The 56,599-nt window shown below is 69.0% G+C and carries 50 protein-coding genes (2 of these 50 cut by a window edge); 18 read left to right on the top strand and 32 right to left on the bottom strand.

The genetic code is table 11. The features are described 5' to 3' along the window. Both cysK and ACTJIL_RS10150 read left to right on the top strand, forming a co-directional pair. Positions 1–730, top strand: partial view of a cysteine synthase A gene (gene cysK / locus ACTJIL_RS10145; RefSeq protein WP_440755392.1) — the 3' portion only. 227 nt of this gene lie to the left of the window's left edge; only the last 730 of its 957 coding nucleotides appear in the window; the start codon falls outside the window, past its left edge; it ends in the stop codon at positions 728–730. A gap of 14 nt (positions 731–744) precedes the next feature. Then, positions 745–1,260 carry an O-acetyl-ADP-ribose deacetylase gene (locus ACTJIL_RS10150; RefSeq protein ID WP_440755393.1) on the top strand — a complete coding sequence of 172 codons (516 nt, stop codon included), beginning with the start codon at positions 745–747 and terminating at the stop codon, positions 1,258–1,260. Positions 1,261–1,356: 96 nt separating this feature from the next. On the opposite strand, the gene ACTJIL_RS10155 is transcribed toward ACTJIL_RS10150, so the two are convergent. Then, the gene (locus ACTJIL_RS10155) at positions 1,357–1,845 is read right to left on the bottom strand and encodes a hypothetical protein (protein ID WP_440755394.1); all 489 of its coding nucleotides are present in this window, start codon (positions 1,843–1,845) and stop codon (positions 1,357–1,359) included. A 308-nt stretch (positions 1,846–2,153) separates the two neighbouring features. After that, positions 2,154–3,164 (bottom strand): class I fructose-bisphosphate aldolase, encoded by a 1,011-nt coding sequence (locus ACTJIL_RS10160; protein ID WP_440755395.1) that lies wholly within the window; start codon positions 3,162–3,164, stop codon positions 2,154–2,156. Positions 3,165–3,398: 234 nt separating this feature from the next. On the opposite strand from ACTJIL_RS10160, the gene ACTJIL_RS10165 reads away from it, so the two are divergent. Then, on the top strand, positions 3,399–3,812 hold the full coding sequence (locus ACTJIL_RS10165; protein WP_440755396.1) for a hypothetical protein: 414 nt from the start codon (positions 3,399–3,401) through the stop codon (positions 3,810–3,812). A 246-nt stretch (positions 3,813–4,058) separates the two neighbouring features. Here the strand turns inward: ACTJIL_RS10165 and pyk are convergent, their stop codons facing one another. From pyk to ACTJIL_RS10195, 6 genes are all read right to left on the bottom strand, one after another. Beyond that, positions 4,059–5,525, bottom strand: coding sequence for a pyruvate kinase (gene pyk / locus ACTJIL_RS10170; RefSeq protein ID WP_440755397.1), 1,467 nt, complete (start codon positions 5,523–5,525; stop codon positions 4,059–4,061). Positions 5,526–5,647: 122 nt separating this feature from the next. Further along, complete coding sequence (locus ACTJIL_RS10175) at positions 5,648–7,948, bottom strand: tetratricopeptide repeat protein (RefSeq protein ID WP_440755398.1); 2,301 nt, start codon at positions 7,946–7,948, stop codon at positions 5,648–5,650. Further along, the gene (locus tag ACTJIL_RS10180) at positions 7,945–9,993 is read right to left on the bottom strand and encodes a DUF3857 domain-containing transglutaminase family protein (RefSeq protein ID WP_440755399.1); all 2,049 of its coding nucleotides are present in this window, start codon (positions 9,991–9,993) and stop codon (positions 7,945–7,947) included. The genes ACTJIL_RS10175 and ACTJIL_RS10180 overlap by 4 nt, the downstream gene beginning before the upstream one ends. Positions 9,994–10,314: 321 nt before the next feature. Beyond that, positions 10,315–10,542, bottom strand: coding sequence for a DUF6289 family protein (locus ACTJIL_RS10185; RefSeq protein WP_440755400.1), 228 nt, complete (start codon positions 10,540–10,542; stop codon positions 10,315–10,317). Between the two features lie 178 nt (positions 10,543–10,720). After that, the gene (locus tag ACTJIL_RS10190; RefSeq protein WP_440755401.1) at positions 10,721–10,951 is read right to left on the bottom strand and encodes a hypothetical protein; all 231 of its coding nucleotides are present in this window, start codon (positions 10,949–10,951) and stop codon (positions 10,721–10,723) included. Between the two features lie 202 nt (positions 10,952–11,153). Further along, a complete protein-coding gene (locus ACTJIL_RS10195; protein ID WP_440755402.1) occupies positions 11,154–12,329 on the bottom strand; it encodes a phosphoglycerate kinase in 1,176 nt (391 codons plus the stop codon). Positions 12,330–12,772: 443 nt separating this feature from the next. On the opposite strand from ACTJIL_RS10195, the gene ACTJIL_RS10200 reads away from it, so the two are divergent. Then, complete coding sequence (locus tag ACTJIL_RS10200) at positions 12,773–13,243, top strand: CopD family copper resistance protein (RefSeq protein ID WP_440755403.1); 471 nt, start codon at positions 12,773–12,775, stop codon at positions 13,241–13,243. A gap of 62 nt (positions 13,244–13,305) precedes the next feature. Further along, on the top strand, positions 13,306–13,806 hold the full coding sequence (gene tpx / locus ACTJIL_RS10205) for a thiol peroxidase (protein ID WP_440755404.1): 501 nt from the start codon (positions 13,306–13,308) through the stop codon (positions 13,804–13,806). An 88-nt stretch (positions 13,807–13,894) separates the two neighbouring features. On the opposite strand, the gene ACTJIL_RS10210 is transcribed toward tpx, so the two are convergent. Beyond that, positions 13,895–14,305: a group III truncated hemoglobin gene (locus ACTJIL_RS10210; RefSeq protein ID WP_440755405.1), complete on the bottom strand. Its 411-nt coding sequence runs from the start codon at positions 14,303–14,305 to the stop codon at positions 13,895–13,897. A gap of 167 nt (positions 14,306–14,472) precedes the next feature. Here ACTJIL_RS10210 and fdxA point away from each other — a divergent pair, with 167 nt between their 5' ends. The 3 genes from fdxA to ACTJIL_RS10225 all read left to right on the top strand — a co-directional run bounded on the left by fdxA (position 14,473) and on the right by ACTJIL_RS10225 (position 17,112). After that, positions 14,473–14,808, top strand: a complete 336-nt coding sequence (fdxA, locus tag ACTJIL_RS10215) for a ferredoxin FdxA (protein ID WP_440755406.1) — start codon at positions 14,473–14,475, stop codon at positions 14,806–14,808. An 82-nt stretch (positions 14,809–14,890) separates the two neighbouring features. Further along, on the top strand, positions 14,891–16,420 hold the full coding sequence (locus tag ACTJIL_RS10220) for a glycosyltransferase family 39 protein (RefSeq protein WP_440755407.1): 1,530 nt from the start codon (positions 14,891–14,893) through the stop codon (positions 16,418–16,420). 80 nt (positions 16,421–16,500) lie between these two features. Then, positions 16,501–17,112, top strand: a complete 612-nt coding sequence (locus ACTJIL_RS10225; RefSeq protein WP_440755408.1) for a hypothetical protein — start codon at positions 16,501–16,503, stop codon at positions 17,110–17,112. A gap of 65 nt (positions 17,113–17,177) precedes the next feature. On the opposite strand, the gene gap is transcribed toward ACTJIL_RS10225, so the two are convergent. Then, positions 17,178–18,179 (bottom strand): type I glyceraldehyde-3-phosphate dehydrogenase, encoded by a 1,002-nt coding sequence (gene gap / locus ACTJIL_RS10230; protein WP_440755409.1) that lies wholly within the window; start codon positions 18,177–18,179, stop codon positions 17,178–17,180. A gap of 106 nt (positions 18,180–18,285) precedes the next feature. Here gap and ACTJIL_RS10235 point away from each other — a divergent pair, with 106 nt between their 5' ends. Continuing rightward, positions 18,286–19,152: a S1/P1 nuclease gene (locus tag ACTJIL_RS10235; protein WP_440755410.1), complete on the top strand. Its 867-nt coding sequence runs from the start codon at positions 18,286–18,288 to the stop codon at positions 19,150–19,152. A 188-nt stretch (positions 19,153–19,340) separates the two neighbouring features. On the opposite strand, the gene ACTJIL_RS10240 is transcribed toward ACTJIL_RS10235, so the two are convergent. Next, positions 19,341–19,907 (bottom strand): beta-lactamase hydrolase domain-containing protein, encoded by a 567-nt coding sequence (locus ACTJIL_RS10240; protein WP_440755411.1) that lies wholly within the window; start codon positions 19,905–19,907, stop codon positions 19,341–19,343. A 119-nt stretch (positions 19,908–20,026) separates the two neighbouring features. Between ACTJIL_RS10240 and ACTJIL_RS10245 the strand changes: the two genes are divergently transcribed. The 5 genes from ACTJIL_RS10245 to ACTJIL_RS10265 all read left to right on the top strand — a co-directional run bounded on the left by ACTJIL_RS10245 (position 20,027) and on the right by ACTJIL_RS10265 (position 23,934). Then, positions 20,027–20,896, top strand: coding sequence for an MBL fold metallo-hydrolase (locus tag ACTJIL_RS10245; protein WP_440755412.1), 870 nt, complete (start codon positions 20,027–20,029; stop codon positions 20,894–20,896). Between the two features lie 54 nt (positions 20,897–20,950). Continuing rightward, complete coding sequence (locus tag ACTJIL_RS10250) at positions 20,951–21,535, top strand: molybdopterin-dependent oxidoreductase (RefSeq protein ID WP_440755413.1); 585 nt, start codon at positions 20,951–20,953, stop codon at positions 21,533–21,535. Between the two features lie 112 nt (positions 21,536–21,647). Next, the gene (gene modA / locus ACTJIL_RS10255; protein ID WP_440755414.1) at positions 21,648–22,430 is read left to right on the top strand and encodes a molybdate ABC transporter substrate-binding protein; all 783 of its coding nucleotides are present in this window, start codon (positions 21,648–21,650) and stop codon (positions 22,428–22,430) included. A gap of 182 nt (positions 22,431–22,612) precedes the next feature. Continuing rightward, a complete protein-coding gene (gene modB, locus ACTJIL_RS10260) occupies positions 22,613–23,305 on the top strand; it encodes a molybdate ABC transporter permease subunit (RefSeq protein WP_440755415.1) in 693 nt (230 codons plus the stop codon). Beyond that, positions 23,305–23,934 (top strand): ATP-binding cassette domain-containing protein, encoded by a 630-nt coding sequence (locus tag ACTJIL_RS10265; RefSeq protein ID WP_440755416.1) that lies wholly within the window; start codon positions 23,305–23,307, stop codon positions 23,932–23,934. Before modB ends, ACTJIL_RS10265 begins: the two co-directional genes overlap by 1 nt. A gap of 16 nt (positions 23,935–23,950) precedes the next feature. Here the strand turns inward: ACTJIL_RS10265 and ACTJIL_RS10270 are convergent, their stop codons facing one another. Genes ACTJIL_RS10270 through ACTJIL_RS10280 form a run of 3 tightly spaced genes read right to left on the bottom strand, consistent with a single transcriptional unit; the run spans position 23,951 to position 26,457 of the window. Then, positions 23,951–24,577, bottom strand: coding sequence for a hypothetical protein (locus ACTJIL_RS10270; RefSeq protein WP_440755417.1), 627 nt, complete (start codon positions 24,575–24,577; stop codon positions 23,951–23,953). A gap of 25 nt (positions 24,578–24,602) precedes the next feature. Then, positions 24,603–26,099, bottom strand: coding sequence for a TonB family protein (locus tag ACTJIL_RS10275; RefSeq protein WP_440755418.1), 1,497 nt, complete (start codon positions 26,097–26,099; stop codon positions 24,603–24,605). Continuing rightward, entirely contained in the window at positions 26,086–26,457 is a 372-nt protein-coding gene (locus tag ACTJIL_RS10280) for a BlaI/MecI/CopY family transcriptional regulator (protein ID WP_440755419.1), read from the bottom strand. Before ACTJIL_RS10280 ends, ACTJIL_RS10275 begins: the two co-directional genes overlap by 14 nt. A gap of 259 nt (positions 26,458–26,716) precedes the next feature. Here ACTJIL_RS10280 and ACTJIL_RS10285 point away from each other — a divergent pair, with 259 nt between their 5' ends. Further along, positions 26,717–28,663: an acetyl-CoA hydrolase/transferase C-terminal domain-containing protein gene (locus ACTJIL_RS10285; RefSeq protein ID WP_440755420.1), complete on the top strand. Its 1,947-nt coding sequence runs from the start codon at positions 26,717–26,719 to the stop codon at positions 28,661–28,663. A gap of 107 nt (positions 28,664–28,770) precedes the next feature. On the opposite strand, the gene tkt is transcribed toward ACTJIL_RS10285, so the two are convergent. The 13 genes from tkt to ACTJIL_RS10350 all read right to left on the bottom strand — a co-directional run bounded on the left by tkt (position 28,771) and on the right by ACTJIL_RS10350 (position 44,898). After that, on the bottom strand, positions 28,771–30,762 hold the full coding sequence (tkt, locus tag ACTJIL_RS10290) for a transketolase (RefSeq protein WP_440755421.1): 1,992 nt from the start codon (positions 30,760–30,762) through the stop codon (positions 28,771–28,773). A gap of 402 nt (positions 30,763–31,164) precedes the next feature. Next, positions 31,165–32,559 (bottom strand): dicarboxylate/amino acid:cation symporter, encoded by a 1,395-nt coding sequence (locus ACTJIL_RS10295; protein WP_440755422.1) that lies wholly within the window; start codon positions 32,557–32,559, stop codon positions 31,165–31,167. 160 nt (positions 32,560–32,719) lie between these two features. Further along, positions 32,720–34,378 (bottom strand): BatD family protein, encoded by a 1,659-nt coding sequence (locus tag ACTJIL_RS10300; protein ID WP_440755423.1) that lies wholly within the window; start codon positions 34,376–34,378, stop codon positions 32,720–32,722. Continuing rightward, positions 34,378–36,171 (bottom strand): VWA domain-containing protein, encoded by a 1,794-nt coding sequence (locus ACTJIL_RS10305; protein WP_440755901.1) that lies wholly within the window; start codon positions 36,169–36,171, stop codon positions 34,378–34,380. Before ACTJIL_RS10305 ends, ACTJIL_RS10300 begins: the two co-directional genes overlap by 1 nt. Positions 36,172–36,179: 8 nt before the next feature. Next, complete coding sequence (locus ACTJIL_RS10310; protein WP_440755424.1) at positions 36,180–37,226, bottom strand: vWA domain-containing protein; 1,047 nt, start codon at positions 37,224–37,226, stop codon at positions 36,180–36,182. After that, positions 37,223–37,693 carry a DUF4381 family protein gene (locus ACTJIL_RS10315; protein WP_440755902.1) on the bottom strand — a complete coding sequence of 157 codons (471 nt, stop codon included), beginning with the start codon at positions 37,691–37,693 and terminating at the stop codon, positions 37,223–37,225. Before ACTJIL_RS10315 ends, ACTJIL_RS10310 begins: the two co-directional genes overlap by 4 nt. After that, a complete protein-coding gene (locus ACTJIL_RS10320; RefSeq protein WP_440755425.1) occupies positions 37,693–38,583 on the bottom strand; it encodes a DUF58 domain-containing protein in 891 nt (296 codons plus the stop codon). Before ACTJIL_RS10320 ends, ACTJIL_RS10315 begins: the two co-directional genes overlap by 1 nt. A gap of 187 nt (positions 38,584–38,770) precedes the next feature. After that, complete coding sequence (locus ACTJIL_RS10325; protein ID WP_440755426.1) at positions 38,771–39,763, bottom strand: AAA family ATPase; 993 nt, start codon at positions 39,761–39,763, stop codon at positions 38,771–38,773. Positions 39,764–39,987: 224 nt separating this feature from the next. After that, on the bottom strand, positions 39,988–41,940 hold the full coding sequence (locus ACTJIL_RS10330; protein ID WP_440755427.1) for a type IV pilus secretin PilQ: 1,953 nt from the start codon (positions 41,938–41,940) through the stop codon (positions 39,988–39,990). Between the two features lie 13 nt (positions 41,941–41,953). Then, positions 41,954–42,490 carry a pilus assembly protein PilP gene (locus ACTJIL_RS10335; RefSeq protein WP_440755903.1) on the bottom strand — a complete coding sequence of 179 codons (537 nt, stop codon included), beginning with the start codon at positions 42,488–42,490 and terminating at the stop codon, positions 41,954–41,956. Between the two features lie 7 nt (positions 42,491–42,497). Further along, on the bottom strand, positions 42,498–43,187 hold the full coding sequence (locus ACTJIL_RS10340; protein WP_440755428.1) for a type 4a pilus biogenesis protein PilO: 690 nt from the start codon (positions 43,185–43,187) through the stop codon (positions 42,498–42,500). Then, entirely contained in the window at positions 43,184–43,840 is a 657-nt protein-coding gene (locus ACTJIL_RS10345) for a PilN domain-containing protein (protein WP_440755429.1), read from the bottom strand. Before ACTJIL_RS10345 ends, ACTJIL_RS10340 begins: the two co-directional genes overlap by 4 nt. Next, a complete protein-coding gene (locus ACTJIL_RS10350; protein WP_440755430.1) occupies positions 43,840–44,898 on the bottom strand; it encodes a pilus assembly protein PilM in 1,059 nt (352 codons plus the stop codon). Before ACTJIL_RS10350 ends, ACTJIL_RS10345 begins: the two co-directional genes overlap by 1 nt. A gap of 232 nt (positions 44,899–45,130) precedes the next feature. Here ACTJIL_RS10350 and ACTJIL_RS10355 point away from each other — a divergent pair, with 232 nt between their 5' ends. Both ACTJIL_RS10355 and ACTJIL_RS10360 read left to right on the top strand, forming a co-directional pair. Then, complete coding sequence (locus tag ACTJIL_RS10355; protein ID WP_440755431.1) at positions 45,131–47,692, top strand: penicillin-binding protein 1A; 2,562 nt, start codon at positions 45,131–45,133, stop codon at positions 47,690–47,692. 149 nt (positions 47,693–47,841) lie between these two features. Continuing rightward, positions 47,842–48,492 carry a hypothetical protein gene (locus tag ACTJIL_RS10360; protein ID WP_440755432.1) on the top strand — a complete coding sequence of 217 codons (651 nt, stop codon included), beginning with the start codon at positions 47,842–47,844 and terminating at the stop codon, positions 48,490–48,492. Positions 48,493–48,944: 452 nt separating this feature from the next. Here the strand turns inward: ACTJIL_RS10360 and ACTJIL_RS10365 are convergent, their stop codons facing one another. From ACTJIL_RS10365 to ACTJIL_RS10385, 5 genes are all read right to left on the bottom strand, one after another. After that, the gene (locus tag ACTJIL_RS10365; protein ID WP_440755433.1) at positions 48,945–50,243 is read right to left on the bottom strand and encodes a citrate synthase; all 1,299 of its coding nucleotides are present in this window, start codon (positions 50,241–50,243) and stop codon (positions 48,945–48,947) included. A 251-nt stretch (positions 50,244–50,494) separates the two neighbouring features. Continuing rightward, a complete protein-coding gene (locus ACTJIL_RS10370; RefSeq protein ID WP_440755434.1) occupies positions 50,495–50,737 on the bottom strand; it encodes a type B 50S ribosomal protein L31 in 243 nt (80 codons plus the stop codon). Positions 50,738–50,806: 69 nt separating this feature from the next. Beyond that, positions 50,807–51,745, bottom strand: coding sequence for a nucleoside hydrolase (locus ACTJIL_RS10375; protein ID WP_440755435.1), 939 nt, complete (start codon positions 51,743–51,745; stop codon positions 50,807–50,809). Between the two features lie 61 nt (positions 51,746–51,806). After that, positions 51,807–53,906: an ATP-dependent DNA helicase RecG gene (gene recG / locus ACTJIL_RS10380; protein ID WP_440755436.1), complete on the bottom strand. Its 2,100-nt coding sequence runs from the start codon at positions 53,904–53,906 to the stop codon at positions 51,807–51,809. Between the two features lie 147 nt (positions 53,907–54,053). After that, positions 54,054–54,947: a universal stress protein gene (locus tag ACTJIL_RS10385; RefSeq protein ID WP_440755437.1), complete on the bottom strand. Its 894-nt coding sequence runs from the start codon at positions 54,945–54,947 to the stop codon at positions 54,054–54,056. Between the two features lie 393 nt (positions 54,948–55,340). Between ACTJIL_RS10385 and ACTJIL_RS10390 the strand changes: the two genes are divergently transcribed. Next, a protein-coding gene (locus ACTJIL_RS10390) for a monovalent cation/H+ antiporter subunit A (RefSeq protein ID WP_440755438.1) crosses the window boundary here: on the top strand, positions 55,341–56,599 show its start. 1,657 nt of this gene lie beyond the right edge of the window; only the first 1,259 of its 2,916 coding nucleotides appear in the window; the start codon lies at positions 55,341–55,343; its stop codon lies off the right edge, out of view.

Consider the following 56,599-nt stretch of genomic DNA (forward strand, 5'->3'; position numbering starts at 1 on the left):
GCTGGCCATGGTCTGCGCCGCGCGCGGCTACCAGTTCGTCGCGGTGATGACCGAGACTTTCTCGATCGAGCGCCGCAAGCTGATGCGCGCTTACGGCGCGAAGGTCATCCTCACCGCCGCCGCCGAGCGCGGCACCGGCATGGTGCGCAAGGCCGAGGAACTGGCGAAGCAGCACGGCTGGTTCCTCGCCCGCCAGTTCGAGAACCCCGCCAATCCCGCCTACCACCGCCAGACCACCGCGGCCGAAATCCTGCGCGATTTCGCTGGCCGGCGCCTGGATCACTTCGTCAGCGGCTGGGGCACCGGCGGCACGCTCACCGGCGTGGCCGACGTGCTGCGCGTGGCGCGCCCGGAAGTGAAAGTGACCGCCGCCGAGCCGGCCGTGGCCTCGCTGCTGGCCGGCAAGGAGTGGTCGCCGCACAAGATCCAGGGCTGGACCCCGGACTTCGTCCCCGCGGTGCTCGACCGCAAGGCCGCCTCGCAGATCCTCACCGTCGACGATGTGACCGCCCGCGACACCTCGCTGCGGCTTGCCCGCGAGGAAGGCATCTTCGTCGGCATCTCCGCGGGCGCCACGGTGGCCGCGGCGCTGGAAGTAGCGCAGTCGGCCAGCGACGGCGACGTGATCCTGGCGATGCTGCCCGACACCGGCGAGCGCTATCTGTCGACGTTCCTGCTCGAGGGCGTGGAGGAAGGGTCCGACGACCCCTGGCTGGCATCGCTGGGCTGAGTCGCGACGCGCAGATGCGGATCGAGGTCGTCGAGGGCGATATCACCACATTGGCGGTCGACGCGATCGTCAACGCTGCCAACGAGTCGCTGCTCGGCGGCGGCGGCGTGGACGGCGCTATCCATCGCGCCGCGGGCCCCGGCCTGCTCGACGAATGCCGTGCGCTGCCGGAAGTGCGGCCCGGTGTGCGCTGCCCGACCGGCGAGGCCCGCATCACCGGCGGCCACCGCCTGCCGGCGCGCTGCGTGATCCACACCGTCGGGCCGCTCTGGCGCGGCGGCGACCATGGCGAGCCGGAACGCCTGGCCGCCTGCTACGCCAACGCCCTGCAACTCGCATCCGACCTCGGGCTGGCGTCGATCGCGTTTCCGGCGATCAGCTGTGGCGTGTTCGGTTATCCGCATGCGCCGGCCGCGGCGGTTGCGATCGGGCAACTGCGCGACTGGTCGGCGGACCTGCCCGAGCGCGCGCTGCTGTGCAGCTTCGGCAGCGACATCGCCGCGGAGTATCGACGACTGCTGGCAGGCTGAAAAACGCGGGCTGTCCCTGCTACCACTGCGGGAGCGGCCATGGCCGCGATGCCCTTGCTGCCAACCCGATCGCGACCATGGCCGCTCCCACCGGCATCACGCGCCGTCGAGCAGCCACAGCAGGAAGATCGCGAACACCACGACGAGCATCAGCGTCAGCCAGCCGCGGCTGCCACGATCCCCGGCGACCACGGTCGGGACACGCGGCGACGGGTTCGGCCGCACGCCCGTTTTCGCGGCGCCGTCGACGGGCGCGGCACCGTGGCGGATCTGGTCGACCGCCTCCTTCGCCGTCTTCAGGTCGAGGCGTGGATTGGCTTCGCGCAGCAGCGCGATCGCGGTGACGAACTCGCCCCGCGCCACGGCCGCGGCGGCGGCAGGGGGAAACACGAACGGCGCCTGCGCGGAGGCACCGGCACCACGCCGCCCGGCCTGCTGGCCGTTCGCGTATGCCCGCACCAGGTCGCGGGCCTCCTTCAGCGGAAGGCCGGTCGAGGCGCGCACGATTTGCACGGCCTCGATCACATTGCCGCGCGCCAGCGCGGCGGCGGCCTCGGGCGGGAACTGGATGGAATTCGGCGGCATGCCACGATTCCTGGCGAAGTAAGGAGTCCGCGGACAGCTTACGACACCGGCCCGCGACACCAATCCCCTCGCCCGTTCCCCACACGACCGGCTTCGGCCGCGGGCCCTCGATCTTCGGTGCCTGCCTGCGGTCCTGGATCGCGATCGCTTCCGGGATCCTCATCCCCGCGCGTGGCAGATCTGGCCCCTGCAGCAAAGCTCTCGGCTGAAGCCGCTCCTACAACGACAGCCCGGAGCATCGCGCCGGGCCGCAAAGAACAACGCCGGCACGGGGCCGGCGTTGTTCGCACTGCGTTGCGATGAGGCGATCAGGCGGCCCGATCCCACTGGCCCAGCGCGGCCAGGCCGTTGTCGCGGGCCCGGGCGAACACGGTGTCCTGCGCGCCGGCGAAGTTCTTCACCAGGTCCTGCGACCACAGCTTCAGCGCCGCCGACTGCATCGCGCGGCCATAGGAGAACGACAGCGGCCACGGGTTCGGGCCGAGGCGATTCATCGCGTCCAGGTGCGCGGTGGCGTCCTCGTCGCTCTGGCCACCGGACAGGAACACGATGCCCGGCAGGATCGCAGGCACCGTGGACTTCAGGCACATCAGCGTGGCTTCGGCGACCTCGTCGACGCTGGCCTGCTCGTCGCAACCCTTGCCCGGGACGACCATCGATGCCTTGAGGATCGTGCCCTCGAGCGCGACGTTCTGCTGGTACAGCGCGTCGAACAGCGAACGCAGCGTGACCTCGGTGACCTCGAAGCAGGTTTCGATGTCGTGGTTGCCGTCCATCAGCACTTCCGGCTCCACCATCGGCACCAGGCCCTGCTCCTGGCACAGCGCGGCGTAGCGCGCCAGCGCGTGGCTATTGGCCTCGATGCAGGTGCCCGACGGGACGTCGTCGCCGATGTTGATCACCGCGCGCCACTTGGCGAAGCGGGCGCCGAGCTTGTAGTACTCCTCCAGCCGCGCGCGCAGGCCGTCGAGACCCTCGGTCACCACCTCGCCCGGGAAACCGGCCAGCGCGTGGGTGCCCTTGTCGACCTTGATGCCCGGGATCATGCCGTTGTCGGCCATGTACCTGGCGAACGGCACACCGTCCTTCGTCGACTGGCGGATGGTCTCGTCGAACAGGATCGCGCCGCTGATGTGCTGGCTCAGGTTCGGCGTGGTCAGCAGCATCTCGCGATAGGCGCGGCGGTTCTCTTCGGTATTCTCGATCCCGACGCCGGCAAAGCGCTTGGCGATGGTGCCGGTGGATTCGTCGATGGCGATGATGCCCTTGCCCGGCGCGACCATGGCCAGGGCGGTTTCGGCAAGCTGTTCGATACTCATGTCGGAAAGGCTCGGAGGCGGCGGAAAGGCCGTCGATTATAGCCCGCGGGCCCGGGCAATTGGTCGCGGGAAAGGCCTTGCAAACGGTTTCGGACGGCCTCCTCCCGGCGCCGTGCGTCAGGATTCGGCGTCGCCCGTCCGCGAACGCAGGAAAGCACCCAGATCGTCGATCCGGCACTCGTCCGACCAGCGCTTCATGGCGCGTTCGGCATCCGGTCCTGCACCAAAACCAGCATGTTCAACCGCAAACCCGGGAAGGCGCCGGGGATTCTCGGGACCAGGCAGGTAGCGTCTATACCGAAGCGTCTGGACAAGCGCCGCAGCGAACTTCCGCCCCACCTCGCGGGATGGGCGCGAGGCGCCGAACTGCAAGACACGGAAGGCGTCGGGCACGCCATCTGGCTGGATCACAAACCCTACGGCAACGCAGCCTTCGACGCCTTCTTTCAGCAGTTCCCATGGATATCGCGGGCCACGTTTAGTGCCGTTGCCATCGCTTTGCCAGTAGCGGCCTCCGTCGCCTTCCTCGACGACCAGAACCTGACCCGGCTCGATCCCGGACTGCTCATGGGCAGGGTCCGATCCATAGGCCGATACGGGGGGGCGCCAACATCACCAACAACGAAAACAGACATGCGCAAGCATTGACCACCGGGCTTGCCACTCGATATGTCTTGCAATCCCCGACGAGCATATCTGCAGCCTGATTGGAATTCGTGTCTCGGCCCACCCGAGCGTCGCAGCTGGAATTTCTCGGCTCGAGTCGGTGGATCTACCAACCCGACTTCGATGCTGGGAATGACGGGTACGAAAGGCGCCGGTTGACGGGCCAATCCAGCCCGCGGTTTCGCGGGCGCCGCCTGCCCGTTCCCGTTCTCCGGCCTTGCTCTCCCGTCAAAGCTCGCCCAGCCCTTCGGCCCTGCCGTTCTCGCCCACCTTCAGCAGGCGCAGCGTGTTGGTCGCGCCGCGGTGCTCCATGTGGTCGCCGCTGGTGAACATGATGTGGTCGCCGGCGGCGAGCAGGCCTGCGTCGTGCAGGGCCTGCACCGCATCGCGCGCGGCTTCGCGCGTGGCCAGGCCGCGGCTGTCGAAGTCGATCGGGAACACGTCGCGCATCAGCGCCATCCGGCGCCGCGACCCGGGATGCCGCGACAACGCGTAGATCGGCACGCTGGAGCGGAACCGCGACAGGTAGCGCGCGGTGCCGCCGGATTCGGTCATCGCCACGATCGCGCGCACCGCCATGTGCTCGGACAGGAACATTGCCGCCATCGCGATCGCCTGGTCGGCGCGCTGCATGTCGCGCGAGGCCTTGCCAAAATCGATGTCGAACTCGAACTGCTTCTCGGCGCCGACGCAGATGCGCGCCATCGCCTCGACCGCACGCACCGGGAAATTGCCGGCCGCGGTTTCGGCCGAGAGCATCACCGCATCGGTGCCGTCAATCACCGCGTTGGCCACGTCGAGCACCTCGGCGCGCGTGGGGATCGGGCTGTCGACCATCGACTGCAGCATCTGGGTGGCGGTGATCACCACCCGGTTCTGCGCCAGCGATTCGCGGATGATCTTCTTCTGCAGGCCGGGCAGTTCGGCGTCGCCGATCTCCACGCCCAGGTCGCCGCGGGCGACCATCACCACGTCGCTGGCTTCCACGATCTCGGCCAGGTTCTCGATCGCCTCCGCGCGCTCGATCTTCGACACCAGCGCGGCGTGGCTGCCATGCGAACGCGCAACCGCGCGCGCCTCGTGCATGTCGGCGGCGTTGCGGCAGAACGACACCGCGATGAAGTCGGCGTTCATGCCGGCGGCGACGCCGATCAGCTCCCGGTCGCGGTCGGTGAGTGCACCCAGCGACAGTCCCCCGCCGAGCCGATTGAGCCCCTTGCGGTTGGACAGCACGCTGTCGTTGATCACGCTGGTGACGATGCGTTCGCCCTCGATGCGCTCGACCCTGAGCTGCACCACGCCGTCGTCGAGCAGCAGCACGTCGCCCGCCTGCAGGTCCTGCGGCAGGGCGAGGTAACTCACGCCGACCTGGGTCGCATCGCCGGGCGGTGCGTCTTCGCTGGCCACCAGGTCGAAGCGCTCGCCCGCACGCAGCAATACCCGGCCTTCAGCGAAGGTCTCGACACGGATCTTGGGGCCGGGCAGGTCGGCCAGGATGCCGACCTCCACACCCACCCGCGCGGCCGCTTCGCGCACCGCCTGCGCCCGTGCAAGCTGCGAGGCCGGGTCGCCGTGCGAGAAGTTCAGGCGCACCACGTCGACCCCTGCGTACAGCAGCGCGTCGAGCACGCCCGGCGCATCGGTGGCCGGGCCGAGGGTGGCGAGGATGCGGGTACGACGGCGGTGTTCGGACATGGAAGCGACTGCCTGCGATGGATGCCCCATCCTAGCCCAGCGTCGGCGGCTCCGGCGTTGCGCGAAACCTTACATCCCCTGGCAGCGGTCGCCGGGCCCGCCACCGCACCCGTGGCGGCTGGCTAATCCCGGCTGGCTTCCAGGTACGGCTTGCCGGCCTGATAAAGCGCGAGCCGCCCCGCGGCGCGCTTGGCAGTTTCCGCCATTGCCGTATCACCGGGCCGGGCCTTCGCCTGTCCATCGAACCGCTCGACCACGTTGTTTTGCATCCGCACCGCAGTTTCGTAGTCGCCGGTTGCGGCATGGCATGCAGCCACGGTGTCTAGGAAGCCGGGGTCGATCTCATCCACGTCGCCGATCTTCGCACCGACCTCGAGACCATGCTTCGGATCTCGGATGGCGTCGTCCGGCGAGGTACACAGCGCCCATGCAAGGTTGTTCGCAGCCATCGACTGTCCAAGCTCGACGCCCTGCGACCAAATTTCCATCGCACGGCGACGCGAATCGGGCGTGTCCTTCGTGTAGAACAGCCACGCACCGTACTCGACGTAGGCCGCCGCCTCCTTGGCGGCGATCGCACGCTCCATCCAGCGCTGGCCCTCGACTTCATCAACCTTGCCCAGGTCGCCACGCAGCAGCGCACCGCCAAGCATCGCCTCGGACACATGGTCGCCACGCTCGGCGTCCTTGCGCAACCAGGCCTCGGCCTTGGCCGGCGACTTTTCCATGCCATCGCCGCGTAATGCCAGCGACGCCAGCCGCCGTCGCGCTTCAGGCAGGTCGGCCTCATCGGCCAGGCTGCGGTACACCTCCAGGCCGGTAGCCACCTTGTCGTCGCCGGCAACGCCAGACACCATCAGTCCGGCCAGTGCCAGCAGGCTTTCCATGTCACCGCGTGACGCGGGCTCGAACAGCCATGCCATCGCCTGGTCCCAGTCCTGGACCGCATCGGCATCGCCGGCAAGGATCCGCGCCGCCATCGGCTTCGCATCGTGCGCCGCGGCCTTCAACCACGCCTGCGCCGCGACACGATCCTTGGCGACGTCGCGCCCGAAACGCAGCTGCCATGCATATTGGTCCTCGCCCCAGGGGTTGCCGGCCTGTGCCGCGCGACGAGTCCAATCGAGCGCCGACGGGACATCCTTGCGTAGCAGCGCATCTCGCGCGAGCAGCTCATGGCCCGCGCCGCGCGCGTTGTAGGCGGGCGTAGCGAACGCGATGAGCTGCCGCTCGTCCAGCGGCAGCGCCCGCGCCATCCGCTGCGAGGCGTCGAGCAGCATCGTTGCACGATCCCCCGCGGCAATCGCGCGATCGGCGCGCGCCCGGAAGAATGCGGGGATGTCGGTTTTGGGCGTGGTCGCCAGGGCAAGACTCGCCACGAATCCGCTCGCCGATGCCGGCGCCCAGCGCTCGTCCGCATCGTCGAGCAACGTAGCCGCGGCGGCTTCGTCCTTCCCTACTCCGGTCCCGGTAGCGTAGGCGTATGACAGCATTGCCATCGGCAGCGCATGTCGCTGTTCGGCACCGGCCAGAAGGGCATCGACGAGCCCACTCGAGCAGCTTGGGTTCGCCGGTGCCTGCTGGCAAAGAAGCAGCCATGTAGCAAGCGACTGGATGCCGCCCTCGCCTGCCGCGATGCGGACAGCCTCGATCCGGGCATCAACGCCATTGGCCATCGATGCCTCGCGCACCGCCTTCGCATCGATCGCGGCCAGCTGGCCGTTGGCGGCCTCTGCATCCACCAACGCATCACTCAGCTGCAGGCGCTGCATCGGATAGCCCGAATAGGGATCACTGCGCACGGCGGCGTTCATGGTATCAACCATGTCGAACATCAGGTGGCGCTCGCCACCGGTTTCCGGGTCACCTACTGCCACGACATAGGGCAGGAACCGTATCGGTCGGGGACTGATGTAGTACTCGTAGCGCGATTCGAGCCCAGCGAGCACGAGCAAGGTCCGCATGTCTTGCTTGCCCATGACCCGAATGGGCAGCGCCAGGCTGGGATCGGCAACATCGGCCTGGGACAGCGCCAGCGCGGACAATGCGTCCAGCGCGGCCGACTCGCGGGCGGCAGCGGCCGTATCGGTGATTGCCTGTGCGCACAGCAGCGCGGCATGGCGCAGTGCGATGCTCACCGGCGCCATTTCGACCGCCTTCGCGACCTGTTCCCGGTGCGCTTCGCAGGCAACGGCGTCGACGGCATGCTCGTCATAACCGATGATTTCGAGGAGATCGAGCGAGTCGTACGGACTGCCCGACCCGTCGGTACCGGCAGTGGCGAGGAAATGCTGCCATGTCGCGGCAGCATCGAAGCCTCCGGATGGCTCTGCGGCCGGAAGCGTTGGAACGGCCAGCGCCAGCAGCGCGGCGAGTAGCAGCGGCCGCGGACGGCGCAGGCGTGGATGACGATCGCGATTCATGGCTTGGCTCCCCTCGGGGTCGATTCTCTGGAAGACGACGTGCCCGGCGACGACACGCCACGCAGCAGCTCCTGCAGTCGCTTCGCGCGCGCGTCTGCGTCGTCGCTTCGCGGCATTTCGAAGCGCAGGCTGGCGCCGAGCTCGTCGCGGACAAGGCGCAGGTTTTCGAGATGGTGGCCCGTATCGTCGACGGCGACGTCAGGCTCTTGCACGCCGAGGTCGTAGCGCAGCACCGCTTCATTGCCTTCGACCTGCACGCTGCGGCGGAAATCGAATGCCTTGCCCTCGATGTGTTCGTCTTCCGTGCCGAACTTCGGCTTCCAACGCTGCGGGATGCTGATGCGAACCTCATGCCGGTAGCGTCCCGGGCGGGCGAAGTACAGCGGCCCCTTGCGCACCATCGCCGGCGGCAATATCGCGACTGTGTCGAGCGTGTCGGCGCGTACGTCGAGCCGCCGGGTCATCCCGCCGTCATCCTCGAAAGGCGCCGCGAGCACGTAGGCTTCGTCGATGCGCAGCACGTTGGCCTCGCGGTCGTCGGCGACAACCGGTTCTGCGACCTGCCGCAGCTGGCCGAAGCGCTTGCGGTAATAGTCCGCGTATCGCTTTGCGCGATCGTCGCTGCGCTCGCCTGAGATCGCTTTGCGGCGCGTATCGGCGTAGGCACCGCGATAGGTCGTGGAAACTTCGAAGCGCACCTGGTGGGCGTCGTCATCGGGGAAGTAGCGCTCCACTACTGCCACCTCGGACAACCGGCGCGCGGGCTCGGCGATCGCAACCGGTGCAACTGTGCCCGCCACGATGGGCAGCGCGATGCCGAACGCGCTCAGGTCCGCATCACCCGGCTCGCCGCCCTGCTGGGTCGCAGTGGCATCGACCCAGACATCGACACCGCCGACACGCGCACGGACGATGACATGGTCGAATACAGACGCCGACGGTACCCGTTCGCCGGCCGAGCGACCGCTCGACATCGACGTGAGCGCGGGCTCGGCGTCGATACCCAGTCGCTGCAACAGCGTCACCAGCAGGTAGACCTTGTCCTTGCAGTCACCCCGACGGCGGCGCCAGGTATCGGCGGGAGCGGCTGGCCGGTGGGTGTTCTCGCCCATCTCGACGCCGAAATAGCGCACTTCGTCCTGCACTGCGCGCACCGCCGCCTTCAGGCGTGCCTTGTCGTCGGCAAGCTGCCTCCATTGTTGAAGCTTCGCTTCAAGGTCGGCCGGCAGCGGCCCTGTGACCACCGGATATAGCGGCAGCGCCCAGTCCACCACGCCCGCCCAGCTGCGCTGCACGCTGACCTGCGCATGTGGAAATGGCTGGTACCAGGCCGGATAGTCCTTTTCATCGATGACCGACTCCGCGGCATGCGCTGCAAGCAGTACTTCGGCGCCCGTCGCGGTCTGTGCGAGAACCGGCTCCGGTGCGCCATGTTGCTGGTCGACGTTGAACTGCGTGCCCGGATCGCCGATCACCCGCAGACGGGCATCGAGGATGGGGTTGCGCCAGCCGAAGTACGCGCTGGCCAATTCCTGCCCGGCGAGCACCGGATTGCTGCCGTCTACAGTGTAGGAGACGCGGACCACGTCACCGATGCGAACGTCGTCGAGCACCAGCAGCGCGGTGACCTGCCCGTCGGACGTGTCATCTTCGAAGCCGCGCTCGCGGCGGGCCAGCGAGATGTGCTCCGGATCCAACCGGCTGAGCCATTGGCCATCCCGCCTCAGCTCCACGCGATGGATCAACAGGCGCTGATATTCCGGGTTGAAGGTGATGGTGAACTTGCCGGCATCTCCGATCAGGGAGGGCGCGCGCGCCTCGAACGCATAGTCGAAGAAGTCCACGTAACCGCCGCGGCGCCAGTCAACCTGCTCGTCCAATCGCCAGGTGCGCCACGGCGCATCGGCGCCGGACGCGTCCACCGGCCATTGCGCTGGCAGCGCGCGCTCCTGCACGAATCCTGGTGCCGGCGCCACGAAAAACTCGAAGTCACCCCGTTTGTGGATGTCTTCCCCCGCCTGCGCCGTTGCCGCCAGCCACAGCAACCCCACTCCCCATAGTCCACGCATCGCGCCGCATCCCCTGTCCCCAAGGGGCAGGCTACTACTCCATGCCGGTGCCGTCGACGACCTGGCTCCCGCCACGCGCAATGTCGGCTGATCGGGGCCATGGACTGGTCCGATCATGCAATTGCATGGGCGCATTGCCGGCGATCCTGCGGCCCGTCGACCGCACCCGGGGTGTCGTCACTGCCGGTGTAGTCTCATCCGGCCTGTCGTCGAATACGGCCGCGCATGCTCGCGAGCGGGAGAAGCACAACGGCCCGGAAAACCGGGCCGTTGCGCGGATCGCGATACGTGCAGCGGTTACATGATGCAGCCGTTGTAGGTCTTCGAGTTCGACGTGACGATTCCCCAGCCCGGGTCGCCGCAGCCGAACATGCGTACGCCGACGACGGTGCCGGCTCCGTCGTAATACACCACCGAGCCGGGGTAGCAGCAATTGGCGGCGCTGGTTGCTGCCCCGGTGCTGGCCGAGATGGCCAGGAAAGCGCCCAGTACGATCAACTTCGCGTGCGACATCGAAACTTTCATCGTGAGCCTCCGTTGGGTTCAAGCCGCGTATCGGGCCCATGCCGCGTCATCACGGGATGGCTCCGGCAACGACGGGCACGGCATGCACATGCCGATTGCCCGGCGCCCCGGAACTGCCCTGCCTCGACAAGCGATGGACAAGGCGCGCCCGTTTCCGCATGGACCTCGTCAGCGGCCTTCAGTAGGTGAAGCCGCATCCAAGGCGGTATTCGTAGGTTGCCGTCACCACGCCCCAGGCCGCCTGTGGTTTGCACAGGGCGTTGTTGGCCTCGCCGACGACGTTGCCGGCCTGGTCGTAATAGACGTAGGTACCAGGCCATTCGGGGCCCGGCTGTTTCGCGATCGCCGCCAGTGATGCCAGTGCCGCTGCGACCGCGAACGCGGCGACGATCCCGGAAGATTGACGCATGCAAGACTCCTTGGCTCCCCGCGGCCCATCGCCGCAGGGCCACGCTAGCAGCGGCCCGGAGGCGCGATGTAAGCGGCGCGTGACGTGGTGACCGGACTGTGATGCGCCACGCATTCATCCGGCACCGCGGTCACCTTCGCCTTTCCGCGTGCGACGTGCCGGTCGCCATGGCACGCCGTGTGGGCCCTTCTTTCCGCGAACGTCAGCCGCCGCGCTGGGCCAGCGCGGCCACCGCGGGCAGGGTCTTGCCTTCGAGGAATTCCAGGAACGCACCGCCGCCGGTGGAGATGTAGGACACGTCGTCGGCGATGCCGTACTTGTCGACGGCCGCGAGGGTGTCGCCGCCGCCGGCGATCGAGAACGCCTTCGATGCCGCGATCGCACGCGCCAGGGTTTCGGTGCCCTTGCCGAACGCGTCGAACTCGAACACCCCGACCGGGCCGTTCCACACCACGGTGCCGGCGTTCGCGATCATCTGCGCATAGCGCTTCGCGGTCTCCGGGCCGATATCGAGCACCATGTCGTCGGCGCCGATCGCGTCCACCGCCTTCACCGTCGCCGGCGCATCGGCCTTGAACTCCGGCGCGACCACCACGTCGGTGGGCACCGGGATATCGGCGCCGCGCGCCTTGGCGTCGGCCATGATCTGCTTCGCGGTGTCGACCAGGTCGGCCTCGACCAGCGACTTGCCGACGCCGAAGCCCTCGGCGGCGATGAAGGTGTTGGCGATGCCGCCGCCGACGATCAGCTGGTCGACCTTGCCGACCAGCGACGACAGCAATTCGAGCTTGGTGCTGACCTTGGAGCCGGCGACGATCGCCAGCAGCGGGCGCGCCGGGTTGTCGAGCGCCTTGGCCAGCGCATCGAGCTCCCCCATCAGCAGCGGCCCGCCGGCGGCCTGCTTCGCGAAGCGGATCACGCCGTGGGTGGACGCCTGCGCGCGATGCGCGGTGCCGAAGGCGTCCATGACGAAGACGTCGCACAGCGCGGCGTACTGCTTCGCCAGCGCTTCGTCGTCGGCCTTCTCGCCGACGTTCATGCGGCAGTTCTCCAGCAGCACCAGCTGGCCGGGGGCGATGTCGATGCCGTCGAGGTAGTCGCGCACCAGCGGCACCTCGCGCCCGAGCAGCTCCGACAGCCGCGCGGCTACCGGCGCCAGCGAATCGGCCTCGCTCCACGTGCCCTCCTTCGGCCGTCCCAGGTGCGACATCACCATCACCGCGGCGCCGGCATCGAGCGCGGCACGCAAGGTGGGCAGGGAGGCGGTGATGCGCTGGTCGGAGGTGACTTTGCCGCCGTCGACGGGGACGTTGAGGTCTTGCCGGATCAGCACGCGCTTGCCGGACAGGTCGAGGTCGCTCATTCGCTGGATGGTCATGGGGTGTTTTCGTCGGGGAAGGAAGGGCATCGGGGCCGCGGGAAACGCAGGCCGGCAACGCGGCTTGCGCAGAAGCGGTCGGCGAGGCGCCATTGTCCGGGTGCCCGGGGGCGCAGGCAAACCGGCGATGCCGGCGGCGATCACCCCAGAGCCCCTCCTTCGCCCGTACGCGAAGGCGGCTCCACGAAAGCCCTTCTCCCGCTTGCGGGAGAAGGTGGCGCGCAGCGCCGGACGAGGGTGCGAGCGCAGCGAGCTGCTCTTGCCCTTCTCCCGATAACCAGAAGCCAAAGTCAAAAGCAGCGCTTCGCTGCGCTCGCGCTCCCTCATCCGCCCTCCGGGCACCTTCTCCCGCAAGCGGGAGAAGGGCTGTTGCTCTGACGGATCGAGGTGGAACAACTCGTGGCTGGAGCCGCCGCCCACAAAGCCGCGATTGACGCAGGTCAATGCGACGACGTGCCGCGCGGCGCACGCTGGCCGCGATGGCCGCCTGGTACCCGCTAATCCTTCTGCTGCACCTGTCCTGCGCAATCGTCTTCGTCGGCGCGGTGGCGTTCGAGGTGCTGGTGCTCGAATCCCTGCACCGGCAGTTCGAGCACGAAGTGATGGCGCGGATCGAGGCGGCGGTGATGGCGCGGGTGCGGCGCTTCATGCCGGGGGTGGTGGCGCTGTTGTTCCTGAGCGGGTTCGCCCTGTTCGACATCCGCTGCAATGGATTTTCCTGCCTCGGTTCGCGCTTCGGCTGGCTGCTGTCGATCAAGGTGGCGCTGGCGTTCGGCGTGCTGGCGGTGTTCGTCACCGCCGTGCGCGCGGGAATGCGTGGGACAATGGATCCGTGCCGGTTCCGGCGCACCCACCACGTCGTGCTGTGCCTGATGGCCGGCATCGTGGTACTCGCCAAGCTGATGTTCTATTGACCGCCCACGCACTGCGCGCACGGGCCGCTGTCCAATCCCTTTCTGCATCCAGGAGTCATGCCATGTCCCAGGTCACCCTCCACGGCAAGCCCGTCAATGTCGCCGGCCGTTTCCCCGTCGCCGGCGAGCAAGCGCGTCCGTTCACGCTGGTCGGCAAGGACCTGTCGGACGTGGCGCTGGCCTCGTTCTCGGGCAAGCGCAAGCTGCTCAACATCTTTCCCAGCGTGGATACCGGCGTGTGCGCCACCGCGCTGCGCAAGTTCAACGAACTGGCGTCGAAGCCGGACAACGCAGTGGTGCTGGGCATCTCCGCCGACCTGCCGTTCGCGCAGGCGCGCTTCTGCGGCGCCGAGGGCCTGGAGCGCGTGGTGATGCTGTCGACGATGCGCGGGCGCGAATTCCTCGAAGGTTACGGCGTGGCGATCGCCGACGGCCCGCTGGCCGGGCTGGCCGCGCGCGCGGTGGTGGTGCTCGACGCCGACGACCGCGTGGTCCACGCGCAGCTGGTCAACGAGATCGGCGAGGAGCCCGACTACGACGCCGCGCTCGCGGCGCTCGCCTGAACCCGAGCGTCAGGAAGCGTCGGACGCGCGGTCCGACCTGCGGCCAGGCGTCGCTACGCCCCCGGGCAGTTTTGACGACGACCAGCCGTCAGCCGTCGCCCGACGGCACCGCCGGGCCGAATGGCGAATGCGCCTGGCCCGGTTCGGGCAGCCCGAGGCCGTAGCGCAGGCTGCGGCCGATGCGCCCGGCGTACTCGTGCAGCAGTTCGGCGTGTTCGGGCGCCAGCATTTCGTCCGCCGTGGTGCGCCACAGTTCGAGCCACTGCACGAAGTGTTCGGTGGTGATCGGATGCGAGCGGTGCGCGGACATCGGGTTGCCGCGATAGGTACCAGCGCGCAGGACCACCGAAGTCCAGAACGACACCAGCAGCCGCTTGTGCTCGTCCCAGTCGTCGACGGCGGCGTTGAACACTGGCCCAAGCATGGGATGGACCTGGATGCGGTCGTAGAAGCGGTCGACGAGGGCCGCGATCTGGTCGTGGGTGGGTTGCGTGGGCATGGGGGGAAGATGCGGGCTCGGCGCGGATTCGCAAGCGGTTCGCGCGTCCCGGAAGTGCGGCGGGCCACGATTGTCCCCTGCCCCGGCCACGGCGGCCTTGATCCAGGTCAGGGCAGCGCACGATCGCGCGCGCCAGACTGTGCGCCTCCGCCAACGCATCGCGCATCGTGACCCACGTCGTCACCGAGAACTGCATCAACTGCAAGCACACCGACTGCGTCGAAGTGTGCCCGGTCGACTGCTTCCACGAGGGCCCGAACTTCCTCGTCATCGACCCGGAAAGCTGCATCGACTGCACCCTGTGCGTGGCCGAATGCCCGGTGGGCGCGATCTACCCGGAGGACGACGTGCCCGGCGGGCAGGAGCACTTCCTCGCGATCAACGCCGAACTGGCGCCGCTGTGGCCGGTGATCGACCGCAAGAAGCCGGCGCTGCCCGATGCGAGACAGTGGGACGGCGTACCCGACAAGCTCAAGCTGCTGATCCGCTCGGCCACCGGCTGAGCCCGCCGCGGGCACGACTTCCGGCATTCGGAAGCGATGCCGCACGCGCGTAAGCTGGCGCGGGGCATGCGGGGGACAGTTGATGGCGACGCCACATTTCAGGCTCTGGCACGGCGCACTGTCGCGGCCGGCGCTGGGCCCACTGCTCGCGCTTGCGCTGGCCCGCCTGCTGCTGCACCTGTTGACCAACGGCCAGTACGGCTTCCATCGCGACGAGCTGGCGGTGCTCGACGACGCCCACCATCTCGCCTGGGGCTACGTCGCCTACCCGCCGCTGGTGCCGTTCCTCGCCCACGTGTCGATGCAGCTGTTCGGCGATTCGCTGACGGCATTCCGCGCGCCGTCGGCGCTGGCGCAGGCGCTGGCAGTGCTGTTCTCCGGCTTGATCGCGCGCGAACTGGGCGGCCATCGCTTCGCACAGGTGGTGGCGGCGACCGCGGTCGCCTGCGTGCCGTTCTCCATGCTCGCCGGCTCGATGCTGCAGTACACCAGCCCCGATTACCTGTGGTGGGTGCTGGCGGCGTGGATGCTGCTGAAGCTCGCCAACGGCGGTGACCCACGCTGGTGGCTCGGGCTCGGTTTGGTGATCGGGCTGGGGATGATGACCCGCTACACGATGCTGTTCTGCTCGGCCGGCATCGTCGTCGCGGTGCTTGCGACGCCGCTGCGACGGCAACTGACCAATCCATGGTTGTGGGCGGGCGTGGCGCTGTCGCTGCTGGTGTTCGCGCCCAACGCCTGGTGGCAGTGGCGACACGACTTCGTCTATCTCGACTTCGTCCAGCACATCCATGCCCGCGACGTGCGGATCGGGCGCACCGGGGATTTCTTCGGCGGACAGCTGATGCTCGGTGCCGGTCCGCTGCTGGCGTGGCTGTGGCTGATCGGGCTGGCATGGCTCGCCTTCGCCGCATCCGCGCGGCAATGGCGCGTGCTGGCCTGGCTGTACGCGACCGCGCTGCTGCTGTTCTGGCTGGCCAGCGCGCGCGACTATTACCTGGCGCCGGCCTATCCGATGCTGCTGGCGGCGGGCGCGGTGCTGCTGGAACGCGGCATGGCGCGCCTGCGGCCGCGTGGCGTGTTCGTGGCGCGTGGCGTGACCGCGCTGGTGCTGCTCGCCGCACTGGCGACGACCGCGCTGGTGGCGCTGCCGCTGGCGCCGATCGGTTCGCAGGGCTGGCGCATCAGCCGCGAGTTCCACGACAACTTTGCCGAACAGGTGGGTTGGCCCGAGCTCGTCGCGCAGGTCGCCGCGGTCTACCAGGCGCTCCCCGAAGCGGAACGCGCGCGCACCGCCATCTACGCCAACAACTACGGCGAGGCCGGCGCGATCAACCGCTACGGCCCGGCGCACGGATTGCCCAGGGCGATCAGCGGCATCAACTCCTACTGGGCGCGCGGCTACGGTGACCCGCCGCCGACCACGGTGATCGTGCTGGGCGACGACGCCGAAGGCATCGCCGATGTCCCGGCCACCTGCACCCTGGCCGGGCGCGTGCGCATCCCGCACGGCGTGCAGAACGAGGAAAGCGGGCACCCCGACATCTACGTCTGCCGCGACCTGAAGCTCGACTGGGCGAAGGCGTGGCCGCTGATGCGGAGTTTCGGGTGATGCGGGCAAGGGACTTCGTGCGATGGCGTCCCCGCGGAGGGCGCCGGCAGGTGATGGTGGAAACGCAGTGGCACGGCCGCTTGCTGGCGGCGCTGCCGGACGCGATCACGGCGGCCTTCCTCGCCTGGACCTGGGCCGCGCCCATGGACGCGGGCCGCGATGCCGTGCTCGGTGGCATGGCGCTGGTGGGGCTGGAGTTTCCCGCACTGCTGGGGCTCATCGGCCTGTTCGCCGCTGCCCGCTCGCAGAGCCTGCTCCACAAACTGCGTGCGCTGGTGTTGACCGGATTCGGCCTGGTCGCGGCCGTGCTGGTGGCATGGCAACTGCAGCGCAGCGCCTCGAGCCCCTGGGTGCTATTCTCCTTGGCATGGCTGCTCGTCGGCAAGTGGCTGGTGTTCGCCACGGCCCGGCGCGACGGCACGTGGTTTGCCGATGGCCTCAGGCTTGCCGTGCAATGCATCGCGGTGATGCTGATCCTGGTCATCGCGAAGGATTTGCCCGTGCCGCGCTGGGGTTTTGACGAAACAACGGTTCACCAGCTGGCATTGCCCCTGCAGCCCGGCGACCCCGGTGGCCTGCGGATGGCGATCGGGCCTTGGCAGCTGTTCGCAGCCGGGAGCCTGTACTTCGCGTTCAACGCATTCGTCAGCGGCCTGCTGGCGGTTCGCCGGATGGCAGCCGTGCCCACCTGAGTCCGGCGCCAAGAAAAAGCCCCGCGAATGCGGGGCTTTCCTCGATGCGGCGATGCCGTCACGGCCTACTTCGCGATGACGCGCACCATCTCCAGGCACTTGTTCGAATAGCCCCACTCGTTGTCGTACCAGCTCACCAGCTTGACGAAGGTGGAGTCGAGCGCGATGCCGGCCTCGGCGTCGAAGATCGAGGTGCGGGTGTCGCCGCGGAAATCGGTGGCGACCACCTTGTCTTCGGTGTAGCCGAGGATGCCCTTCAGCGCGCCTTCGCTCTGCGCCTTCATCTCGGCCTTGATCTCGTCGTAGCTGGCCGGCTTGTCCAGCTCCACGGTCAGGTCGACCACCGACACGTCGGAGGTCGGCACGCGGAAGCTCATGCCGGTGAGCTTCTTGTTGAGCTCCGGGATCACCACGCCCACGGCCTTGGCCGCACCGGTGCTCGAGGGGATGATGTTCTCGAGGATGCCGCGCCCGCCGCGCCAGTCCTTGTTGGACGGGCCGTCGACGACCTTCTGGCTGGCGGTGGCGGCGTGCACGGTGGTCATCAGGCCGCGCTTGATGCCCCACTTGTCATGCAACACCTTGGCGATCGGCGCCAGGCAGTTGGTGGTGCACGAGGCGTTGGAGATGATCGCCTCGCCCTTGTAGCTCTTGTCGTTGACGCCATAGACGAACATCGGCGTGTCGTCCTTCGACGGCGCCGACAGGATCACCTTCTTCGCGCCGGCGTCGAGGTGCTTCTGCGCGGTTTCCTTGGTCAGGAACAGGCCGGTGGATTCGATCACCACGTCCACGCCCGCCTCGCCCCACTTGAGGTTGGCCGGGTCGCGCTCCTGGGTCAGGCGGATCTTCTTGCCGTTGACGATGATGTTGCCGCCGTCGACCTGCACCTCGCCCTTGAAGCGACCGTGCACGGAGTCGTACTGCAGCATGTAGGCCAGGTAGTCCGGTTCCAGCAGGTCATTGATGGCGACGATCTCGATGTCGTTGCCGAAATTCTCAATGGCCGAACGCAACACGTTGCGCCCGATGCGGCCGAAACCATTGATACCAACCTTGATCGCCATGTCACGCTCCTGCAAGGAAAGACGGGGAAAAGACGGAAAGGGAAAAAGCACGTTATTTTAGCCGTTTCCCGCCCGCGCTTTCAGCCCTGCCGAGCCCCATTCCGCCATGAAAACGATGCCACGCCTGCTTCTCGCCACTTTCCTGCTGCTTTTGGCGCCCGCCGCAATGGGCTGGGCCCAGCTCGGCCACCGCCTGGTCGGCGAACTGGCGCAGCGCCACCTCACGCCCGCGGCCGGGGCGGAAGTCGCGCGGCTGCTGGCCGGCGAGGCCGATCCGACCCTGGCCGGCGTCGCCGCCTGGGCCGACACCCTGCGCGACGAGGACCCGGCGCGGTTCAAGGCCACCTCGAAGTGGCATTACGTCAACACCGCGCCCGGCGCGGACTGCCGCTACGACGCCGCGCGCGACTGCCCGGACGGCAACTGCGTGGTCGGCGCGATCGAAAACCAGCTGGCGATCCTCGCCGACCGCAGCCAGCCGCTGGCCGCGCGCCGCGACGCGCTGAAGTTCGTGGTCCATTTCGTCGGCGACGTGCACCAGCCGCTGCACGCCACCAACCACACCGACGCCGGCGGCAACGGCTACCAGATCAGCCTGCGCACCGACCTGCAGCCCGAAGCCTATGCGCGCAAGCACTATGCCGACGGCGTGATGGGCACCAACCTGCATTCGGTGTGGGACTACTACATCCTCGGCAGCGCCGGCTTCGGCGCCGATCGCAAGGCGGTGACGCCGTACGCCAACCGCCTCGACACCCTGCCCTGGCCCCCGATGACCGAGGCCGGGCGCAGCGCCCCGGAAGCCTGGGCCGGCGAATCCTGCCGCCTGGTCGACGCGCGCGGGCTGTATCCGACCGACACGCACAAGCTCGACAAGGCCTACCTCGACGAATACCGCCCGCTGGCCGAGCAGCGCGTGCGCCAGGCAGCGTACCGGCTGGCGCAGGTGCTCAACGAGGCGCTGGGCGACTGAGGCCGCAGCCAGCGCACACTTGTCGAACCTGCAGGAGCGGCTGTAGGAGCGGCTTCAGCCGCGAGCTTTTCGCGCGGCCGCCCGGTGAATCAGCTGGTGCATCAAAAGCTCGCGGCTGAAGCCGCTTCTATGGAACATCCAGGACATCGCCCGCGTCGAATCGCGGCAGCATCGCAAGGCGCGCGCCGCTACGGATTACCCGATGCCGCCGGCAATCCAAGCACCTCGCGCACCCGCGGCTCGGTGCTGGTCATGCCGCCCTCGCGACCGAGTTCGAGCGCCTGCTCCGGTGTCATGCCGCCCTCGCGCGCCGCGGCGATCGCCAGCAGCGCGCCGGCGCGGTTGCCGGAGGCGCAGTGCACCAGCACCTTGCCGGGGGCGGCGTCGATCGCCTGCCACAGCGTGCGCGCGGCTTCTGGCGTCAGGTCGTGGGCACCGGCGACGGGGATCGGGTGATAGGCCATTCCGGCCGCCCGCACTTCCGCGGCCTCGTCGCGACCAGGGCGTTCGCTGTCCGGGCGCAGGTCGATCACGGTGGTGACGCCATGCCCGGCGATGCCCGCCCACTCGTTGGCGGCGGGCTGGCCGGCGCTGTACACGCGCGGCAGCGGTTGACGGGCGAGGATTGCGGGCGCGGTGGCTTCCGTCGGCGCGGCCGCGGGTATCGCCGCTCCGGGCGGGTCGGCTGCGATCGCGACGGTGGCAAACAGCGGCGCCAGCAGACAGGCGGCCGCGAATGCGATGCGTGGGGTCATGGGGACGTGCTCCTGTGGCCTGCGGGCATGGTAGTCCTCGTGGAGTCGCCATGCCCCACCTTCTGCGTGCATCGCCGGGCTGCGCGATACTGTCGCTCCCCGCACCGCGGAGGCCCGCAATGCGTCCCGCCGTCCTTCCGTTCCGCCACGCCGGCACCGGCACCTGGAGCTACCTCGTGCTCGACCCGGACAGTGGCGAGGCCGCGCTGGTCGATCCGGTGCTCGATTACGACGCCGCGTCCGGGCGCACCGCCACGTCGTCGGCGCAGGCGCTGGTGGATGCGGTGCGCGAACGCTGCGCGAACGTGCGCTGGTTGCTGGAAACCCACGCCCACGCCGACCATCTTTCGGCCTCGCACTGGCTCAAGACGCGGCATTTCCCCGATGCGGTGCTGGCCATCGGCGCCGGCATCCGCACCGTGCAGCAAACCTTCCGCCCGGTCTTCAATCTCGGCGACCGCTTCCCGGTTGACGGCTCGCAGTTCGACCACCTGTTCGCCGACGACGAAGCATTCGCCATCGGCGGCATCACCGCGCGCGTGATTGCGGTGCCCGGGCACACCAGCGACAGCGTCGCGTATCTCATCGGCGACGCGCTGTTCACCGGCGACTCGCTGTTCATGCCCGACGGCGGCACCGCGCGCTGCGACTTCCCCGGCGGCAGTGCGCCCGTGCTCTACCGCTCGATCCGCCGCCTGTACGACACGCTGCCCGACGACACCCGCGTCTTCGTCTGCCACGACTACGGCCCTGGCGGCCGCGAACCGGCCTGCGAGACCACGATCGGCGAACAGAAGCGCGCCAACATCCACGTCCGCGACGACACACACGAGGACGAATACGTGCGCCTGCGTCAGGCGCGCGACGCGACCCTGGCGATGCCGGCGCTGATCATCCCCTCGGTGCAGGCCAACATCCGCGCCGGCGCGCTGCCGGAAGCGGAGGACAATGGCGTGCGCTATTTCAAGGTGCCGCTGGATACCCTGTAGGCGCGCCCCTTGGCGCGACTGTTTTCGGCAGCGCTCCTGCATGCAAACCCCTGGATGGCCATGCCAAGACATTCGATCGCAATCGTCATCGCCCTGACGCTCTCCGCGTGCGCGGCGACCGGCCCGGCACGCACGCAACTGCCCGCGCCCGCGCCGGATGCGACAACGGCGCCAGAGCCGGACCGCGCGCCACCCGCGCACGACCCGCGCCTGCACGCCGCGCCTCCGCAGGCACCGGCGCTGCCCTCGCCGGTGGTGGTGCCGATCGATGCGGCGACACTGGCCGCGCTGCCGCGCGAAGCGGTCACCGCCAGCGCGCACGACCATATCCTGCATTGCGAAGGCGTCGCGCTGGCCGCGCTGCTGCAGGCCACCGGCGCGATGCCGGCGGAGCCGCTGCGCGGTGCGCACCTGGGGCGCTACGTGCAGGTCGACGGCCGCGACGGCTATCGCGCGCTGTTTGCGCTGTCGGAGTTCGATCCCACGCTCGGCAACCGCGCCGCATTCCTCGTCGATCGCTGCGATGGCAAGGCGCTGGCCCATGACGATGGCCCGCTGCGCCTGGTCGTGCCCGGCGAAGCGCGGCCGGCGCGCTGGGTGCGGCAGGTGGAGGCGATCACGGTGATCGTGGCGCCGTGATGTGGCGCGGTGACCCAACAGCTCGCGAATGCCCACCGAGTTCTGATGCCCGCCGATAACGGCAACCTCCTGCACTTTTGCCCTCATTGCACCAAGCCCCTCCGGATTCCAGATGACCCGCTCCCTCGCACGCCGCATCCTCGCCGCCTGCCTCGCCGTCGCCGGCCTTGCCGTGCTCGCGCCGGCGCAGGCGGCCGATCCGCTCACCGTGTTCGCCGCCGCCAGCCTCAAGGAATCGATGGACGAGGCCGCACTCGCCTTCCAGCGCGAAACCGGGCAGGCGGTGCGCGTGTCCTACGCCGGCAGTTCGGCGCTGGCGCGGCAGATCGAACAGGGCGCGCCCGCGGACGTGTTCGTGTCCGCCGACCTGGACTGGATGGACGAGCTGCAATCGAAAGGGCTGATCGACACCGCCACGCGCAGTGCGCTGCTCGGCAACACGCTGGTGCTGGTGGCGCCGAAGGACAGCGCGGCGCAGGGGATGCCACTCAAGGCGGGCACCGACCTGCTGCCGTTGCTCGGCGAGCGTGGCCGGATCGCGCTGGCCCTGGTCGACAGCGTGCCGGCCGGCAAGTACGCGAAGGCGGCGTTCACCTCGCTGGGCATGTGGGACGCGCTGCAATCGCGCACGGCCGAATCGGAGAACGTCCGCGCCGCACTGCTGCTCGTCGCGCGCGGTGAAACCCCGCTCGGCGTGGTCTACGGCAGCGATGCACGGGCCGAACCGCGGGTGCGGGTGCTGGCGACGTTTCCGGAGGGGTCGCACCCGCCGATCGTGTATCCGGTGGCGAAGGTGAAGGCGAGCCGGCACCCGCAGGCGGCGGCATTCGTCCAGTGGCTGCACCGGCCAGCTGCGGCGGCGATCTTCCGCAAGCACGGCTTCAGCGTGCGCTGAGCCGCGGGTGCATCCGCCTCTTTCCCTTAGTGGAAGCAATCCACGCGTGGGAGCGGCCATGGCCGCACCCACAAAAGCCATACAAGTCACAAGGTCATGACCGCTACAGCGATCATCAGGAACGGGCCATGCCGATCCCGGCGTCATGGCACCCTAGCGCCCTCCACCCGCATCGACCCCGCATGCTCGACTTCACACCCGCCGAACTGACCGCCATCGCGCTGAGCCTGAAGGTCGCCACCGTGGCGGCGCTGGCCAGCCTGCCGCTGGGCATCGCCACCGGCTGGCTGCTGGCGCGCAAGCGCTTCTTCGGCAAGGCGCTGGTCGATGCGCTGGTGCACCTGCCGCTGGTGCTGCCGCCGGTGGTGGTGGGCTACGTGCTGCTGGTGGCGCTGGGCAACCACGGGGTGGTCGGCGGCTTCCTGATGCAGCATTTCGGCATCGGCGTCGCGTTCCGCTGGACCGGCGCGGCGCTGGCCAGCGCGGTGATGGGCTTCCCGCTGATGGTGCGCACGATCCGGCTGTCGATCGAGTCCGCCGACCGCCGCCTCGAACAGGCCGCGGCCACGCTCGGTGCAACCCCTTGGCGCGTCTTCCGCAGCGTGACGCTGCCGCTGGCGTGGCCGGGCATCGTCGCCGGCGCGGTGCTGGCGTTCGCCAAGGCGCTGGGCGAGTTCGGGGCGACGATCACCTTCGTCTCCGCCATCCCCGGCGAAACGCAGACGATCTCGTCGGCGATCTACGGCCTGCTGCAGGTGCCCGGCGGCGACGCCGGCATCTGGCGGCTGGCGCTGGTGGCCGTCGGCATTTCGCTATTGGCGCTGCTGGCATCCGAATGGCTGGTGCGTCGCCAGCGCGGCGGCGAGACGCGCTGATGCTCGCGCTCGACATCGTGCTCGAACGCGGCCCGCGCGATGGCGGCGGATTCCGTCGCCACGTCCGCATCGAAGACAGCGCGCGGGTGATCGCCCTCGCCGGCCATTCCGGCGCCGGCAAGACCTCGGTGCTGCATGCGATCGCCGGCTTGGTGACGCCGCGCGAGGGCCGGATCGAGGTCGACGGACGCTGCCTGTTCGACGCTGCCGCGCGCATCGATGTCCCGGTGCACGAGCGCCACGTCGGCTACGTGTTCCAGGACGCGCGGCTGTTCCCGCACCTGACCGTGCGCGGCAACCTGCGCTACGGGCGCCGTACCAGTGGATCCACCCGATTCGCGTTCGACGACGTGGTCGCCCTGCTCGGCATCGGCGCGCTGCTCGCACGCCGCACCGCCAACCTCTCCGGCGGCGAGGCGCAGCGCGTCGCGATCGGCCGCGCGCTACTGTCGCAGCCGCGCATCCTGCTGCTCGACGAACCCCTGTCGAACCTCGACAAGGCGCGCCGCGAAGAGTTGATTCCCTACCTGCAGCGCGTGCGCGACGAAACCGCGCTGCCGATCGTCTACGTGAGCCATTCGGCCGACGAGGTGGAGCGGCTGACGGCAGCGGTGCACGTGCTGGATTGATCGCTGCGCGAGCGACTCAATGCGCCGCAGGATCCGGTGATGCGGCGTCGGGTTGCAGCTTGCGCGCAACCCCGACCTGCTTCCTGCCATTGCGGATACTGAAAGTGAAGGCGTAATCGAGCCGCACCGGCACCCGTCGCACGGCGACTTCCGGGCCGGTGCAATCGCCGCGCTCGCGTTTCTCCACCAGCTGCGGCGGGAATTCGCAGATCATCGCCGGCGTGAACTCCCAGCGCCGCAGCGCTTCGGCCACCGACTGCGCATAGGCCTGTGCGCGCGGTTCCGTGCCGGACACGCATTCCGGCGCACCATCGAACGGCACGACCCGGGTGACGTCGCCGTCCGCGGACAACCAGATCTCCGCGCAGACCACGAGCTCCACCGGCTCGCTTGCGTCGACAACGACCGGGAACGCCGGCTCCGGCGCAGCCAGCGTCGCCGGCATCACGAACACTTGCGTCGGCGCGAGTTCGTGGCGCGCGCCTGCCTCCGGCAACAGCATGCGGTGGTCGACGCTGACGCTGCGGGTAGCGCAGCCTGCGGCTGCAATGGACAACGTCACCATTGCCAGCATCCCGATGTACCGGCCCGTGGGCGCCTGCCGCGGCACGGCGCCCTGCGCGGCCGCGACGCGTTTCGCCATCGGCCGCACCGCTCCGATCCACCGATCAGGCATTGCCACCGGGGGCGCCGGCCTTGTCGCCTTCGTCGCGGTCCATCGCGAAATTCACCGGCACGCGCACGCGGCCGGCAACCGGCTTGCCGTTCTCCACGGCCGGCTTGAACTTCCAGCTCTTCACCGCATCCAGCGACACCTGGTCGAACACGCCGGCCGGCTCGGACTTCTCGACCCGTGCATCCGTGACGCTACCGTCGGCGGCAACATCGACGATCAGCACGACCTTGCCCGTGATCCTGTTGGCTGCGGCATCGGCCGGATACTTCGGCGGCGCCAACAGGTTGGCCGCGACATCCGCCTGCGGCGGCGCCTTGTCGCCGCCCGTCTCCGGACGCGCAACGAACCTCACGCCCGCCGGCTCGAACACCGCTTCGAGCCCGGCTTCGTCTCCCAGCATCTGCATCACGACCTGGATCTCCATCCGGTTGAACTGCAGCGACACCGGCTTTTCGGGCAGAATCTGCGGATTGAGCACCCGGATGCCGGCCAGTTTCGCGGCTTCGATCGCGACCTCGCGCATCGGCTGGCTGTCGGCAACCAGATCGATGGTCGCTTCAGGGGACGCAGCGGCAGCTGCGCTGTTGCCGGTCGCAACCATGGTCGCCGGGCGTGCGGCCCAGGTGGCGTAGGCGGCACCCGACACGACAGCGGCTGCCACGACGAGGCCAACGAGCACGCGACGCGTGCCGGGAACGGGACGCTTGAGCATGGCGATTCTCTCCTTGAGGGGATGGCTGCCGAACCAGTGGCAGGCCAGGGGCGCCGGCATCGCCGACAGCTGGGTTTTCACCATCGCCTCGCCATAGACACGGCGTGCATGGGGATGGCGGGTAACGACGGTTTCGTCGCAGGCCAGCTCCTGGTCACGGCGGAAGCGGTCGGCGGCGATCCACGCCAGCGGGTTGAACCAGTACACGCAGCGCAGCGCCGCCAGCAGGGCATTGCCGAGCACGTCGCGGCGCGCGATGTGAATGCGTTCGTGGGCGAGGATGAGTTCACGTTCGCCGACGCTGTAACGGACCTCGAAATCGGCCGGCAGCACGATCCTGGCGCGCAGCCCGATCACCGCTGGCAAGCCGGCGCTGCGTTCGGCGCGCAGGTGTCCGTCGGCGCCGTCACGCACGATGCCCAGGCTACGGTGGAAACGTCGCTGCAACACGACCTGCCACAGCGCGAACGCAATCGCGCCGGCAAGCCAGGCCACCAGCAACCACGCAGCGGATCCTGCAACGGGCGCCAACGGCGCGCTTCCCACGACGGTGCCAGCACCCACTGCGGCGACGGCTTCCGGAGCCACCACCCGCACCACCCGCGCCGGCAGCGACGCGGCCAGCACCGCCAGCGGCAGCAGCAACCACAGCAGGTAGGCCGCGTTGGCGCCAAACGCCGCGCGCAATGGCCGGCGCAGCAACAGCACCAGCACGATCGCGGCGCTGCTGGCGCAGGTGCTTTCCAGCAGCCAGCGGAACAGGTCAGCGGGCGTCATCGTCGATCTCCTCCAGCAGCCGCCGCAGTTCGGCGACATCGGCATCGCTCAGCCGGCCACGCTCGCTGAAATGCGCGACCAGCGGCGCCACGCGCCCCCCGAACAGCCGCTGCAGAAGGCCCTCGCTCTGCTGCGCCACCCAGGCTTCGCGCGCCAGCACCGGCGAGTAGAGGTAGCGGCGACCCTCCCGGGTCGCCTCGATCGCGCCTTTGTTGAGCAGCCGGTTGAGCAGGGTCTTCACCGTCGGCTCGGCCCAGTCGGTGCTGGACGCGAGCGCGGCCACGACCTCGTCGGCGCCGCGCGGATGGCGCTCCCACAACACCTGCATGACCTGGGCTTCTGCTTCGCTGATCGGCATTGTGTTTACACCTGTAATTTTTATCGATTACAGATGTAAATTTGGCAGATGTCAAGGGGGAGGAGCGGAAACAGGGAATGGCGCCAGTAGGAACGATGGTCCGTGACACCCGTGGCTGCCATCCCGAGCAGCGAGGGATCCGGGCCTCCCCGTCAGCTGCAGAAAGATCCTTCCCCCCGCCTGCGCGGGGGGCGGGATGACAGAAAACGGCCGTGCCGCGACTCCCCTGCCTTAACACCCCGCTCCGTACCCTGCCGCGATGACCGAATTCCTCGATTCGCTGGACCTCGCCGTCGACCGCATGCTCGCGCGGATTCCCGGACCGCTGGCCGTCGGCGCCCCGCTCGGCATCGGCAAGCCGCACCGGCTGCTCAACGCGCTGTACGGACGCGTCGAACGCGACCCGTCGCGCGCGATGGCGCTTTACACCGCGCTGTCGCTGGATCCGCCCGCTCCCGGCAAGGGGCTGGAAGGCCGCTTCGTTCGCCCGTTCGTGGCACGCCATTTCGGCGAGGACTTCCCGCGGCTGGATTACGTCGCCGCGCAGAAGCGCGATGCGCTGCCGGCCAACATCACGGTCGAGGAGTTCTACCTGCAGTCCGGCGCGCTGCTGGGTTCGTCGCAGGCGCAGCGCCATTACGCGAGCCTCGACTACACCCACGTCGCGCGCGCACTGGTCGACCGCGGCCTCAACTGCATCGTGCAGAAGGTCGCCGCGAATGCCGAGGGCACGCAGCTTTCACTGTCGTCGAATACCGACCTGACCTTCGACGCACTCGCCGCCCTCGCCGCGGCCGGCGCGCCGCGCCCGCTGCTGGTGGCCGAGATCGACCCGCTGCTGCCGTGGCTCGGCGGGCCCGCGGCGGTACCGCTCGACTTCTTCGACATCGTGGTCGCGCCACCGGCGCCGTACCCGAAGCTGTTCGCGCTGCCGCGGCAGCCGGTTGGCGACGCCGACCACGCCATCGGCCTGTACGCCAGCGCCCTCGTGCGCGACGGCGGCACCCTACAGGTCGGCATCGGCGCGCTGTCGGATGCGCTGTGCCATGCACTCGTGTTGCGCCACACCGACAACGCCGGCTACCGGCGCGTGCTCCACGCGCTGGATCCCGAGCTCGAACGCCATCCCGCCGTGGTCGCCAGCGGCGGCCTGGGGCCATTCGAGCAGGGCCTGTACGGCTGCAGCGAGATGATCAACGAGGGCTTCAAGCTGCTGGTCGAGCGCGGCGTGATGCGGCGCAAGGTGGTCGACAAACTGCCGCTGATGCAGCGCGTGAACGACGGCAGCGCCAGCGAGCTGGACCGCGAACTGCTCGACCGCGACGGCGAGTTCCTGCACGGCGCGTTCTATCTCGGCTCGCAGGCGTTCTACGACTGGTTGCGCGACCTCGACGACGGCACCCGCCGCGGCATCGGCATGCGCCCGGTCAGCGAAGTCAACGAACTGTACGGCGGCAACGAGATGCTTGAGCGCGCGCAGCGACGGGAGTCGCGCTTCTTCAACACCTGCATGATGGCCACCGCACTTGGCGCGGCGGTGTCCGATGGCCTGGAAGACGGACGCGTGGTCTCCGGCGTCGGCGGCCAGTACAACTTCGTGGCGATGGCGCACGCCCTGCCCGACGCGCGTTCGGTGCTGCTGCTGCGCGCCACCCGCGATGCCGGCGGCAAGGTGCAGTCCAACATCCGCTGGAACTACGGCCACTGCACGATCCCGCGCCACCTGCGCGACATCTACATCGACGAATACGGCATCGCCGACCTGCGCGGCAGAAACGACGAGGACTGCGTGATCGCGATGGCCGGCATCACCGAAGCGCGTTTCCAGCGCGGGCTGCTCGACACCGCGAAGCGCGACCGCAAGCTGCGCGCCGATTTCGCGATTCCGCCGGCATGGTTGCGCAATACGCCGGAACACCTGCACGAGGCGCTGGCGCCGTTCCGCAGCGACGGCACGCTGCCGGATTACCCGCTGGGCAGCGACTTCACCGAAGTCGAGCAACGCCTGCTCGAGGCACTGGGCTGGCTGAAGGCCCGCACCGGCAGCGCCGGTGGGAAGGCGCGCACGATTGCTGCTGCGCTGCTATCGAGCAGCACACGCGATGACGAGGCGATCGCGCGGATGGGGCTCACTGCGCCGAAGGGCGTCGGTGAGTGGCTGGAGGCGAAATTGCTGCGCCATGCGCTGGCAAGAACAAAGCTGTAGGCCGGGCTACCGCGACGCGGCACGTGGCGGACCCGTAGGAGCGGCGGAAGCCGCGATAGCTTTACCGGAAAAGCTTCGCGGCTTCCGCCGCTCCTACGGAACCTGATTCAGCGCAGGGCGTTCGCAACCTCGACCACGCGCTCGACCGTGAAGCCGAAGTGCGGCATCAGCGCTTCGATCGGGGCGCTGGCGCCGAACGTGTCGATGCCGACCACGGCGCCGTCGAGGCCGACGTACTTGCGCCAGAAATCGGTGACCCCGGCTTCGATGGCCACCCGCCTGCGGCAGGCGTCGGGCAGCACGGATTCGCGGTACGCCGCCGACTGGCGGTCGAACACGTCGGTGCTGGGCATCGACACCACGCGCACCTTGTCGCCCAGCTGCGCGGCGGCCTGCATCGCAAGATCGACCTCCGAGCCGGTAGCGACCAGGATCAGCTCCGGCGCACCGTTGCTGTCCTTGAGCACGTAGCCACCACGCGCGATGTCCGCCACCTGCGCCTGGTTGCGCGGCTGGTGGACGAGGTTCTGGCGCGAGAACACCAGGCAGCTCGGGCCGTCGCGGCGCTCGATCGCCGCGCGCCACGAGACCGCCGACTCCACTGCGTCGCACGGGCGCCAGACGTCGTTGTTCGGGATGTAGCGCAGGCTCGCCATGTGTTCGATCGGCTGGTGGGTGGGGCCGTCTTCGCCAAGACCGATCGAATCGTGGGTGTAGACGTGGATCGCGTGCGCGCCCATCAGCGCGCTCATCCGCACGGCGTTGCGCGCGTAGTCGCTGAACACGAGGAACGTGGCGTCGTAGGGAATGAAGCCGCCATGCACGGCAAGGCCGTTGCTGATCGCGGTCATCGCGAATTCGCGCACGCCGAAGTAGATGTAGTTTGCGCTGGAATCATCGGTGGCCACCGACTTGCTGCCGCTCCACAACGTCAGGTTGGAGCCGGCCAGGTCGGCCGAGCCGCCGATCAGTTCGGGCAGGTGCGGCGCGAACGCCTCGATCGCCATCTGCGAGGCCTTGCGCGAGGCCACGACCTTGCCATCGGCCTGCAGCTTGGCGATGTAGGCATCGGCCGTGGCGGCGAAGTCTTCGGGCAGTTCGGCGTGCGAACGGCGCACCAGTTCCTCGGCCAGCTGCGGATGGCGCGCGGCGTACTGGTCGAACATCCGGTTCCACTGTTCCTCGCGCACCAGGCCGGCGTTGCCGGCACGCCAGCCGTCGCGGATGTGCTGCGGTATCTCGAACGGGCCGTAGTCCCAGCCCAGCGCCTTGCGCGTGGCGTCCACTTCGTCTTTGCCCAGCGCGGCGCCGTGCGAGGACTCCTTGCCGGCCTTGTTCGGCGAACCGAAGCCGATCGTGGTGCGGCAGCAGATCAGCACCGGCTTGTCGTCGTGCGCCATCGCCTGTTCGATCGCGGCCTTGACCGCGTCGGCATCGTGGCCGTCAACGTCGCGAACCACGCGCCAGCCGTAGGCCTCGAAGCGTGCCGGGGTGTCGTCGGTGAACCAGCCCTCGACCTCTCCATCGATCGAGATGTGGTTGTCGTCCCAGAACGCGACCAGCTTGCCCAGGCCCAGCGTGCCAGCCAGCGAGGCGGCCTCGTGCGAGATGCCTTCCATCATGCAGCCGTCGCCCATGAACACCCAGGTGCGGTGGTCGACCACGGCGAACTCGGGGCGGTTGAAGCGCTGCGCCAGCACCTTCTCCGCCAGCGCCATGCCCACCGCGTTGGCGAAGCCCTGGCCGAGCGGGCCGGTGGTGGTCTCCACGCCCGGGGTCATGAAGTTCTCGGGGTGGCCCGGGGTCCGCGATTCCAGCTGGCGGAACTGCTTGATCTGCTCGATCGGCAGGTCGTAGCCGGACAGGTGCAGCAGCGCGTACTGCAGCATCGAGCCGTGGCCGTTGGAGAGCACGAAGCGGTCGCGGTTGAACCACTTCGGATTGTTGGGGTTGTGGCCCAGGTAATCGTTCCAGAGCACCTCGGCGATGTCGGCCATGCCCATCGGCATGCCCGGATGGCCGGAATTGGCCGCCTGCACGGCGTCGATGGCGAGGAAACGGATGGCGTTGGCGAGGTCGCGGCGGCTGGGCGTCGTCATGGGCGGCTGGTCACGGGGCGGCACCCGGCAAATCGCGGGCGCCGTATTGTCCCACGGCGTCCGTCGGGGGGCCAAAAGAGACTTCTCGCCCACTCCACGGCACAGCATCTCGCCGTTGGACGGCGGGACGCCGGGCGCGGGTGCCCTTGGCGCGAATGTCCCCAAGCGGAAAGCGCAGGCCCTGTTTCGCTGTTTTCTGGCAAGCCCGCGATGCCTGGGCTGCTGGCAGGCGTTCGGGGTGAAATCAAGAAGGAGGCATTCGCCGCAGGCGGATGCCGGGGGACATTCGCCCCGGACACCTGCCGGACGCCTCGGGCACCGTCAGGTCGCGACGCGGCCCGCGATCAATCGCTGCCGAATCGGGCGAGGCACCTTTGAAAGTCGGCGAAGCGGAGCTCCTCGTTACGCCCCGGAATCCCGCGCGGCGGCAGTGTCGAGCATGGTGGTCTCCGGTTCCCCCTTCGAAACCATCGCCGCGATGCCCAGGTCACCCGTGACGTTGACCACCGTGCGCGACATGTCGAGGAAGTGGTTCACGCCCAGGATCAGACCGATACCTTCCGGCGGCACGCCGACCATCGCGCAGATCAGCGCGACCACCGGCAGCGAGCCGGACGGCACGCCGGCGGTGCCGATGCCGCCGAGGATGCAGACCAGCATCACCATCACCTGCTGGCCGATCGAGAGCTCCACGCCGAAGAACTGGGCGAGGAAGATCACGGTCACGCCTTCGAACAACGCGGTGCCGTTCTGGTTGGCCGTGGCGCCGATGGTCAGCACGAAGCGCGACACGCGCCTGGGCAGGCCCAGCTCGTCGTCGGCCACGCGCAGCGCCGTCGGCAGCGTCGCGTTGCTCGATGCCGTGGAGAACGCCATCAGCATCGCTTCCTGCACGCCCTTGAAGAACTTCACCGGCGAATAGCCACCGACGAACTTCAGCGCCAGCGAGTACACCACCACCATGTGGATCACCAACGCACCGAACACCACCAGCACGTACCAGCCCAGCCGCACCAGCAGTTCCCAGCCGAACAGTACGGCGAGGTTGAACATGAAGCAGAACACGGCGTATGGCGCCAGCCGGATCACCAGCCCGATCAGGGTCATCGAGACTTCGAACAGGCCTTCGATGCCGCGACGCAGCGTTTCGATGCCCGGCGTCGTCTTGCTGATCACGATGCCGACCCCGAACATCAGCGCGAAGAACATCAGCGCGAGGATCGAAGCGTTGCTGGACGCGGCGCCGACCACGTTGTCCGGCACGATCGACAGCAGCATGTCGATGCCGCTGGCCTGGCCCTTGCTGTCCTGCACGATCGCCTGCGCGCGCTCCGCGCCTTCGCTGAGCAGTTGCTGCGCGAGCACCGGGTCCACGCCGGCGCCCGGCTTGAACACGTTGACCATCACCAACCCCAGCAACACCGCGATTCCCGACAGCCCGATGGTGTAGGCCAGCGTGCGCCAGCCGATGCGGCCGAGTGAGCGGATGTCGCCCATCTCCGAAACGCCCGTGACCAGCGCCGAGAACAGCAGCGGCACGATCAGCATGAAGATCAGCGACAGGAACAGACGGCCACCGGGTTGGGTGACGCCGTGCACGAACAGGTCGACCACCGGGCGGCAGTACCAGGCCGGCTCGCCGGCCACGCACGCGGCGGACGTCAGGTCGACCGGCGTCCAGTCGTGCAGCCCCGTGTAGTACACGAGCAGACCGATGGCCAGGCCCAGGAAGAAGCCGATGCCGATCTTCCAGTGCAGCGGCATGGCCGCCTTGGCGGGCGTCGTCGGGTCGGTCATGGGCGTTTTCGCTCGTGGCGCGGGAAGGTCCGGAGCTTAGCAAACCGGGTCTTGAGCCATCGGCGGTGCCGCTTCGGCCTGTCTGCAGGAACGGATCGCATGGTGCGCGAATGAACGCCGACCGGCCGGAATCATCCAGTTTCGCGCGCCAGCGCGCGCATTATCCGTGCGGGTACAGCGGCGGCAGCGGCTCGTCGGTTGCGGTCGCCGCGCGACTGCGCCAGCGTGGACCGGACGCGAACGCCGCGCGCAGGCTGGCGCGCGCGGCCGGGCCATCGCCATCGCCCCAGCGCGCGCGCTGCAGTTCGGCGACGGCGTCGCGCTGCGCGGCATCGTCCAGACGCTCGCGCACGGCATCGAGATCGGCGGCGGGTGGCTTGGCCATTGCGCACAGCACGTCGGCGACGTCACCGAAGTCGCCACTGTCGAGCGCGCGCTTGAGGTCACGCAGGTCGGCGCGTGCCGCGACGGCGTGTGCCGGAGCGCTGTCCACTGCCTGCGGGGACGGTTGCGTCCTGCGCTGCAGCGCCCACACCAGCGTGGCCAGCCACAGCAGCGCGAAGCCGGCGGTGGCCCAGGCCCAGATCCGCGCATCGCCCTGCACACCAGGCAGGCGCGCGGCGCTTTCGTCAGAGGCCAGGCCATTGTTCGCGCTATCCGCCGCGGCAGCGGGCGCGCCACTGCCTGCCGCGCCCGGCGCGACCTGCCATTGCAGGTCGGGCAGAGACGCGGTGCGCGGCGCGGCAGCGCGCACATCCCACCACGCGATGCGCGGGCCGGGGATGCGCAGCGCGCCCGCGCGCGTGGGCACGATCGAGAACTTGCGTGTCACCGTGACCTTCGGCCGGCCGTCGTCGAAGGTCTCGTCGGTCTGCGCGGGTTCGGCGAACACCTGCGCGCCGTCGATCGCCGGCAGCTCGATGTCGGGGAACTGCGCTGCGGTGGCGCCATCGGCACGCGCTTCGATGGTGACCGTCGCTGCCTCCCCGGCGCGCACGCGCTGCGGCGTGGCAACGTAGCGCAGGCCCAGCCCGCGCAGCGGCAGCCACGGCTGCGGCGCCCTGGCGGGCACCGGGCGCACGGTGACGAAGCGCGGCGCGCCGTTGGCACTGAGCTCGCGCGAGCCGTCGCCGAACATGTCGTCGAAGAAGCCGCCGGTGCTGCGCCCGCTGAAGCGCGCGCCGGGAATCGTCAGCGGCCCGCTGCGCTCGGGCACCAGCAGGAAACGGCGCTCGACCACCGTGTAGCGCTTGCCACCCACCTGGCGCGTGTATTGCAGGTCGCTGCCGACGCGCTGCAGCGAGGCGCCATCGGGCGTGGCCTGGTCGAGCTGGCCGGACACCAGCGGCGTGGCGTAGTACAGGCGCAGCGTGTAACCCACGGTCTGCTGCACGTAGGGAGTCTCGTCGTCGAGCTGCGCCTCGATGAACGCGGCGCTGCCTGCGCGCGCCGGCGGCGCTGCGCTGGTCACGGTCAGCGACAGCGGCTGCGTCCGGTGGCTGCCGACGGTCAGCGCCGGCACCGTCAACAAGCCTTCGCGCCGCGGCTGCAGGGCGACGGCGAACAGCATCCGGGTGCTGGCCTTGCCGTTGACGATCTCGACCTGGCGACTGCTGCTGTTGCCGCTGACGACGAAATCCTTGTCCAGCGGCGACCAATCCGGCGTACCGGCACGGGCGTCGTCGGTCTCGACATTGAGGGTGAGGGTTTCGCCGAGCGCGACCTGGTCGCGGTCGATCCATGCCCGCGTCTGCGCCTGCGCGGCGACACTCGCGAACAGCAACAGCAGGCAGGCCAGCGATGTGCACCAACGTGGCATCAGCGTTCTCCGGTTTGCTGGCGACGCTCGTACTCGAGCCGGAACTTGGCGCGCAGCAGGCCGCCGGGATCGTCGGGCACGCGCCGCAGCCAGGCTTCATTGGCGCGCTGCTTCTCGCGCTCGGCGGCGTTCGACGGCGGTGCGGATTCGTCGGCCTGCGGCTTGCCGTCATCGCCGCGCTCGCCCTGTCGTGATTCGCGCTGCAGCGCCTGCTGCATGCGCGCGCGTTGCTCGGCATCGGCCTTGCGCTGGGCTTCGGCGTTGTCGGGTTTCGGTGGCGCCTGTTGTGACGAGGGCGGCTGCTGGCCGTCGTCGCTGTCCCGTGGCTTTCCGTCGTCGGACTTGTCCTGCGCCTCCTGCGGCCCGTTGCCGGAAGGCGATGGCGACTGCTGGCCTGAATCCTCGTCCGGACTGGACTTGCCGTCGTTCGGCTTGCCGCTGTCGGGCGTCTTGTCCTTGTCGCCGCGGCCGTTGGGCTGCTTCGACGGCGGCGGCTTGCGTTTCATCGCGGCCTCGACCAACTCGCGGTTGCTCTTCGCGTCAGTCATGTCCGGTTGCTGGCGCAGCGCCTCGTCGTACGCGGCGATCGCATCCTCGTAGCGGCCGGCCCTCGCCAGCGCATTGCCGCGGTTGTAGGCGGCATCGGCGCCGGGGACCGCGCGCCACGCTTCCGCGGCGGCCTTGTAGTCGTTGCGACGATAGGCATCGGCGCCGGCCTGCATGCGTTCATGCCGGACCTGGTCGGCGCGCTGCCACAGCGTCCCGTCTTCTGTCGCCAATGCCTGTTGCCAGGGCAGGCACGCGCACAACAGCAGGACCGCGAAACCGCCGCCGCGCCGGAACGCGAACAGCGCCAGCAGCATCAGCGGCAACAGCAGCCAGTAGCCGTCGTCGCGCCATACCGCGGCCTTGCCGCCAGCGGTGGTGTCGCGCGCGGCAGCCCGGACATCGAGCACCCCGAGCGCGGCGAGGTCGCCGGTTCCCGCGGACAGCGTTTCGTAGCGTCCCGCGCCCGCAGCCGCCAGCGCGCGCAGCGAAGCGGCATCCAGCCGCGTGTGGGCGATCGCACCCTGCGCGGTGCGATAGGCAGCGCCGGCCGGCGTGCCGAGCCCCAGCGCGGACACGCGATAGCCGGCCCGCTTTGCATCCGCAGCGGCGCTGCGTGCGGCGGCGTCGCCCTGGTTGCCGAACACCAGGATGTCGCCACTGGTGAAGCCCGCCTGCCGCAGCAGTCGCACGGATTGTTCGATGCCGCGCGCGGGACGGCTGCCGTCCACGGGCATCACGTCCGGCGCGAGGGAATCGAGGAACAGCGCGACGTTGCCGACGTCGCGCGTGAGCGGCGCCACGGTATAGGCGTCGTCGGCGAACACCACCAGCCCCACTTGCCCCCCACTGCGCTGATTCAGAAGCGTTGCGAGCTTGGCGCGCGCCTGCAGCAGCCGCGATGGCGGCAGGTCGCTGGCGAGTATTGCGCTGGACAGGTCGAGCGCGACCACCAGCGGCGCCTCGCCCTGCAGCAATGGCTGCTCGCCCTGGCGCCAGCTCGGCCCCGCCAGCGCCAGCACCGCGATGCCGAAGCCGGCCAGCAGCGCGCACAGTGCGACGACGCCACGCCGGCCTTCGCCGCGATCGAGCAGGTGCGGCAACAGGTGCGCATCCACCGCGCCACGCCACACGTTGTCGCGCCGTCGACGCTGCCGCCAGGCCCATGCCAGCAGCGGCAACGCCAGCAACGCCCACAGCCACTGCGGGCGCAGGAAATGCAGCGCATCGAATGCCTGCGCGAACATCTGCGGGTTCACGTCGTGCCGCCCTGCCGCAGCCGCATCCGCGCGCCGCCGCGCGGCAGCACGAAGCCCAGCAGGCCACACAGGAGGGCAGCCGCCAATGGCCATGGATAGCGTTCCAGCCGCGGCTGCACGCGCTCGCCCGGCCGCTGCACCGGCTCGAGGCGATTGATCTCGGCGTAGATGCCCGCCAGCTCGGCGGTGTCGCGTGCGCGGAACGCGCGGCCGCCGGTGATGTCGGCGATGCGCTTGAGGGTGGCCTCGTCCATGCTGTCGTCGCCGCCCGGCGCCGGCAGGCGGAAGCCGAACACCGACACCTCGCCCCCCTCGCCGCCGAATGCGATGGTGTGCACGCGCACGCCGTTGTCGCGCGCGAGTTCGGCGGCCTTGACCGGCTCGAGCTGGCCGGCATTGCTGACGCCGTCGGTGAGCAGGATGAGGACGCGCTGCCCGGCCGGCTGCGTGCGCAGGCGCTTGACCGCCAGGCCGATCGCATCGCCGATCGCGGTCTCGCGCCCGGCCAGGCCGACGACACTGTCGCGCAGCTGCTGGCGCACGCTTTCGCGGTCCAGCGTCAGGGGTGCCAGCGCGTAGGCCTTCTGCCCGAAGACCAGCAGGCCGACGCGGTCGCCTTCACGGCGGTCGAGGAAGTCCGCGATCACGGCCTTGGCCGCGGTGAGTCGGTCGACGATGGCGTTGCCGAGCGTCATGTCCTCCTCGCCCATGCTGCCGGACAGGTCGACGGCCAGCATCAGGTCGCGCCCGGTCTGCGGCGGCTGCACCGCTTCGCCCAGTTGCTGCGGCCGCGCGGCGGCCACGCAGAGCAACAGCCACGCCAGCCACAGCCACCACGAGGCATGGCCGCCGCGCGCAAGCCCGCCACCCCCGGCAATCGCATCGAGGCGCGCGCCGTACGGCACCTTGAGCGCGGCCGATGCGCTGCGTGCAGTCGGCAGCAGGCGCCGCGCCAGCCACGGCAGCGGCAAGGCCAGCAGCAACCAGGGCCAGGCGAAGCCTGCGAACCACTCGCCGCCCAGGGCCGGCCACAGCGCACTCACCGCCGCACCGCCATCAGTTCGAGATAGCGCCGGCGTGCGAGCGGCAGCAGTGTCGCCGCTTCGTCATCATCGATCTCGCGGCGGAACCCACCGTCGAGCAGCACGCGCCCGGCGCCATCAGAAAACGGGCGTGCCGCGTTCGTGGCCTTCGTGTCGCCATCGAGGAATGCCAGCCAGGCATCACCCTGCAGGCGATCGGCCGCCGGATCGCGCCGGCGCGCCGCGCGACGCAGCAACTCGGACATCGCCGCGACGCGCCCGACCGGCGTGGCCGCCGCGCGCACGCGCTCGTCGAACAAGCGCACGATCGCCGCACGCCGCCGCCGCGCGCGCAGCCACCACCACGCGCCGAGCGCGAGCAGCACCAGCAGCGCCGCCGCCAGCCACCACCAGCCCGGCGCCGGCGGCCACCACGGCGGCGCCGGTGGCTGGTGGATATCGCGCAGCGGCAGGTCCTGCATCGCCATCAGGCCGCTCTCGGCCCTGCAAGCCACGACAGCCAGGATTCGCTAGGGGCATCGCTGGACAACACCTGCACGCGGACCCCGCGCGCCGGCAGCGCGGCCAGTGCGGCATCGATCGGAGCGACGAATTCATTGCGCCAGCGCTGGCGTTGCGCTGCGATGCCGAGGTCGAGCTCCACCCGGCTCGCCAGCGTGGCGAACGGCAGCGGCGCACGCGGCGGGTCGCGTTCCAGCGGGTCGCCGAGCAGCAGCACGATGACCTCGCTGTGCATCGACAGCGCCGGCCAGCGCGACTCGGGCACGTCGGCGACGCTGGCGGCATCGGCCAGCACCACCATCCGCGACCCCGGCCGCAGCAGACGGGCGGCGTGGTCGAGGGCGAGCGCCAGGCCGCCGTCGTCCGCGGGCGGGTGCGAATACCACCGCACCAGCGCGTCGAGCACGCGCAGGGCGCCGCGTGGCCCCGCCGCCGGTGGCACCGGCGGTTCGGACAGGCTGCCGCGCAGCGCCGCGATCCGGTCGCCGTCGCGCACCGCTGCCCAGGCGGCAACCGCACCCGCGCGCGCGGCCTGCACCGACTTGAAGCGCACCCGGGTGCCAAAGTACAGCGCCGGCGCAGTGTCGGCGACGATCAGCGTCAACCGTTCGCGCTCGGCCTGGAACAGCTTGGTGTGCGGCTTGCCGCTGCGCGCGGTGAGCCGCCAGTCGATGTGGCGCGCGTCGTCGCCGATCGCGTACTCGCGCGACTCGGCGTATTCCATGCCGCGCCCGCGCAGCGGCGACGGCGCCTGCCCGCTCACGCCGTGGCGTCCGCGCCGCGGCGGCCGCCGGCCTTGCGCGGCGGCACGTAGCGCGACCAGTTCAGCCAGCGTGGGGACGATGCCGTCGCTCATCGCGTCAATCGCAGGTCAGCGCAATGCCCCCGACGGCGGCATTGCCCCGAGTGTTCTGGCAACACATCGAACGGCGCCGGCACGATCCAGGTTCGCGGTGCGGTGGCACGCAGCACGACCAGTTCGGCAAGCGCGGGAACGATGCCGTCGCTTGCCGGAACAGGTGCCTGGCTCCCGGTCCCGGCGTTCACGGCAATGGCACCTTGTCGAGCAGCCCGGCGACCAGGCGGTCGCCGTCCCAGCCTTCCGCGGTGGCCTCGTAGCTGGGCAGCACGCGATGGCGCAGTACGTCCGGCGCGATCGCGCGGATGTCGTCCGGGGTGACGAAATCGCGGCCCGCCAGCCAGGCGCGCGCACGCGCGCAGCGTTCGAGCGCGATCGAGCCGCGCGGGCTTGCCCCCCAGCTGATACGCCGCGCCAGTGCCGGGTCGTAGCGTGCCGCGTCGCGCGAGGCCAGTACCAGCTCGATCAGGTAGCGCTCCAGCTGCGGCGCGAGGTGCAGGTCGAGCACCGCGGCGCGCGCGGCGAACACATCGGCCTGCGAGATCCGTTCCACGGCCGGGCCCTCGACCTGCAGGTTCTGCCTGGCACGCTCGCGCGCCAGTCGCAGGATCTCGCCTTCGGCATCCGCCGCCGGGTAACCGATGCGCACGTACATGAGGAACCGGTCGAGTTGCGCTTCCGGCAGCGGGAACGTGCCCTCCTGCTCGATCGGGTTCTGCGTCGCCATCACCAGAAACAGCGGCGGCAACGCATAGGTCTGGCGGCCCACCGTGACCTGGCGCTCGCCCATCGCCTCGAGCAGCGCCGATTGCACCTTGGCCGGCGCGCGGTTGATCTCGTCGGCCAGCAGCACCGAGTGGAAGATCGGACCGGGCTGGAATTCGAACCGCCCATCCTGCGGGCGCCAGACCTCGGTCCCGGTGAGGTCGGCCGGCAGCAGGTCCGGCGTGAACTGGACCCGCGCGAAGTCGGCCTCGACGCGCGCGGCCAGTGCCCGGATCGCCGTGGTCTTGGCCAGGCCGGGTGCGCCTTCGACCAGCAGGTGCCCGTCCGCCAGCAGCGCGATCAGCAGCCGCTCGACCAGCTCGGACTGGCCGACGATCTGCGTCGAGAGGTCGTCGCGCAAGGCCGTGAACAGGCCGTGCAGGCGTGAAGTGTCGTGGCTGGGTGTATCCATGGATCGACCATGCGGCGGCGCCCGGCTGGCGTCGGGCCCAGTTTGACCGAAGTGCGACCCCATGGTTCCGGGCAACGTTCAGGTCGGCGCCGGCTGCAACATCGACCGTCAGGGTCGCTTGGCGACAGGGCGAACCCCGACGGCATGCCTCGCACCGGATCGGTGTTCCGTCGAAAACGGAAACGGGGCCCGAAGGCCCCGTTGGTCCGTCCTGGCGAGGACGATCAGTTGCGCTGCGCGACCCGCAGGATCTTCGGTGTGACGAACACCAGCAGCTCCGCCTTTTCCTTGTTGCGCGTCTTCTTCTTGAACAGGTTGCCAAGGAAGGGAATGTCGCCAAGGAACGGGATCTTGGACACGTCGTTGCTGTCTTTGAACTCGTAGACGCCGCCGATCACGACCGTCTGCCCGTCGTCGACCAGCACCGCGGTGTTGACCTCGCGACGGGCGATGGTGGGCACGTAGCCGAAGTCGCCCAGGTCCACGCGGCCGTCCTGCTCGTTCTTGGTCACGAACATGTTGAGGAACACGCGGCCGTCATTGGTAATGGTAGGCGTCACCTTGAGCTGCAGCAGCGCTTCCTTGAACTGCACGGTCGGCACGTTGTTGCTCTGGCCGCCGGTCACGGTGATGTAGCCGATCTCGCGGCCCTGGGTGATCACCGCTTCCTTCTGGTTGCTCGTGACCACGCGCGGGTTGGAGATGACCTCGCCGCGGCCTTCGGTCTGCAGCGCCGACAGCTCGATATCGAGCAGGTAGCCGGCGTTGAGGATCGACAGCGCGAACGAACCAGCGCCCGCGAGCGTGGCCGGCAGGTTGACGTTCATTCCGCGTACGGCTTCGAAGCTGCGATCGCCATTCATCACGGCGTCGCCACGATTGACCGCGTTCTTGCCGGATACGTCGGCGTTACCGCCGAAGCCCAGCGAACTACGGTCACCCGGCTTGCCAGTCGCGCCGTTGATGCCGAACTTCGCGCCCAGCTCGCGCGCGAACGATTCGGTCGCGATCACGATCCGGGCCTCGATCACCACCTGGTCGACCGGACGGTCGAGCTGGCTGACCAGGCTCTTGATGTTGCCGACGCGCTCCGGGATGTCGATCACGAGCAGGGTGTTGGTGCGACGGTCGAAGCTGATGCTGCCGCGGGACGACAGAAAGCCGCGGCTCTGGGCGCCTCCGCCGGCCTGCGCACCACCACCACCAACACCGCCCTTGCTTTCTTCCGTCAGCAGCTTGGCGATATCCTCGGCACTGCCATAGTTGACCGGGATGTACTCGGTCACCATTTCGGCGCTTTCCTCGAGCTGGATTCGCGCTGTGGCCTTGGCCTGCTCATAACCAGCGATCTCGGACTGCGGCGCGACCCAGACCACATTGCCGCTGCGACGCTTGTCCAGCCCCTTGGCCTGCAGCACGATGTCCAGCGCCTGGTCCCACGGCACGTTGTCCAGGCGCAGGGTCACGTCGCCCTGCACGGAGTCGGAGGCCACGATGTTCAGGTGCGATTCGTCGGCGATCAGCTTCAGCACCGTGCGCACGGCGATGTTCTGGAAGTCGAAGGTCACCGGCTTGCCGGTGTACTTGCGCTCCAGCGGATCGGCCTCGCTGCTGCGGGCCGCGGACTGCGGCGCCCCCACCGCGCGTGCCGGCGCGGCGGCGCGTGGCACGATCTCGACGATGTAGTCGCGACCGGTCTGGTAGGCCATCGATTCGAACGGACCGTTGGTGCTGAGCACGATCTGCGAGCCGCTGCCGGCCTGGCTGGCGTCGATCCGCTGCACCGGTGTAGCGAAGTCGGTGACGTTGAGCGGCCGCTGCAGCGCAGGCGACAGGCTCGCGTTGCCGACGTTGATGACCACGTCGGAACCCTGCTTGCGCAGGTCGGGCACGGCACCATCGCCGCTGAAGCGCATGATCAGCTTGCCGGAGCCGCCGTCGCCGCGCTTGAAATCGATGCTGGAAACGGCCAGCCCGCCGGCCACCTGCTTGGCCGGGTCGACCGCCACGGGAGCGGCGGCCTGCGTGACCGCGAAGTAGGACGCGGTCGTGGCGGGTTGCTCGGCATGCACGGCGCCGAAGGCCGAGACCAGCCCCGCGACGAGACCGACCATGCTGGCTCGCAAGGGCATGGCGCGTCGGCTCTTCTGCAGGTGTTGCGCTTGGGTAACGGTCATCAGGCTTCCCCTATCAATTGTCTTCGAGCGCAACCGACGCCGGCCGTTCAAGCCAGCCGCCCGCGCCATCCGGCACAAGTTCGACGAGTTCAATGCGATCTTCGCGAACGTCGGTCACGCGACCGTCGTTCTGCCCCATGTAGACACCGGGCTGGACCCGGTACACGACCTTGTCGGGCGCAACCACGAGCCCGATGACGCCGTTGCCGCGACCGATCGTACCGACCATGTCGAGGCTGTCGAGCGGAAACTGCTCGAGCGTCTGCTTGCGGCGATGCGAGTCCGGACGCGGGCCACTGCCGCCGCTGTCCTGCGACGTGAACGCATCGCTGAACGGATCCCGCATGCCCTGGGCGGCGTATTCGAAGGTTTCGAACTGCTGCATCACCGGCAATGGATCCAGCGGCGGGGCCGGCTTGGCCTTGACGTTGGCGGCCCACTCTTCGAGGTTGGGCGCCGGCTCGGGACCGCTGGTGACGCTGCGTCCACAGGAACCAAGCACGAGGGCAAGACCGAGGGCGAGCGTGCCACGGATGACGGTTTTCGACATGCCCATGTCAGTTCCCTCCCCCGGCTGCCGGCGCGGCGGCATTCGCGGCCGCTGCGTTCGCTTGCTCGGCCGCCTCGTCTTCGTCGAGGTAGCGATAGGTCTTCACCGTGCCTGCGAGTTCAAGGCTGGAGTTGGGGCGGATCGAGGCTGCGGGGTCCTTGTCGGCGTTCACCGGGCGCAGCGAAATATCGTGCATCGTCATGATCACCACGCGCGGCAGCGAGGCGACGCCGCTGACGAAGGCACCGAACTGGTGGTAGGTGCCCACCATCTTCAGCGCGATCGGCTTCTCGGCGTAGAACTCCTTCGGCGTCTCCGGCCCGGGCTGGAACAGCTCGTTCTGGATGCCGGTGGCCAGCGCGGTCTGCGATATGTCGACGATCAGGTCGGGCATCTCGGTCTTGCTCGGCAACTGCCGCAGCATCTGCTGCAACTGCTGCTCCATCTGCGCGAGCTGCTGCTTGAGCGGCTCGAGGTTGGACGCGCGGCCCTGCTTGGTCTCGAACTCGCCGCGCAGCTCGGTCTCGCGCTGGTCGAGTTGCTTGAGTTGCTCGCCCTTGTCGCGGGTCACCACCCACCACAGCAGGCCGAAGATCAACAGGCCGAGCAGCACGCAGAAGATGATCTTGTACTGCCTCGGCCAGCTGCCGGGGCTGTTGAGATCGAGTTCACTGATCTTCACTTTTCTCTGGCTCACGAGGCGGCTCCTTCTTTGGCAGGGGCTGCCGGCGTCGCGCCGTCGACCGGCGTCTCGCCCACGGGCGGAGCCGCGTCTGGAACGCCATCGCCGTTCTCGTCCTTGGCCGCGTTGGGATTGGCCAGGGTGACGGTCAGCGAGAATGCGTACGGGAGGCCCTTCACCATGCCCTTGGCCTCGATGATCGAAAGCTCGGGCCTGGTCATCCAGCCAGATCCCTCCAGGTTGCGCATGTAGGTACTGACGCGGGCGTTGGACTGCGAGCGACCTTCCAGGGTGAGCTTCTCGCCTTCCTGCTTGATCGAGGTCAAGACCACGCCGTCGGGAATGGTGCGCACCAGCGAGTCGAACAGGTGCACCATCTGCGAACGATTGGCCTGCAGCTGCTCGATGACTTCCTTGCGCGCCAGCAACCGGGCCTTCTGCTTGTCGAGCTCCTCGATCTCCTTGATCTTGCCGTCGACCTGGGTGATCTGGTCCTGCAGGTAGCCGTTGCGCGCTTCCTGTCCGGAGATCTGGTTGTTGTAGTAGGTGTTGACCAGGAACCACAGCACCAGCCCTGCCAGCGCGGCGAGGACCAGCATGAGGCCGAATTCCTTCTGGCGCACCTTGCGGCGTTCGGCACGCCACGGCAGCAGATTGATCCGGGCCATCAGTCGAAGCTCCTCAATGCGAGGCCGCAGGCGATCATCAGCGCCGGGGCGTCCTGGGCCAGCGCATGCGCCTGCACGCGCGGCCCGAGCGTCATCTGCGCCAGCGGGTTGGCGACCACCGTCTGCACGCCGAGCTGCTCCTCGACCATTTCGGCCACGCCCGGGATCGAGGCACAACCGCCGGCCAGGACCACCTGGTCGACACGGTTGAACTCGCTGCCGGCGTAGAAGAACTGCAGCAGGCGACTGATCTGCTGGACCAGCGCCTCCTTGAACGGCTCGAGCACTTCGATCTCGTAGCTTTCGGGCAGTCCGCCCTGGCGCTTGGCCAGGCCGGCTTCCTCGTAGCTCAGGCCGTAGCGGCGCATGACTTCGTCGGTCAGCTGCTTGCCGCCGAACACCTGTTCGCGGCTGTACAGGCTGCGGCCGTTGCGCAGGATGTTGAGCGTGGTCATCGTCGCGCCGACATCGACCATCGCCACGATGCCGTCATGCGGGATGTTGAGCGAACTGGCGAGCAGCGCGAAGGCGTTCTCGATGGCGAACGCCTCGACGTCCATCACCCGCGCGGTGAGTCCACCCAGCTCCAGGGCCGAGGCGCGCATCTCGACGTTCTCCGAACGCGAGGCCGCCAGCAGCACCTGCACCATCTCGGCGTTGCCCGGCATCATCCCCAGCACTTCGTAGTCGAGGTTCACTTCCTCGATCGGATACGGAATGTAGTTGACCGCTTCCAGCTCGACCTGCGACTCCATGTCGTCGTCGTCCAGGTCCGCGGGCATGGGGATGATCTTGGTGATCACCGCCGAACCGGCGACGGCCGCGGCGGCCTGCTTGGCGCGCGTGCCGGACCGGGAAACCGCCCGGCGGATGGCTGCGCCCACCGCCTCGACCTCGACGATGCTCTTTTCGACCACCGCGTTGGGCGGCAACGGCTCGACCGCGTAGTGCTCCACGCGGTAGCGGTCACCCGACCGCGACAGCTGGAGCAGCTTGACGGCAGTCGAGCTGATGTCGACGCCGACGAGCGGTGCCTGACTTTTTGTGATGAGCCCCACGATTTCTCCCCTTGTCACGGGCGCTTACGCGCGCTTCGTGCCCCGCTGCATTAAATAACGGACTTTTCACCCCTTGGCAACTGCTCGATCGCAGGACCGTGGCCGTTGCCGCATTCCGGACCCGCATTCCGGACCCCGCTCCCCACCGCGACCCCGACGGGGGCCGGAGCCCGCTCCTCTATACTCCGCGCCTCCGCCCTTCCGCAATGCGCGCCACAGGAATTTCCCACCGATGCCACGTTTTCGCCGTTTGCTGCGCTGGGCGCTGATCGCATCCTTCGCCGCGATCCTGCTGGGCGGCCTTGCCCTCGCGACACTCTACTTCGTCGTCTCCTCCAAGCTCCCCGATGTGCAGAGCCTGCGCCACATGGAAATGCAGGAGCCGATGTACGTCTATGCCAAGGACGGGCGCCTGATGGCGCTGTTCGGCGAGACCCGGCGCTATCCGGTGGACATCGAGAAGGTGCCCGAGCGCGTGAAGCAAGCCTTCCTGGCGACCGAGGACGCGCGCTTCTACGAACACCACGGCGTCGACTACAAGGGCGTGGCCCGCGCGGTCTGGCTGCTTGCCACCACCGACGACAAGCGCGTGCCGGGCGGGTCCACCATCACCCAACAGGTGGCGCGCCAGATCTTCCTGAGTTCCGAGTACAGCTACTCGCGCAAGCTGGCCGAGATGCTGCTGGCGATGAAGATGGAGCGCGAGCTGACCAAGGACGAGATCTTCGAGCTGTATCTCAACAAGTCGTTCTTCGGCAATCGCGCGTACGGCGTCGGCGCGGCGGCCGAGTTCTACTACGGCAAGACGCTCGACCAGCTCGACCTGGATGAGATGGCATCGCTGGCCTCGATCCCGAAGTTCCCGTCGAGCGGCAACCCGCTGTCCAATCCGGAGCGCGCCCGCGAGCGGCGCGACAACTACGTGCTCAGCCGCATGGCGGAACTCGGCTTCATCTCCGAGGCGGAAGCCGCGCAGGCCCGCGCGGTGCCGATGCACGCCAGTCCGCACGAGCGCCCGATCGAGGTGCACGCACCGTACGTCGCGGAAATGGTCCGCCAGGAAATGGTGGCGCGCTACGGCGGCGACGTGCTGACGCGCGGCTACCACGTCACCACGACGATCGACCCGACCCTGCAGGCCGCCGCCGACCTGGCGATCCGCAACGGGCTGGAGGTCTACGACCACCGCCACGGGTGGAACAAGGTCGAACAGCACTTCGACCTCGCCGACGACGAGGACCCGGCGACTGCGGCCGCGCGCCTGCGCCGCATTCCCGCCCAGGCCGGGCTGCTACCGGCGGTGGTCGTGCGCAGCGGAAACGGCAGCATCGACGTGGTGCTGGCCGATGGCAGCACGCTCACGCTCGACGCCAGCACCAGTCGCTGGACCGGTCGCGCGCCGTCGGCGCTGGCCAAGCGCGGCGACCTGGTCCGCGTGCGCAGGATCGAGACACCTGTAAAGAAGGCCGGCGACACCGCGAAGGACAAGGTTGCCGACGCGACCGATGCCGAAGCGGGTGCCGGAACCGCCACGGCGCCGGAGGTCAAGGTGTCCTGGCGCCTCGACCAGCTGCCGCGCGCGCAATCGGCACTGGTGTCGCTGAACCCCGAGAACGGCGCGCTGCTGGCCCTGTCCGGCGGCTTCAGTTTCGCCGGCAGCAAGTTCAATCGGGCCACCCAGGCACGGCGCCAGCCCGGATCGAGCTTCAAGCCGTTCCTGTATGCGGCCGCGTTCGAGCGCGGCTACAACCCGGCCTCGATCGTGCTCGACGCGCCGGTCGTGTTCCGCATGCGCCAGGGCAAGGTCTGGCGGCCGCAGAACGACAGCGGCAACTTCGCCGGTCCGATGCGCCTGCGCGAAGCGCTGGTGCAGTCGCGCAACCTGGTCTCGGTGCGCCTGCTCGATGCGATCGGTGTCGACTACGCGCGCCGCTACATCAGCCACTTCGGCATCGACGAGGCGCTGCTGCCGCCGAACCTGTCGATGTCGCTGGGCACCGCGTCGCTGCCGCCGATGGACGTTGCGCGCGGCTACTCGGTGTTCGCCAACGGCGGCTTCCGGATCACCCCGTGGTTCATCGATGAAGTCCGCGACCGCGACAACAAGGTGATCTTCAAGGAAAAGCCGGCGACCGCCTGCCGCAGCTGCACGGCGGTCGGCGGCGCGCAGGCCGTGGTGGTTTCGAACGTGGTCGACGGCTTCAACCTCGGCCCTGCCAGAACCGCACCTGCCAAACCGGCCCCAAAGGCCGGCGAAACCCCGGCACCGGCCGAGAAGCCGGCGGCCCCACCCGCTGACACGGTGCTCGCGCCACGCGCGATCGATCCGCGCGTCGCCTACCAGATCGTGTCGATGATGCGCGACGTCGTCCAGCGCGGCACCGGCACCGCCGCCAAGGTGCTGGGACGCGAGGACGTGGCCGGCAAGACCGGCTCGACCAACGACTACCGCGACGCCTGGTTCTCCGGCCTCGGCGGCGACGTCGTGACCACCGTCTGGGTCGGCCGCGACGACTTCCGTTCGCTCGGCTACCGCGAGTACGGCGGCCGCGCCGCGCTGCCGATCTGGATCGACTACATGCGCGCCGCGCTGAAGGACCGCCCGATCATGCCGAACGATCCGCCCGACGGCATGGTCAAGGTGTCGGTGTCCGCCAACGGCACGCTGATCGCCGACGGCGGCGGCAGCGGGATCACCGAGTACGTCAAGGTCGAGGACCTCGAACGCATGCAGAACTACACCGACTACAACACCGACGACACGCTGGACGAGGAAGCGTTCGACATCTTCTGACCGCGCCACCCTCCGGCCGCGCGCGGGCTGGCCGCCGTCCACCTGACCGGTGACGGCGGATGTGATCGCTGGATGAACGCGCCGGCTTGCGGATCGACTTCCCCGCGGCATCCTGTAAAGTCGTCGCGGAACTCCTGCTGGGAGGCAACATGCACCGCGCCCGTCAGCACGCCGAAACGCGCACGCGCGAACGTCGGCACCGCCTCGCCCACGAAGCCGCGAAACTGATGGCCGAGGGCGGCATCCGCGACTTCCACCAGGCGAAGTTGAAGGCCGCCACCCGACTCGGCATCTTTGATGACGCCTCGCTGCCGCGCAACCGCGAGATCGAGGATGCGCTGCGCGAGTACCAGCGCTTGTTCCTCGGCGACAGCCACCGCGCCGCCCTGCGCCTGCGCCGCGAGGCTGCGTTGCGCGCACTGGAATTCTTCGCCGGCTTCGACGCGCGCCTGGTCGGCCCGGTACTCGACGGCACTGCCGACGCCAATACTCCGGTCGCCCTGCAGCTGTACACCGACGATGCCGACGCGGTGCCGCGCTTCCTCGACGAGCACCGCATCCCCGCCGATGCCCGCAGCCGGCACCTGCGCCTGGACCGCACGCGCGAGGGCGACTTCCCGGCCTGGATCTTCAGCGCCGAGGACCTGACGTTCGACCTGACCGTGCTGCCGGCCGACGCCCTACGCCAAGCGCCGCTGTCGGGCATCGACGAGAAGCCGATGAAGCGCGCCTCGGCCGCGCAGCTGCGCGAACTGCTGGTCCAGAACGAGATCGACGGTTACGAGCTCGGGCAGGACTGATCGAACGGGCCCGCCCAAGGCCTTTCTCCCCTTTGAGGGGAAAGCGCTGCGTCTGCAAACTGGCTGGGCGCGGGTGCGAATGCCCTTGGGGGCGAATGTCCCCCGGCGTCAGCCGTTGGCCGACGCCTCCTCCTTTACTTCGCCCCCAAGGGCATTCGCACCCGCGTTCGACTTGCACGTTGTTCCACAAGCCAAAGGCCGAGAGCTTTGCTTTCGGCATGCCTGCGATCCCCAGCCCGACGTGGTCGGTAGGCCTTCGGGGCGAAATCAAGGAGGAGGTATCCGCCGCAGGCGGATACCGGGGGACATTCGCCCCGGAGGCCTGCCGGCCACATCGGGCTCGCCACGTGGCGCCGAAGCGTGCAATCGAACATTCATCCTCACGGGAGAAGAACCAAAACGAAAACGCCCCGCGATGCGGGGCGTCTGCTGTCGTGCGAATACTGCGGGGATCAGCGCTTGCTGACCGCCACGTAGTCGCGCACGTCGTGCCCAGTGTAGATCTGGCGCGGGCGGCCGATCTTGAACTCCGGGTCTTCCTGCTGTTCGAGCCAGTGTGCGACCCAGCCAGCGGTGCGGGCGATGGCGAACATCACCGTGAACATCTCGGTCGGGATGCCCAGCGCCTTGTAGATGATGCCGGAATAGAAATCCACGTTCGGGTACAGCTTGCGCTGCACGAAGTAGTCGTCCTTGAGCGCGGCTTCCTCGAGCTTCATCGCCACTTCCAGCAGCGGGTCGTTGACGCCGAGTTCCTCGAGCACCTGGTGGCACATCTCGCGGATGATCTTGGCGCGCGGGTCGAAGTTCTTGTAGACGCGGTGGCCGAAGCCCATCAGGCGGAAGCCCGATTCCTTGTCCTTGGCCCTGTCGACCGCCGACTGCACGTTCTTGGCCGTGCCGATCTCGGCCAGCATCTTGAGCACCGCCTCGTTGGCGCCGCCGTGCGCCGGGCCCCACAGCGCGGCCACGCCGGCAGCGATGCACGCGTACGGGTTGGCGCCGGTGGAGCCGACCAGCCGCACCGTGGAGGTGCTGGCGTTCTGCTCATGGTCGGCGTGCAGGATGAACAGCAGGTCCAGCGCCTTGGCCGCGACCGGGTTGATCTCCAGCGGGCCACTGGGCACCTCGAACATCATGTGCAGGAAGCGCTGGACGTACTCGAGGTTGTTGCGCGGATAGCGCAGCGGCCAGCCCACCGAATGGCGATGGCAGGCGGCGGCGATGGTCGGCAATTTCGCGATCAGGCGGATCGCGGCCAGGCGGCGCTGCTCCGGATCGTCGTAATCGAGATCGTTGTGGTAGAAGCTGGCCATCGAGCCGAGCATGCCCACCAGCATCGACATCGGATGCGCATCGTGGCGGAAGCCGCCGAGGAAGCCCTTGAAGGCCTCGTGCAGCATCGTGTGATGGGTGACCTCGTGCTCGAAACCGTTGAATGCCTGCTTGTCCGGCAGTTCGCCGTGCATCAGCAGGTAGGCGACTTCAAGGAAGTTCGACTCCTTGGCCAATTGCTCGATCGGGTAGCCGCGATATAGCAGCACGCCGGCATCGCCGTCGATGTAGGTGATCGCCGACCGGCACGAGGCGGTGGCGGTGAAGCCGGGGTCGTAGGTGAAGTAGCCGGTTTCCTTCGGCAGCTTCGCGATCTCGATGCAGGGGGTGCCGAGCGTGCCGCGTGCCACCGGCAGGGTGACCGCCTTGTCGCCGGCGTTGAGCGTGACTTGATCGATTGCGGATGGTTCGGACACTGGTGCACTCCTCGTGGCCCGTCCGGGCACCGCTGGCGGGGCCGGCACGGGATGGGTGGAATCCGCGGCGTGCCGCGATGCAACAATTATCGCACAGCGCGCTGGAGCCCGGACTCGACTGCACCCGCCCGGAGGCTGGACGCAGCGTTCCGGCCGTGGCGCACGGGGATCGCGAACAGGCACGCCGGAAACGACGACGGCCGCACTGTGGCGGCCGTTCGTGCGCGCGGGCAGCGACGCTGCCTTGCGTCTTATTTCGCGTAACGCTTGCGGAACTTGTCCACGCGGCCGCTGGTATCCATGATCTTGTTCTGGCCCGTATAGAACGGGTGGGTGGCCGACGAGATGTCGATCTTGATCAACGGGTACTCGTTGCCGTCCTCCCACTTGATCGTCTCCTTGCTGCCAAGGGTCGAGCGGGTCAGGAACTTGAAATCGGAAGTCACGTCCTGGAACACGACTTCGTTGTATTGGGGGTGGATGTCGGCCTTCATGGCGGCACCGGTTCTGCTGTGGACAAGAGCGGCATTTTAGCCCGCCCCGCCCGCCCGGCGCAAGCCACCTCAGGCGGCGCCCACCGCGCCCCTGACAAGGGCCTCGAACCGCGCCTGGTCGTAGCGCAGCAGGATCCGCGCCCGGTCCGGCCGGCCGGTCTGGCGCTGCCAGTCGACGATGGTCGCGCCCCGGCTGTGGGGGCCGTCCAGGACGACATCCAGCGGGCGCCCGGCGGTTTCCAGCGCCCCGTCGGGGTGCAGCGCGTAGGCCATCGCCAGCCCGTCGGCGGAATGCCAGTGGTCGCCGCGGCGGTCCGCCGACCACTCGCGGGTCTTGCGCGAGATGCGCTCGTAGAAGGCCGCGACGTCGCCGCCGCTGCGCAGCCATTCCACGACGCTGTCGTGATGCAGGCCATGGGCGACGGTCGCCTCCCAATCGGCGAGGTCGAACTGTGGGAAGGCCTCGAACACGATGTGCGCGGCTTCGGGATCGAAATAGACGTTGAACTCCGCCGCCGGGGTGATGTTGCCGTGGCAGGTCACCGCGCCGCCCATCACCACCAGCCGCGCGACGCGTTCGGGCAGCGTCGGGTCGAGCTTGAGCGCCAGCGCGACGTTGGTCAGCGGCCCCAGCGCGACCAGCAGCAGCTTGCCGGCGTGCTGGTGCGACAGGCGCAGGATCGCCTGCGCAGCGTGCTCGGTTTCCGGCAGACGTGCGGCGGCTTCGTAGCCGACGTCGCCGAAACCGTCCTGGCCGTGCACGTTGCCGGCATCGGGCGACGGGTACAGCAGCGGCGCCTCGCAGCCGGCGTACACGGGGATGTCGCCGCGGCCGGCCACTTCACACAGCTTCAGCGCATTGGCGACGGTGTGGCGCAGGCCGACGTTGCCGGCGGCGATGGTGAGGCCCACGACCTCGTGGCGGGTATCGGCGAAGGCCATCAAAAGCGCAAGCGCGTCGTCGACGCCGGGGTCGGTGTCGATCAGCAGCGGGGTCCGTTCGGTCATCTGATCGTTGCTCTGTTCGGCGGGTGAGTGTCGCACTCCCGGCCGCGGGGTGAAAGTTCGCTCAGGCCGAAGCGTAGCGCGCTGCGCCGCCGATCCAGCGTTCGACCAGCCGGTCGGCAATGCCGGGCGCCTCGCGTTGCAGGCGTTCGCCGATGCGGTGCACCAGCGGCAGGAGGTCGGCGTCGCGGGCCAGGTCGGCGACGCGGAACGCGGCCAGGCCGGTCTGCTTCGTGCCCAGCAGTTCGCCGGGGCCGCGCAGTTCGAGGTCCTTTTCGGCGATGACGAAACCGTCGTTCGTCTCGCGCATGGTTTCCAGCCGCTGCCGCGCCATCTGCGACAACGGCGGTTGGTACAGCAGCACGCAGCTCGAGGCCGCGCTGCCGCGCCCGACCCGCCCGCGCAGCTGGTGCAACTGCGCCAGGCCGAGGCGTTCGGCGTTCTCGACGATCATCAGCGAAGCATTGGGGACATCGACGCCGACTTCGATCACCGTGGTGGCCACCAGCAGGTCGAGCTCGCCGGCCTTGAACGCGCGCATCGCCGCCTGCTTGTCGCCCGCCTTCATGCGCCCGTGCACGAAACCCACGCGCAGCTCCGGCAGCGCGCCTGACAGCAGTTCGAACGTGCTCTGCGCGGCCTGCGCGACGATCTCGTCGGACTCGTCGATGATCGTGCACACCCAGTACGCCTGGCGGCCTTCCGCACAGGCGCCGCGGATGCGTTCGATCAGCTCCGGTCGCCGTTGCGCGCCCAGCACCACGGTCTGCACCGGGGTGCGGCCGGGCGGCAGCTCATCGATCGCCGAGACGTCGAGGTCGGCGTACGCGGCCATCGCCAGCGTGCGCGGAATCGGCGTGGCGGTCATCACCAACTGGTGCGGCACGCGGCCACCCTCGCCGCCCTTGTCGCGCAGCGCGAGGCGCTGGTGCACGCCGAATCGATGCTGTTCGTCGACGATCGCCAGCGCGAGGTCGTGGAACGCGACGCCTTCCTGCATCAGCGCATGCGTGCCGACGACGACCTGGGCCCGGCCATCGGCCACCTCCGCCAGCGCCGCCGTGCGCGCGCGTCCGGTGACCTTGCCGGCAAGCCATGCAATGCGCACGCCCAGCGGTTCCAGCCATGTGCGCAGGTTGGTCAAATGCTGCTCGGCGAGCAGTTCGGTTGGCGCCATCAATGCGGCCTGGCGGCCGCCTTCGACGGCGAGCATCGCGGCGAGCGCCGCGACCACGGTCTTTCCGCTGCCGACGTCGCCCTGCACCAGCCGCAGCATCGGCACCGGCTTGCCGAGGTCTTCGCGCACCTGCGCGAACACCCGTTGCTGCGCGCCTGTCAGCGCGAACGGCAGCGATGCGCGCAGGCGTTCGGCCAATGCCTGACCTTCCAGCACCGGTGCGGCGTGCGCCTGCAGGGCGATGCGCTGGCGTCGCAGGCTCAGGTGATGGGCAAGCAGTTCCTCCAGCGCCAGCCGGCGCTGCGCGGGATGGGTGCCGGCAACCAGTGCGGCGACATCGGCGTCCTGCGGCGGTCGGTGCATGGTCAGCAGCGCCTCGCGCAGGCCCGGCAGCTCGCCGGCGAGCCAGTCGCGCGGCAGCAGTTCCAGCGTGGCCGCGTCGGGCAAGCGATCGAGTGCCTGGCTGATCAGCTTGCGCAGCGTCGCCGGGCCGATGCCCTCGATCGCCGGATAGACCGGATCGAGACGGTCGCCGAGCGCACCGGCCTCGTGCTCGCCAACGACCCGGTAGCTGGGATGCACGATTTCCAGTCCGTGCTGGCCGAGCCGCGGCGTGCCGTAGCAGCGCACGCGCGTGCCCGGCGCGAACTGCGCCACTTGCGCGGCGCGGAAGTGGAAGAAGCGCAGCACCAGGGTGGCCTGCGACTCGTCGCCGATCGCCACGCGCAGCATCGGCCGGTAGCGGAAGCCGCGCTCGACCGCCTCGACCACGCCCTCGACCTGCGCGGCGACGCCCGCCTGCAGGCCGCGGATCGGGCTCAGCCGGGTGCGGTCCTCGTACTGGCGCGGCAGTTGCAGCCAAAGATCCTGCAGCGTCGTGATGCCGCGCGCGGCAAACTTCTCCGCCACCCGCGGGCCGACGCCCGGCAAGCCGGTCAGCGGAGCGTGGGCGGGATCGGGAGACGCAGCGGCAGGAGGAACCGGCATCGCACAAGGATGCCGGGATCGCACCCAAACAAAAACCCCGCCTGCGCGCGGCGCGGGGTCGGGGTTGTCCGGGTCGGCGCGTCAGGATTCCACCCGCATCGCGGCGGCCACGCGTGGACAAGCGCCCGCGCGCGGTGCGCAAGCCCCTCAAGCGCTGCCGGATTCTGCCGGCCGACGGGCGTCGGGCTGCACCGGCGCACGCACCACCAGCACGTCGTTCGGCGCGACCTGCACGATCCGGCGCGTGGTGCCGCCAACGAGCAGGTGGAAGGCGAGGCCGCGGCGGAACGCGCCGATGACCGTGAGGTCGCTGTCGTGTTCCATCGCGTGCCTGCGCAGCATGCTTTCGGGATGGCCGTGCTCGACCAGCAGTTGCATGCGCGAGCGCAGGTCGGCAGGCAGCCTTGCCTCGACCACGAATGCTTCGATCGTGGCCATCTCCATCCGGTTGAGGTCGGCACGACGCGCCGGATCGAGCCAGAGCGATTCGTACGGGATGTCCAGCGCATGCAGCAGGGTCAGCTCCGCGCGCGGGAACAGCGCGACCGCGGTGTCCAGGCCGTGGCGCGATTCCGGGGTGAGGTCCGTGCCCACCAGCACGCGTCGATAGGCACCGCGCGGCCGCCGCTTGACGACCAGCACCGATGTGGGAGAACTGCGCACCAGGGTCTCGACCGTATTGCCCAGCAGCCGGCGCCCCGGCAGTTCACTCGTGTCGCCCAGCACGATCAGGTCGCAGTGCTCGCGCCTGGCCACGTCGAGGATCACCTCGGCCGGCTCGCCTTCCTCCACGTGGATGTCGGCGTCGGCGACGTCGCCCTGCAGTTCGCGCCCGATCCGCTGGCGGATCGACGCCAGGGTCTCCATCGCCGACCAGGCACCGATCGCCTCGCGCGGCGCCGCATGCACCACCAGCAACGGCACCTGCCATTGCCCGGAAAGCTGGATGGCGCGATCCAGCGCGCGATCGCAGCGGGCGCTGAGGTCGGTGGCCATCAGGATCCGGTTCGGCCGGTTCGGGACCGGGTCGGCGCTGCTCATGCTTGATCTCCCTGCAGCAGTCGCTGCTCGAAGCCAGGAATGCAACCCACCATTGCACAATCACCGGCATGTGGCGATCGTTGCCGTATAGGAGTTGCCGTATAGAATCGGAACTGCCAAGCCGCATCGCAAGTCGATCGATTTTCGCTGCCCGGGCAACCCGACTTCCCTGCACGATGCAGCGCCTGCAGCGCGCGCTGCGCATTGTCCGGGCCGCTTTTCCATCCTGATCGCGGGAGTCCGACCCACCTGATTTTCGACCCGAGTTTCGTCCTGAGCACCGACAGCGCCCACCTCCCCGCGCGGCAGCATTTCGCCAGTTCCAGCGCGTACGCCGGGCGCCACCGGCCGCTGCCCGACATGCCACGCCCCCTTCCACCGAACCCGTGACCGATGCCTGACCACGTCGTGCCAAGCGCCATCCTCTGGTTGCCATTCCTGGCAAGCCTGGTGGTGTTTGTCCTTCGCGGCCGCGGCCGCGACATGGCCGCATGGCTGATGACCGGTACGGCGCTGGCCGGCCTGCTGCTCACGGTGTCGCTGTATCCGGCGGTCGCGGGCGGCGATGCATTGCGCCACGTGTTCGAATGGGCGCCGACGCTGGGCCTGGATTTCACGCTGCGGGTGGATGGTTTCAGCTGGCTGTTCATGCTGCTGATCTGCGGCATCGGCATGCTGGTGGGCGTCTACGCCCGCTACTACATGCCGGCGGACGATCCGCTGTCGCGCCTGTTCGCGCTGCTGCTGGCCTTCATGGGCGCGATGCTCGGCATCGTGATGTCCGGCAACGTGATCCAACTGGTGTTCTTCTGGGAACTGACCAGCCTGTTCTCGTTCCTGCTGATCGGCTACTGGCACAACGGCGCATCCGCGCGCGACGGTGCGCGGATGGCACTGATCGTCACGTCCGGCGGCGGCCTGTGCCTGCTCGCCGGCGTGCTGCTGCTCGGCCACATCGTGGGCAGCTACGACCTGGACGCAATCCTCGCCGCGGGCGATTTGGTGCGCGGGCACGCGCTGTATACGCCGACGCTGGTCCTGGTCCTGCTGGGCGCGCTGACCAAGAGCGCACAGTTCCCGTTCCACTTCTGGTTGCCGCAGGCGATGTCGGCGCCGACCCCGGTCTCGGCCTACCTGCATTCGGCGACGATGGTGAAGGCCGGCGTGTTCCTGCTGGTGCGCTTCTGGCCGGTGCTCGCGGGCACCGAACAGTGGTTCTGGATCGTCTCCACGGCCGGCCTGGTCACCCTGGTGCTGGGTGCCTATGCGGCGATCTTCCAGCAGGACCTGAAAGCGGTGCTGGCGTATTCGACGATCAGCCATCTGGGCCTGATCACAATGCTGGTCGGGATGGGCAGCGCGCTGGGCGTGGTCGCCGCGATCTTCCACATCGTCAACCACGCCACGTTCAAGGCGTCTCTGTTCATGGCGGCCGGGGCGGTGGACCACGAGGCCGGCACGCGCGACCTGCGCCAGCTCGGCGGCCTGCGCCACTTCATGCCGATCACCGCGACCCTGGCGGTGATCGCCGGCGCGGCGATGGCGGGCGTGCCGCTGCTCAACGGCTTCCTGTCGAAGGAAATGTTCTTCGCCGAGACGTTGGCAGCGCAGCGCGGCCTGCTGGTCGACGTGGTCCCGCTGGTGCTCGCGAT

Origin of the sequence: Luteimonas sp. 22616, from assembly GCF_052044325.1 — a bacterium.
Classification (GTDB): domain Bacteria; phylum Pseudomonadota; class Gammaproteobacteria; order Xanthomonadales; family Xanthomonadaceae; genus Luteimonas.

Excerpts from the sequence above, each read along its gene's own strand:
- ACTJIL_RS10305 (WP_440755901.1), bottom strand. The coding sequence starts at position 36,171 with ATGTTCGCGCAGGCATTCGATGCGCTGCATTTCCTGCGCCCGCAGTGG.
- tkt (WP_440755421.1), bottom strand. The coding sequence starts at position 30,762 with ATGACGACGCCCAGCCGCCGCGACCTCGCCAACGCCATCCGTTTCCTC.
- ACTJIL_RS10235 (WP_440755410.1), top strand. The coding sequence starts at position 18,286 with ATGAAAACGATGCCACGCCTGCTTCTCGCCACTTTCCTGCTGCTTTTG.
- ACTJIL_RS10160 (WP_440755395.1), bottom strand. The coding sequence starts at position 3,164 with ATGAGTATCGAACAGCTTGCCGAAACCGCCCTGGCCATGGTCGCGCCG.
- ACTJIL_RS10270 (WP_440755417.1), bottom strand. The coding sequence starts at position 24,577 with ATGGCGAAACGCGTCGCGGCCGCGCAGGGCGCCGTGCCGCGGCAGGCG.
- ACTJIL_RS10335 (WP_440755903.1), bottom strand. The coding sequence starts at position 42,490 with ATGTCGAAAACCGTCATCCGTGGCACGCTCGCCCTCGGTCTTGCCCTC.
- ACTJIL_RS10150 (WP_440755393.1), top strand. The coding sequence starts at position 745 with ATGCGGATCGAGGTCGTCGAGGGCGATATCACCACATTGGCGGTCGAC.
- ACTJIL_RS10175 (WP_440755398.1), bottom strand. The coding sequence starts at position 7,948 with ATGAATCGCGATCGTCATCCACGCCTGCGCCGTCCGCGGCCGCTGCTA.
- ACTJIL_RS10370 (WP_440755434.1), bottom strand. The coding sequence starts at position 50,737 with ATGAAGGCCGACATCCACCCCCAATACAACGAAGTCGTGTTCCAGGAC.
- ACTJIL_RS10165 (WP_440755396.1), top strand. The coding sequence starts at position 3,399 with ATGTTCAACCGCAAACCCGGGAAGGCGCCGGGGATTCTCGGGACCAGG.
- ACTJIL_RS10375 (WP_440755435.1), bottom strand. The coding sequence starts at position 51,745 with ATGACCGAACGGACCCCGCTGCTGATCGACACCGACCCCGGCGTCGAC.
- recG (WP_440755436.1), bottom strand. The coding sequence starts at position 53,906 with ATGCCGGTTCCTCCTGCCGCTGCGTCTCCCGATCCCGCCCACGCTCCG.
- ACTJIL_RS10220 (WP_440755407.1), top strand. The coding sequence starts at position 14,891 with ATGGCGACGCCACATTTCAGGCTCTGGCACGGCGCACTGTCGCGGCCG.
- ACTJIL_RS10300 (WP_440755423.1), bottom strand. The coding sequence starts at position 34,378 with ATGCCACGTTGGTGCACATCGCTGGCCTGCCTGCTGTTGCTGTTCGCG.
- ACTJIL_RS10280 (WP_440755419.1), bottom strand. The coding sequence starts at position 26,457 with ATGCCGATCAGCGAAGCAGAAGCCCAGGTCATGCAGGTGTTGTGGGAG.
- tpx (WP_440755404.1), top strand. The coding sequence starts at position 13,306 with ATGTCCCAGGTCACCCTCCACGGCAAGCCCGTCAATGTCGCCGGCCGT.
- ACTJIL_RS10185 (WP_440755400.1), bottom strand. The coding sequence starts at position 10,542 with ATGAAAGTTTCGATGTCGCACGCGAAGTTGATCGTACTGGGCGCTTTC.
- ACTJIL_RS10325 (WP_440755426.1), bottom strand. The coding sequence starts at position 39,763 with ATGGATACACCCAGCCACGACACTTCACGCCTGCACGGCCTGTTCACG.
- ACTJIL_RS10240 (WP_440755411.1), bottom strand. The coding sequence starts at position 19,907 with ATGACCCCACGCATCGCATTCGCGGCCGCCTGTCTGCTGGCGCCGCTG.
- ACTJIL_RS10190 (WP_440755401.1), bottom strand. The coding sequence starts at position 10,951 with ATGCGTCAATCTTCCGGGATCGTCGCCGCGTTCGCGGTCGCAGCGGCA.
- ACTJIL_RS10385 (WP_440755437.1), bottom strand. The coding sequence starts at position 54,947 with ATGAGCAGCGCCGACCCGGTCCCGAACCGGCCGAACCGGATCCTGATG.
- ACTJIL_RS10345 (WP_440755429.1), bottom strand. The coding sequence starts at position 43,840 with ATGGCCCGGATCAATCTGCTGCCGTGGCGTGCCGAACGCCGCAAGGTG.
- ACTJIL_RS10295 (WP_440755422.1), bottom strand. The coding sequence starts at position 32,559 with ATGACCGACCCGACGACGCCCGCCAAGGCGGCCATGCCGCTGCACTGG.
- modA (WP_440755414.1), top strand. The coding sequence starts at position 21,648 with ATGACCCGCTCCCTCGCACGCCGCATCCTCGCCGCCTGCCTCGCCGTC.
- ACTJIL_RS10250 (WP_440755413.1), top strand. The coding sequence starts at position 20,951 with ATGGCCATGCCAAGACATTCGATCGCAATCGTCATCGCCCTGACGCTC.
- ACTJIL_RS10210 (WP_440755405.1), bottom strand. The coding sequence starts at position 14,305 with ATGCCCACGCAACCCACCCACGACCAGATCGCGGCCCTCGTCGACCGC.
- ACTJIL_RS10315 (WP_440755902.1), bottom strand. The coding sequence starts at position 37,693 with ATGGCGATGCAGGACCTGCCGCTGCGCGATATCCACCAGCCACCGGCG.
- pyk (WP_440755397.1), bottom strand. The coding sequence starts at position 5,525 with ATGTCCGAACACCGCCGTCGTACCCGCATCCTCGCCACCCTCGGCCCG.
- ACTJIL_RS10275 (WP_440755418.1), bottom strand. The coding sequence starts at position 26,099 with ATGACGCCCGCTGACCTGTTCCGCTGGCTGCTGGAAAGCACCTGCGCC.
- ACTJIL_RS10200 (WP_440755403.1), top strand. The coding sequence starts at position 12,773 with ATGCGACGACGTGCCGCGCGGCGCACGCTGGCCGCGATGGCCGCCTGG.
- ACTJIL_RS10330 (WP_440755427.1), bottom strand. The coding sequence starts at position 41,940 with ATGACCGTTACCCAAGCGCAACACCTGCAGAAGAGCCGACGCGCCATG.
- ACTJIL_RS10245 (WP_440755412.1), top strand. The coding sequence starts at position 20,027 with ATGCGTCCCGCCGTCCTTCCGTTCCGCCACGCCGGCACCGGCACCTGG.
- ACTJIL_RS10265 (WP_440755416.1), top strand. The coding sequence starts at position 23,305 with ATGCTCGCGCTCGACATCGTGCTCGAACGCGGCCCGCGCGATGGCGGC.
- modB (WP_440755415.1), top strand. The coding sequence starts at position 22,613 with ATGCTCGACTTCACACCCGCCGAACTGACCGCCATCGCGCTGAGCCTG.
- ACTJIL_RS10285 (WP_440755420.1), top strand. The coding sequence starts at position 26,717 with ATGACCGAATTCCTCGATTCGCTGGACCTCGCCGTCGACCGCATGCTC.
- ACTJIL_RS10195 (WP_440755402.1), bottom strand. The coding sequence starts at position 12,329 with ATGACCATCCAGCGAATGAGCGACCTCGACCTGTCCGGCAAGCGCGTG.
- ACTJIL_RS10355 (WP_440755431.1), top strand. The coding sequence starts at position 45,131 with ATGCCACGTTTTCGCCGTTTGCTGCGCTGGGCGCTGATCGCATCCTTC.
- ACTJIL_RS10360 (WP_440755432.1), top strand. The coding sequence starts at position 47,842 with ATGCACCGCGCCCGTCAGCACGCCGAAACGCGCACGCGCGAACGTCGG.
- ACTJIL_RS10155 (WP_440755394.1), bottom strand. The coding sequence starts at position 1,845 with ATGCCGCCGAATTCCATCCAGTTCCCGCCCGAGGCCGCCGCCGCGCTG.
- ACTJIL_RS10320 (WP_440755425.1), bottom strand. The coding sequence starts at position 38,583 with ATGAGCGACGGCATCGTCCCCACGCTGGCTGAACTGGTCGCGCTACGT.
- gap (WP_440755409.1), bottom strand. The coding sequence starts at position 18,179 with ATGGCGATCAAGGTTGGTATCAATGGTTTCGGCCGCATCGGGCGCAAC.